The organism is Granulicella sp. dw_53 (assembly GCF_018449545.1).
GTDB lineage: Bacteria > Acidobacteriota > Terriglobia > Terriglobales > Acidobacteriaceae > Edaphobacter.
In genome coordinates this window covers 287928-345598 of the sequence record NZ_JAAVUR010000001.1, presented here as the reverse complement: position 1 = coordinate 345598, position 57671 = coordinate 287928, and the positions used below count along the sequence as shown (strand labels likewise).

General features: G+C 58.8%; 52 protein-coding genes and 1 riboswitch (1 of these 53 only partly in view). Of the genes, 18 read left to right on the top strand and 34 right to left on the bottom strand.

What is annotated here, in order from left to right:
- The 12 genes from HB393_RS01520 to HB393_RS01465 all read right to left on the bottom strand — a co-directional run.
- Nucleotides 1-1231, bottom strand: the 5' portion of a protein-coding gene (locus tag HB393_RS01520; RefSeq protein ID WP_213803374.1) for a hypothetical protein. 125 nt of this gene lie to the left of the window's left edge; only the first 1231 of its 1356 coding nucleotides appear in the window; the start codon lies at nucleotides 1229-1231; its stop codon lies off the left edge, out of view.
- 252 nt (nucleotides 1232-1483) lie between these two features.
- Nucleotides 1484-1975 carry a hypothetical protein gene (locus HB393_RS01515; RefSeq protein ID WP_213803373.1) on the bottom strand — a complete coding sequence of 164 codons (492 nt, stop codon included), beginning with the start codon at nucleotides 1973-1975 and terminating at the stop codon, nucleotides 1484-1486.
- A 2-nt stretch (nucleotides 1976-1977) separates the two neighbouring features.
- Complete coding sequence (locus HB393_RS01510) at nucleotides 1978-3288, bottom strand: FliI/YscN family ATPase (protein ID WP_218623854.1); 1311 nt, start codon at nucleotides 3286-3288, stop codon at nucleotides 1978-1980.
- Between the two features lie 449 nt (nucleotides 3289-3737).
- On the bottom strand, nucleotides 3738-4481 hold the full coding sequence (locus tag HB393_RS01505; RefSeq protein ID WP_213803372.1) for a FliH/SctL family protein: 744 nt from the start codon (nucleotides 4479-4481) through the stop codon (nucleotides 3738-3740).
- Nucleotides 4465-5562 carry a flagellar motor switch protein FliG gene (gene fliG, locus HB393_RS01500; RefSeq protein WP_255550706.1) on the bottom strand — a complete coding sequence of 366 codons (1098 nt, stop codon included), beginning with the start codon at nucleotides 5560-5562 and terminating at the stop codon, nucleotides 4465-4467. The genes HB393_RS01505 and fliG overlap by 17 nt, the downstream gene beginning before the upstream one ends.
- Nucleotides 5562-7322, bottom strand: a complete 1761-nt coding sequence (fliF, locus tag HB393_RS01495) for a flagellar basal-body MS-ring/collar protein FliF (RefSeq protein ID WP_213803371.1) — start codon at nucleotides 7320-7322, stop codon at nucleotides 5562-5564. The genes fliG and fliF overlap by 1 nt, the downstream gene beginning before the upstream one ends.
- Before the next feature lie 50 nt (nucleotides 7323-7372).
- Nucleotides 7373-7675 carry a flagellar hook-basal body complex protein FliE gene (fliE, locus tag HB393_RS01490; protein WP_213803370.1) on the bottom strand — a complete coding sequence of 101 codons (303 nt, stop codon included), beginning with the start codon at nucleotides 7673-7675 and terminating at the stop codon, nucleotides 7373-7375.
- 36 nt (nucleotides 7676-7711) lie between these two features.
- The gene (gene flgC, locus HB393_RS01485; RefSeq protein ID WP_213803369.1) at nucleotides 7712-8224 is read right to left on the bottom strand and encodes a flagellar basal body rod protein FlgC; all 513 of its coding nucleotides are present in this window, start codon (nucleotides 8222-8224) and stop codon (nucleotides 7712-7714) included.
- A gap of 3 nt (nucleotides 8225-8227) precedes the next feature.
- Nucleotides 8228-8614, bottom strand: coding sequence for a flagellar basal body rod protein FlgB (flgB, locus tag HB393_RS01480; RefSeq protein ID WP_255550705.1), 387 nt, complete (start codon nucleotides 8612-8614; stop codon nucleotides 8228-8230).
- A gap of 106 nt (nucleotides 8615-8720) precedes the next feature.
- On the bottom strand, nucleotides 8721-10058 hold the full coding sequence (locus HB393_RS01475; RefSeq protein WP_345944971.1) for a sigma-54 dependent transcriptional regulator: 1338 nt from the start codon (nucleotides 10056-10058) through the stop codon (nucleotides 8721-8723).
- A gap of 4 nt (nucleotides 10059-10062) precedes the next feature.
- Nucleotides 10063-10299: a hypothetical protein gene (locus HB393_RS01470; protein WP_213803368.1), complete on the bottom strand. Its 237-nt coding sequence runs from the start codon at nucleotides 10297-10299 to the stop codon at nucleotides 10063-10065.
- On the bottom strand, nucleotides 10289-11050 hold the full coding sequence (locus HB393_RS01465; RefSeq protein ID WP_213803367.1) for a response regulator transcription factor: 762 nt from the start codon (nucleotides 11048-11050) through the stop codon (nucleotides 10289-10291). The genes HB393_RS01470 and HB393_RS01465 overlap by 11 nt, the downstream gene beginning before the upstream one ends.
- A 269-nt stretch (nucleotides 11051-11319) precedes the next feature.
- Between HB393_RS01465 and lexA the strand changes: the two genes are divergently transcribed.
- The 7 genes from lexA (at nucleotide 11320) to def (ending at nucleotide 18467) form a co-directional block, all read left to right on the top strand.
- The gene (lexA, locus tag HB393_RS01460) at nucleotides 11320-11925 is read left to right on the top strand and encodes a transcriptional repressor LexA (protein ID WP_213803366.1); all 606 of its coding nucleotides are present in this window, start codon (nucleotides 11320-11322) and stop codon (nucleotides 11923-11925) included.
- Between the two features lie 126 nt (nucleotides 11926-12051).
- On the top strand, nucleotides 12052-13260 hold the full coding sequence (locus HB393_RS01455) for an efflux RND transporter periplasmic adaptor subunit (RefSeq protein WP_213803365.1): 1209 nt from the start codon (nucleotides 12052-12054) through the stop codon (nucleotides 13258-13260).
- A gap of 87 nt (nucleotides 13261-13347) precedes the next feature.
- Nucleotides 13348-14223, top strand: coding sequence for a DUF4097 family beta strand repeat-containing protein (locus HB393_RS01450; protein ID WP_213803364.1), 876 nt, complete (start codon nucleotides 13348-13350; stop codon nucleotides 14221-14223).
- Between the two features lie 107 nt (nucleotides 14224-14330).
- A complete protein-coding gene (locus tag HB393_RS01445; protein ID WP_213803363.1) occupies nucleotides 14331-15044 on the top strand; it encodes an HAD hydrolase-like protein in 714 nt (237 codons plus the stop codon).
- Nucleotides 15045-15053: 9 nt separating this feature from the next.
- Complete coding sequence (locus HB393_RS01440; protein ID WP_213803362.1) at nucleotides 15054-16289, top strand: FAD-dependent oxidoreductase; 1236 nt, start codon at nucleotides 15054-15056, stop codon at nucleotides 16287-16289.
- Nucleotides 16290-16321: 32 nt separating this feature from the next.
- Nucleotides 16322-16395, top strand: a riboswitch (Fluoride riboswitch).
- Nucleotides 16396-16407: 12 nt separating this feature from the next.
- A complete protein-coding gene (locus HB393_RS01435; protein ID WP_213803361.1) occupies nucleotides 16408-17715 on the top strand; it encodes a chloride channel protein in 1308 nt (435 codons plus the stop codon).
- Nucleotides 17716-17894: 179 nt separating this feature from the next.
- Complete coding sequence (gene def, locus HB393_RS01430; RefSeq protein WP_218623853.1) at nucleotides 17895-18467, top strand: peptide deformylase; 573 nt, start codon at nucleotides 17895-17897, stop codon at nucleotides 18465-18467.
- A 40-nt stretch (nucleotides 18468-18507) separates the two neighbouring features.
- Here def and HB393_RS01425 read toward each other — a convergent pair whose 3' ends face one another.
- The gene (locus HB393_RS01425; protein ID WP_213803359.1) at nucleotides 18508-19092 is read right to left on the bottom strand and encodes a histidine phosphatase family protein; all 585 of its coding nucleotides are present in this window, start codon (nucleotides 19090-19092) and stop codon (nucleotides 18508-18510) included.
- A gap of 32 nt (nucleotides 19093-19124) precedes the next feature.
- Between HB393_RS01425 and uvrB the strand changes: the two genes are divergently transcribed.
- The 3 genes from uvrB to HB393_RS01410 all read left to right on the top strand — a co-directional run bounded on the left by uvrB (nucleotide 19125) and on the right by HB393_RS01410 (nucleotide 22308).
- Nucleotides 19125-21113 (top strand): excinuclease ABC subunit UvrB, encoded by a 1989-nt coding sequence (gene uvrB / locus HB393_RS01420; RefSeq protein WP_213803358.1) that lies wholly within the window; start codon nucleotides 19125-19127, stop codon nucleotides 21111-21113.
- A 100-nt stretch (nucleotides 21114-21213) separates the two neighbouring features.
- The gene (locus HB393_RS01415; protein ID WP_213803357.1) at nucleotides 21214-21645 is read left to right on the top strand and encodes a response regulator; all 432 of its coding nucleotides are present in this window, start codon (nucleotides 21214-21216) and stop codon (nucleotides 21643-21645) included.
- Between the two features lie 27 nt (nucleotides 21646-21672).
- Nucleotides 21673-22308 (top strand): YdcF family protein, encoded by a 636-nt coding sequence (locus tag HB393_RS01410; protein WP_345944969.1) that lies wholly within the window; start codon nucleotides 21673-21675, stop codon nucleotides 22306-22308.
- Nucleotides 22309-22331: 23 nt separating this feature from the next.
- On the opposite strand, the gene HB393_RS01405 is transcribed toward HB393_RS01410, so the two are convergent.
- Nucleotides 22332-22760, bottom strand: a complete 429-nt coding sequence (locus tag HB393_RS01405; protein WP_213803356.1) for an ester cyclase — start codon at nucleotides 22758-22760, stop codon at nucleotides 22332-22334.
- A 165-nt stretch (nucleotides 22761-22925) separates the two neighbouring features.
- Here HB393_RS01405 and HB393_RS01400 point away from each other — a divergent pair, with 165 nt between their 5' ends.
- The gene (locus HB393_RS01400) at nucleotides 22926-23315 is read left to right on the top strand and encodes a DUF302 domain-containing protein (RefSeq protein WP_213803355.1); all 390 of its coding nucleotides are present in this window, start codon (nucleotides 22926-22928) and stop codon (nucleotides 23313-23315) included.
- Nucleotides 23316-23683: 368 nt separating this feature from the next.
- Here HB393_RS01400 and HB393_RS01395 read toward each other — a convergent pair whose 3' ends face one another.
- The 8 genes from HB393_RS01395 to HB393_RS01360 form a co-directional block, all read right to left on the bottom strand.
- On the bottom strand, nucleotides 23684-24085 hold the full coding sequence (locus HB393_RS01395) for a cytochrome c (protein WP_255550704.1): 402 nt from the start codon (nucleotides 24083-24085) through the stop codon (nucleotides 23684-23686).
- Between the two features lie 141 nt (nucleotides 24086-24226).
- Nucleotides 24227-25336 carry a cytochrome P450 gene (locus HB393_RS01390; RefSeq protein ID WP_213803353.1) on the bottom strand — a complete coding sequence of 370 codons (1110 nt, stop codon included), beginning with the start codon at nucleotides 25334-25336 and terminating at the stop codon, nucleotides 24227-24229.
- Nucleotides 25337-25417: 81 nt separating this feature from the next.
- Entirely contained in the window at nucleotides 25418-26206 is a 789-nt protein-coding gene (locus tag HB393_RS01385; protein ID WP_213803352.1) for a dienelactone hydrolase family protein, read from the bottom strand.
- A gap of 409 nt (nucleotides 26207-26615) precedes the next feature.
- On the bottom strand, nucleotides 26616-27509 hold the full coding sequence (locus tag HB393_RS01380; protein ID WP_213803351.1) for an arginine deiminase-related protein: 894 nt from the start codon (nucleotides 27507-27509) through the stop codon (nucleotides 26616-26618).
- A gap of 249 nt (nucleotides 27510-27758) precedes the next feature.
- On the bottom strand, nucleotides 27759-27938 hold the full coding sequence (locus tag HB393_RS01375; RefSeq protein ID WP_020713649.1) for a hypothetical protein: 180 nt from the start codon (nucleotides 27936-27938) through the stop codon (nucleotides 27759-27761).
- Between the two features lie 193 nt (nucleotides 27939-28131).
- Entirely contained in the window at nucleotides 28132-29280 is a 1149-nt protein-coding gene (locus tag HB393_RS01370; protein ID WP_213803350.1) for a hypothetical protein, read from the bottom strand.
- A 108-nt stretch (nucleotides 29281-29388) separates the two neighbouring features.
- Complete coding sequence (locus HB393_RS01365; RefSeq protein WP_213803349.1) at nucleotides 29389-30447, bottom strand: CPBP family intramembrane glutamic endopeptidase; 1059 nt, start codon at nucleotides 30445-30447, stop codon at nucleotides 29389-29391.
- 32 nt (nucleotides 30448-30479) lie between these two features.
- Nucleotides 30480-31337, bottom strand: a complete 858-nt coding sequence (locus tag HB393_RS01360; protein ID WP_213803348.1) for an acetyl-CoA carboxylase carboxyltransferase subunit alpha — start codon at nucleotides 31335-31337, stop codon at nucleotides 30480-30482.
- A gap of 196 nt (nucleotides 31338-31533) precedes the next feature.
- Between HB393_RS01360 and HB393_RS01355 the strand changes: the two genes are divergently transcribed.
- Nucleotides 31534-32874: an alkaline phosphatase family protein gene (locus HB393_RS01355; RefSeq protein ID WP_213803347.1), complete on the top strand. Its 1341-nt coding sequence runs from the start codon at nucleotides 31534-31536 to the stop codon at nucleotides 32872-32874.
- Between the two features lie 104 nt (nucleotides 32875-32978).
- Here the strand turns inward: HB393_RS01355 and HB393_RS01350 are convergent, their stop codons facing one another.
- Complete coding sequence (locus HB393_RS01350) at nucleotides 32979-34730, bottom strand: carboxypeptidase-like regulatory domain-containing protein (RefSeq protein ID WP_213803346.1); 1752 nt, start codon at nucleotides 34728-34730, stop codon at nucleotides 32979-32981.
- A gap of 161 nt (nucleotides 34731-34891) precedes the next feature.
- Nucleotides 34892-36586, bottom strand: a complete 1695-nt coding sequence (locus tag HB393_RS01345; RefSeq protein WP_213803345.1) for a GWxTD domain-containing protein — start codon at nucleotides 36584-36586, stop codon at nucleotides 34892-34894.
- Nucleotides 36587-36963: 377 nt separating this feature from the next.
- On the opposite strand from HB393_RS01345, the gene HB393_RS01340 reads away from it, so the two are divergent.
- The 5 genes from HB393_RS01340 (at nucleotide 36964) to HB393_RS01320 (ending at nucleotide 44737) form a co-directional block, all read left to right on the top strand.
- Nucleotides 36964-38358 carry an efflux RND transporter periplasmic adaptor subunit gene (locus HB393_RS01340; RefSeq protein WP_213803344.1) on the top strand — a complete coding sequence of 465 codons (1395 nt, stop codon included), beginning with the start codon at nucleotides 36964-36966 and terminating at the stop codon, nucleotides 38356-38358.
- A gap of 241 nt (nucleotides 38359-38599) precedes the next feature.
- Complete coding sequence (locus HB393_RS01335; RefSeq protein ID WP_275951530.1) at nucleotides 38600-39358, top strand: ABC transporter ATP-binding protein; 759 nt, start codon at nucleotides 38600-38602, stop codon at nucleotides 39356-39358.
- A 181-nt stretch (nucleotides 39359-39539) separates the two neighbouring features.
- On the top strand, nucleotides 39540-42212 hold the full coding sequence (locus HB393_RS01330; protein WP_213803343.1) for a hypothetical protein: 2673 nt from the start codon (nucleotides 39540-39542) through the stop codon (nucleotides 42210-42212).
- 249 nt (nucleotides 42213-42461) lie between these two features.
- A complete protein-coding gene (locus HB393_RS01325; RefSeq protein WP_213803342.1) occupies nucleotides 42462-43748 on the top strand; it encodes an O-antigen ligase family protein in 1287 nt (428 codons plus the stop codon).
- Between the two features lie 20 nt (nucleotides 43749-43768).
- Nucleotides 43769-44737: a hypothetical protein gene (locus HB393_RS01320; RefSeq protein WP_213803341.1), complete on the top strand. Its 969-nt coding sequence runs from the start codon at nucleotides 43769-43771 to the stop codon at nucleotides 44735-44737.
- A gap of 486 nt (nucleotides 44738-45223) precedes the next feature.
- Here HB393_RS01320 and HB393_RS01315 read toward each other — a convergent pair whose 3' ends face one another.
- The 6 genes from HB393_RS01315 to HB393_RS01290 form a co-directional block, all read right to left on the bottom strand.
- A complete protein-coding gene (locus HB393_RS01315; RefSeq protein ID WP_213803340.1) occupies nucleotides 45224-46834 on the bottom strand; it encodes an amino acid permease in 1611 nt (536 codons plus the stop codon).
- A 52-nt stretch (nucleotides 46835-46886) separates the two neighbouring features.
- The gene (locus tag HB393_RS01310; protein WP_213803339.1) at nucleotides 46887-48401 is read right to left on the bottom strand and encodes an amino acid permease; all 1515 of its coding nucleotides are present in this window, start codon (nucleotides 48399-48401) and stop codon (nucleotides 46887-46889) included.
- Nucleotides 48402-48412: 11 nt separating this feature from the next.
- The gene (gene thiE, locus HB393_RS01305; protein WP_213803338.1) at nucleotides 48413-49042 is read right to left on the bottom strand and encodes a thiamine phosphate synthase; all 630 of its coding nucleotides are present in this window, start codon (nucleotides 49040-49042) and stop codon (nucleotides 48413-48415) included.
- Nucleotides 49043-49139: 97 nt separating this feature from the next.
- Nucleotides 49140-50495, bottom strand: coding sequence for an acetyl-CoA carboxylase biotin carboxylase subunit (gene accC, locus HB393_RS01300; protein WP_213803337.1), 1356 nt, complete (start codon nucleotides 50493-50495; stop codon nucleotides 49140-49142).
- Nucleotides 50496-50557: 62 nt separating this feature from the next.
- Nucleotides 50558-51058, bottom strand: coding sequence for an acetyl-CoA carboxylase biotin carboxyl carrier protein (gene accB / locus HB393_RS01295; protein ID WP_213803645.1), 501 nt, complete (start codon nucleotides 51056-51058; stop codon nucleotides 50558-50560).
- Between the two features lie 55 nt (nucleotides 51059-51113).
- A complete protein-coding gene (locus HB393_RS01290) occupies nucleotides 51114-52220 on the bottom strand; it encodes a Xaa-Pro peptidase family protein (RefSeq protein ID WP_345944968.1) in 1107 nt (368 codons plus the stop codon).
- Nucleotides 52221-52287: 67 nt separating this feature from the next.
- Between HB393_RS01290 and HB393_RS01285 the strand changes: the two genes are divergently transcribed.
- Entirely contained in the window at nucleotides 52288-53166 is an 879-nt protein-coding gene (locus tag HB393_RS01285; protein WP_213803335.1) for a metallophosphoesterase, read from the top strand.
- A 142-nt stretch (nucleotides 53167-53308) separates the two neighbouring features.
- Here HB393_RS01285 and HB393_RS01280 read toward each other — a convergent pair whose 3' ends face one another.
- From HB393_RS01280 to HB393_RS01265, 4 genes are all read right to left on the bottom strand, one after another.
- Nucleotides 53309-53563, bottom strand: coding sequence for a helix-turn-helix domain-containing protein (locus tag HB393_RS01280; protein ID WP_213803334.1), 255 nt, complete (start codon nucleotides 53561-53563; stop codon nucleotides 53309-53311).
- Between the two features lie 157 nt (nucleotides 53564-53720).
- Nucleotides 53721-54758 (bottom strand): 6-phosphofructokinase, encoded by a 1038-nt coding sequence (locus HB393_RS01275; protein ID WP_213803333.1) that lies wholly within the window; start codon nucleotides 54756-54758, stop codon nucleotides 53721-53723.
- Between the two features lie 50 nt (nucleotides 54759-54808).
- Entirely contained in the window at nucleotides 54809-55816 is a 1008-nt protein-coding gene (locus HB393_RS01270) for an MBL fold metallo-hydrolase (protein WP_213803332.1), read from the bottom strand.
- A 44-nt stretch (nucleotides 55817-55860) separates the two neighbouring features.
- Entirely contained in the window at nucleotides 55861-57648 is a 1788-nt protein-coding gene (locus tag HB393_RS01265; RefSeq protein WP_213803331.1) for a long-chain fatty acid--CoA ligase, read from the bottom strand.
- Nucleotides 57649-57671: the final 23 nt, after the last annotated feature.

Below are 57671 nucleotides of genomic sequence, written 5' to 3'. Positions count from 1 at the left end.
CGCCGGTTCGAGGAGCTGCACCACTCTCTTGCCTCTCCGAATCCTGCCTTTGAGTCTGCCCTTGACCCTGCGTCCCCGAGCCATCGAAAGACTGCCTCGTATCCGCAGGTGGCGCCTCCTTGACCACCAGTGAGCCTACGCCGACCTTCTCGTCCTGCAGATAAGCCGACATCGACGGCAGCTCACGATGAAGCGCCTCCCGTCCGCTCTCCGTCGTTGCAGAAAGAGAAGCCGTTACCACTCCGTCCTCCAACTCCGCGCGAACCTTCAACCATCCGTGCGCTCCATTTGCCATACCAACCTCGAGCGACGTCGGTGTCGCTGCAATCAACTCCGGTGCCCGCCCACGACCACCCTCATGACCCACGTCGCCGGTGATAGCGTGTGCATCTCCCAATCCAGCACTTCCAGCCCTCTGCACAGCCTCAGGTGCGAATCCCTTCTCATGTTGAACCGCCGCGACGGGAGCAATGTGTTCGCCACCTAAAATCGCGACTCCTCCCTCTTGTTTGGGCGCTTCAGCGTGGTGCGCGGCCACTCCCACCGCTCCGGCAAAAGGTCCAGCTTCGACCTCACTCTTGCTGGAATCGACCTCCCCTCCGGAGACCTTATCCCTCTTTTCAACACCAGACATTGTAGGAGCCCTCGCCAACTCAGTTCGCGAAATCGAAGTTCCTATGGCGCCACCGCGATCGGCAACACTCCGTCCCGGCTGGACGAGCGCAGGTGCGCCACGACTCTCATCCGGCACTTGACCCTGCGCAGTTCCAACCACCACTGGAGTTGGTTGCTGGATCTTCGCATCCGGAACTATCTGAGTCTGGGGAACGGTTGGCGCATTCATAGAAGGCGAAGGTTTAGCTGCAGGGCTCATCTCTTTACCTTGACCCTCCGCCTGTGCAATTTGTATCACCGGATGTTGCACATGCGGAGTCTCGATCTTGCGATCAGAGAGAGCCACAGCGACCGGAAACTTCTGCGAATCTTTCTTATCAACTTTTTTTCCAGGCTCAGGAACGGTTCCCTTAACAGCTAGTGGATGTCTTGGGACCTTCGGCAATCCTTTCGTTGCATCTTCCGGAAGAAGCTCTTTCTTCCCGGATGGAACAGCCGGCGCCACTGGAGCCTCATTCCCCACAACCGGCTTCGTCCCTTCTACCGGAACATCCACCCCATCCGGAGCCTGCTCCACAGGAAGAACGCCCTCCGGCAGCATCAGCTTTTTCTTCAAGCCTTGCGCCACCTGCTCAACCCCGCCCTGCTTCGTAGAATCTGGTGCTGATGAAAAGATTGACAGCAACCCATTTTCATTTAAGCTTTTCGCAAAGGAACCGTGTATATCCTCGTTCGTCCCTGGGGAGGTTGGTAGCTTCACAGGCAACTTGATCGTCAATAACTCTGTCGCAATCGGTACCATTGTTGCGAACCTCCTATCCCATCGAGAGAGAATGCACTCCACGCGCCAAAGCAAAGAGCCGATGCATTAGAGCGCGCTCACATTCCGCGGTTCCTTCTTCAACAACCGCTCAGCCTTCATCTCGGCCCAACGTTTACGGGAAAGAAAGCGGTCGTCTGCCACAGCTTGTGCTCGTCTTAGTTGCATCACCGCGGCTCTTTTTGCCGCATCGTCGAACAATCGGTTCATCTGTTCGCTCTCCAGGCGGCTGGCAAGATACTTCTTCTTGGCGGCATCACGCGACGCACCACGCTCCTCGGCGATAGGCTCGATGCGACGTCGCTTCACACTCGCTAACTCCGCCTGGACCTCGGCAAACATCCACGCCATCCGGTCCCCTTGCCCTAGAGCATCCCGTCCCTCAGCGTGTGCCATATGCTTCACGGCCTGCTGTCCTCGAAGGGCCTGCTCGGCCTCCAGTAGCAGTATCTGGGCGCGCTGCATCTCACCGGAGCGCGCTGCCTCCATCGCCCCGTACAGATCCACCAATCGTTTCAATGTCTTGCTTCGACCTGGCATATCTAAATTTCCATCGTCACGAGCCGCGTGATGGTATCTTCCATCGACACGCGCTCTGCAGTTCCCTGCTCCATAAACTCGCGCAGAGGTGGCATCGCAAGCAGTGCACGGTCTAACTCCTGATCCGTCCCCGCACGGTAAGCACCGATGCGCACCAGATCCTCCGACCGTGCGTGCGCCGCCAACAGCCTCCTCGCAAATCTCGCTCTCTGCTGATGCTCCGGAGTCGTTACCGCCGGCATCAATCGGCTCAATGAGTCCAGGACATCCACCGGAGGATAGTGTCCCGCAGACGCGAGAGCTCGCGACAAAACAATATGTCCGTCCAGCAACGACCGCACCGCGTCCACCACCGGATCCTGCTGGTCGTCTCCCTCCATCAATACCGTGTAGAACGCCGTGATGCTTCCTCTCTTGAAGTTGCCGGCGCGCTCCACCAGCTTCGCCAGCTTGGTAAATACACTCGGCGTATAACCCTTGCTCGCCGGCGGTTCCCCTGCGGCCAGTCCGACCTCCCTCGCTGCCATGGCATAGCGTGTCAAAGAGTCCAGCACCAGCAACACATGCTTCCCTTGCGCCGCATAAAACTCTGCAACCGAGGTCGCCGCCATCGCTGCACGCATCCGCAGCAGAGGGCTCTCATCCGACGTCGAGACCAGCACCACCGACCGCCGTCTGCCTTCCTCCCCAAGCGCGTCTTCTACAAACTCCCGCACCTCGCGGCCGCGCTCCCCCACCAACCCCAGCACCGTCACATCCGCCGACGTATTGCGTGTCATCATGCCGATCAGCGTGCTCTTACCCACGCCGGAGCCACCAAAGATACCAACCCGTTGTCCCCGGCCCACCGTCAACATTCCATCCAGAACCCGCAACCCGGTCTGGAGTGGCTCACGAATCGGCTCGCGATCCATAGGACCCGGCATCACCCCATCCAGCGGCCACATCTCTCGCACCCGGGGAGCAGCAAACCCGTCCAGAGGCGCCCCCACTGCATTCAGAATGCGCCCTGCCATCTGCTCGCCCACGGCAATGCTCGGACGCGCTCCCATCGCCTGCACCATATCTCCAAACCGAATTCCCTGGGTCTCCTCTAGAGGCATAGCCATCACGTTGCGTCCCCGAAAACCGATTACCTCGGCGCGATGTCGACGGCCCTCGCCGTCCAGAATCTCGCAGCTCTCACCCACGGAGCAGAGCGGTCCCGCCGACTCTACGGTCTGCCCATTGGCCTCGATAACACGCCCACTCCAACGCCAGGCAGGTCGGCTCGCCAACTGAGATAAGTAAGGCTCAAGAATCGCTTGCTGCAAATTTCCTCCATCTACTTATCGGCAAAAACAACGAAATGTTGAGCGACTAATAACCCCAATCACGACAGCCGATTACAACCTCACATCCCGAAATTTTCGGCAAAAACACCTGTCAAGCCCCATTTCCACCTAACAGTCGACAGACCAACGAGATAGAAGTGGCAGTTTAGTTATGCTCCGCTCCGTAAAATAGAAGTAGAAGTAAGAAATCGAGTTGGAAGAAAAGTCCAACCATCTACCGCTTAGTGCGGCAGTCTTCCAGTTCTTTATCAATTCAAATCTCTCAGGTCAGAGACAGATGAATCCCGAGTCGTCTATTGGAACGCCGAGTTCAACATACAAAAGTCCAAGCCCAAACTTAATCAAATGAAGACTTTGACCCAATTTGGCGGGGGGAGGGGGTGGAAGCAAAGTGTACGAACGAACTACCCGTACCGATCCCAGATCCATCAGGTAGGCCTTCGCTGCAGCAGATCGAAGAACCCCTTCTCTATCTCCTCCAGCTGAGCCTCAACCCCTAACTCGACCTTGCCCACCCGCGTCTCCAGAACACACTCTCCACGCGCAAGCCGTGCATCGCCCGACACCTCGACCGTCGCGGCGTCTTCACCTTCCATAAGCTCCTGCCACGCCGCCAAATCCTCCATCGGCACACGGAGAACCGTGCCGCTCTCCTCCAGGATCTTCTCCAGCGCAACCTTCACGACGCCCCGCAACAATAGCGGATCCAACTTCACCTCGCGATGCAAGACCCGCGCAGCGATCGCCAGAGCCAGCTTCACCACCTCGGCCTCGACCGCGCCAAAGTATCCCTCACGCTCCTTCCGGAAGGCCTCACAAGTCCGCAACACCGAGCTCCGCTCCGCAGCGATCTCCTGCTCCGCCTTCTCCTCCGCCTCTTCCTTCCCTTCGGTCCTGCCCCTCCGGAGAGTTGCCTCCAACTCCGTGGCGAATCGCCTCCGCTCCGCCTCTGCCTCCCGCTCCCGCAAGGCGCGCGCTTCCTGATCCTGCAAAACTCCTCGCTCCACCTCAACAGCCGCTCCACTTTCATCGTCCGCTCGAGACGGTGCTGTATCCATGGAGACGAACTCCAGCCGCACCGCCTCCCTGCCGCCGCGTCCGGTCCCCTCCAGCAGAGGCACTGTCATCTCTTCCCCTGCGGCAGCCTCCTCCGCCTCAGACTGCGAGATCATCGTTCACCTCCAGCTTCAACATGAGCTTCCCTTCCGCCTCCATCGTGCGCGCCAGCGTCAGTAGAGTCTGCTTCGCGCCTGCAACATCCTTGCCGCGTACAGGACCCATCGCGTCCATGTCCTCCTTCAACATCTCCACGGCCCGCGAGCTCATCGCCTGGAACAGATGTGACTTGATGTTGTCCTGCGCGCCCTTCAGCGCCAATGCAAGCACTCGCCTGTCAGACGCTCCTATCAGCTCTCGAATGCTTTGCACCGGAACCGTCACGAGATCTTCGAACGTAAACATGAGATTTCGTATTCCGATCGCTAACTCCGGCTCCGTCGACTCGATCTGTTCGAGAATTCCCTTGCTCATCCCGTGGTCGACTCCGTTCAGGATGTCCGCGACCGCCTTGAAGCCCGAGTAAGTCTTTCGTCCGCCCGTCCCCAGCCCTTCCATCCGTTTGTGCAGCACCAACGCCACCTGTTGCGCCATCTCCGGAGAGAACTGCCTCATCTCCGCCAGCTTCCGCACCACCTCGACACGCATCGGCTCCTGCAGATTCTTCAACACCGTCGATCCCCGGTTGGCCTCTAGATGAGCCATCACAAGCGCGACCGTCTGGGGCTGTTCGTTGGCCAGAAACTTACTCAACTGCTGCGGCTCCATCTTCTGTAGCACAGCAAGATCCCCTGCACTCTGTTCTCGCAGCCGGTTCACTTGAGCCAGCAGTTGACTCGCCTTCTGCGGCCCAAAGGCCTCCGTCAACAGCTTCAGGGCATAGTCCACGCCGCCTCGTACGACGTACTGTTGTGTCTCCAACAGTCCGTAAAACTCCGTCAACACCTGCGTCAGTTGCGTCAGCGGCACCTCGCCCAACTGAGTGATCTCGTCTGTTACTCGCCGAACATCTCGCTCGGTCAGACTCTGTAACAGCATCTTTGCCAACTCATCGCCGAGTGCCACCATCAGGATCGCGGCCTTCCGGATTCCCGGCACATCCGCAGCCACAAAGCCTGACTCCGCCAACAACAGCGGTGGCGTCTGTCGTACCGTCTCCCATCCAGTGGATGTCGACGCTTGCATTCCTGCCGCCATTAGCTCTTCCCTCCTTCGTCGCCAGAGATCCAGGCCTCAAGCAGGCGTGTGCTCTGTACCGGCTCTCGCCGTATGTGCTCCGAGACATGGTCAAAGAGACCCACCTGCGCCTTCAGGCGGTTCTGAGTTTCAGCCATAGCCAAACTCTGCGCCTCGGCCTCGCTCGGAGTGAGCACCTCCACAGTGCCCCTTATCTGTGGACCAGCCTCCAGCGCCGGCGGCTCCTTCAGCACCATATTCAGTTGCCTTGCCGCTGGCTTCAGTACAAGCAGCACGAGAAGCAGACCAAACACACCGAGCAGCAACATCTTCGGCAGCGCCGGCTGTGCATGGAGCAAAGTCCGCGTTCCCTCCAGCACCTTGTCCATCCCAACCGGACCGATCTCCGGAGCATTCGAGCTGAAGCTCACATTCTCCATAACCACCTGATCGCCGCGTGTCGAATCGAAACCCACGGCTGCCTGGGCCAATTGCTCCAGTCGATGCATCTCCTCACCACTTCGTGCCTTCCAGACCCTGTGTGCTGCCTTGCCCTCACCTTGCACAACAGAGCGATCGTTCACGACCACCGCCGCCGTCACCCGCCGTATCCTGCCTGGTCCCTGCTCCCGGTGAGTGGTATGTTTCGTGACCAGATAGGTACCATTCTCCTGATGCAGCGTCTGCCCCATCGGCCCATTCTGCGGATAAACCGGCAGAGCTTCCTTCTGCAACAGAGGCGGAGTTCCAGGCGCCGCGGCCGCCTGCGACCCAGCAACGGTTCCTACCGGAGCTCCCGCAGGAGAGTTACTCGCCGTTCCCGGAACTCCCTGCGCCTTCGCAACCTGCGCCGCGCTCTGGTCGCTCTTCTGCATCGATGACGCCGCAGCCTGGGCTGGATCATAGACCTCGTCCGTCCGCTCCTCGGCCCCTTCGTCATAACTCACGTTCACTGTGGCGCGAACGTTATCTCTGCCGGCAAGCGGCTCCAGCATCGCCACAAGCTTTGCCTCCATCCCCTGCTCCAGATCCGCCTCCGCCGCATCCTTCGATCTCGGTTTCATATTCACGCGTCCGTCCGCATCTACCAGCGTCACCTGATCCGGATTCAGGTTCTCTACAGAGCCCGCTACCAGGCTGCGAATCGCGTCAGCCTGTTCGGGCTCCATCGACGGACGCTTCAGTTTCAACACCACCGAAGCCTTCGCCAGCTTCTGCTCTCCCGCAAACAGACTCTGCTGCGGCAGGACCAAATGCACCCGAGCTGCCCGAACAGCCCCAATCGTCCCGATCGTGTGCTCCAACTCTCCCTCAAGCGCCCTTTGATAGTTGACTCTTTCGTCGAACTCACTTCCCACCCAATTCGGCTTATCGAAGAGCTCGAATCCCAATCGTCCCGTCTGCGGCATTCCCTTCGCCGCGACCTCCATGCGAGCCTTATCCAGCATCTCGGCCGGAACCTCGATCCCGCCTCCATCTGCGGCGATCTCGTAAGGGATCCCAGCCGCAGCAAGCTCCTGAGACACCTGCTGCACATCTTTTCCATCGAGCCCAGAGAACAGCACTCTCCAGTCCGGCCGCTGCGCATACCAGACCATCCCCGCGCAGATTGCCCCGAGAAATATCAGAGAAGCAGCCAGCCAGTTTCTTCCCTTCGGCGGCAGCGCGGCAAACCTCTGCCGCAAAACCGATACCATCGCCAACGCCCTTCCCGCTGGTGTCGTCGCTCTTGGTTGCTCTGCCCGCTGCAACGCGATCTCTGTCTGTCCGTTATCCGCCATCTGCTCCACTCATCATCCGGAAATATTGCAAGAAGCTCAGCAGAGCATCTCTAAAACTGCATATTCATCATCTGCTCATAAGCCGCTACAGCTTTGTTCCTGACCTGTAACGCAAGTTCGAATCCAACGCTGGCCTTCTGCGTCGCGATCATCGCATCGTGGATCTCGACGCCTTGTCCGTTCAGCACTCCAGCGACTGCCTTCGAAGCCTTCTGGTCCAGAGCACTCGTCTGTTCCACCATCGCCTTAATCATCCCGGAGAACGGCACTCCATTCCCATCCCCACTTGCACTCTGCGTCTGTCCCGCAGCCGCACTCTTAAGCTGTCCCGCAATCTGTCCAATATCAAGCATCACGTTCCCCAAACCTTTCCCGTGGCTCTATTGCTGCTATTTCAAGATCTCGAGCGAAGACGACAACATATTCTTCTCCGCCTGTACTGCTGAAGCGTTCAATCCATAAGCCCTATTCGCGCCCATCAGATCGACCATCTCCGTCAACGGATTGATATCGGGATACGCCACATAACCATCTGCACCCGCATCTGGATGCTGCGGATCGTAGCGCCGTAACGGCTCGCTCGCATCTTCGATCACACCCGATACAGCCACCCCTCCAGGTACGGTCCGCGCGTCGGTAGAGTAGCCTCCCAATCCCGCGCCCCAATGCCCAATCAATGGATTATCCATGTTGTTTGCAACCAGACTCATCTGCCCATTCATGGACTGCTGGAAGCTCCCGCCTCCCTCAGCCGAAAATACGACATGGTGCCTGCGGTACGGCCCTCCCTCAGCGGTCTGCGTCGTCTCCGAGTTCGCCATGTTCGACGCCACGACCTCAGCGCGAACCCGTTCAGCTTTGAGCCCCGACCCGCTTACATCCATAATTCCGAAGAGATTCATGACTTACTTCGCCTCCGCATGAATAGCACTCATCACGCCCGAGAACTCGTTCCGCAGCAACTCCACTCCCATGCGGAACTGAAGTTGAGTCTTAGCGAGCTGCAACGCCTCACGGTCCATCGATACGTTATTGCCATCGGGTCTCGCGACCAATCCGTCGATATCGACGACCTGCGCGTCGTCCGATCCTGTCTCACTTCCGTTGAGCTGCCGCGTCAACTCTGTCTCAAAGTCGAAGCCCTTCGTCTTGAACCCTGGTGTATCGACGTTCGCCATATTTCCGGCAGTTAACTTCATCTGCGCGCTGGTCAGATCGAGATACCGGCCCAAGGCATCGGCCATCGCTGTCGTCACCTGCATCGTCTTCACCTCCGTAATCAGACAGTGCATCCCGACCACCAAACAAAAGCGCCCTCGTATGAGAGCGCTCTTAGAAAGAAATCCAAATCGAGTTACAGATCTAGATCGGCCTTTCGGGGTAAAAAATTAGCTCCTATTAACGCGTCACCCTCCGAAAACGGATCTCCTCCGCTCCAATCTCCTGCCTTTCGCCCGAGAGAATCGTGCCTCGCTCCAGTACATGCATTAGCTCTCTCACATTGCCGGGCCAACTGTGCTCATGCAGCTTCGCTGCAGCCTCTGCGGTTAAGCGCTTCCTCGGACTATCCTGTCCCAGCAACGTAAGAATGTGCTCCGCCAACAGCCCGATATCCTCCATTCGTGTCCGCAACGCCGGCATCTCAATCGGAAACACTGCTAGCCGGTGATACAGGTCCAGCCGAAAACTCTTCTCTGCGGCCCTCAGTTCCAGAGGCTGATGAGTCGCCGCGATGACCCGTACATCTACTCGCACGGTCTCATTGTCGCCCACCCGCTGCAACTCGCCGCACTCCAGAAAACGCAGCATCTTCGCCTGCAACGCTAAAGGCATCTCGCCAATCTCATCCAGAAAGAGAGTGCCTCCATCGGCAGCCTCGATCCGACCCGTCCGTGAATGGACCGCCCCCGTAAACGCGCCGCGGGTATGCCCGAACAGCTCTGCCTCCAGCAACGTTTCCGGAATAGCCGCGCAGTTCAGCACTACAAATGGTCGAGCCGCACGCAGGCTTAGCCGGTGCAGCGCCTTCGCAACAACCTCTTTGCCTGTTCCCGTCTCACCTTCGATGAGGACGGTAGTCGATCGTGGCGCAACCATATGAATCAGTTGCGCCAACTCCTGCATGGGTTCGCTCATGCCCACTAGCTCTGGAATCGTTCCAGACATACGCTGGGGATTCGTAGCGCCCGACTGCGCAGACGAGACGCCGCCGACAAGACTCTCCCGCGCAGGCCTCGGCTCTCTCGACCGCTCCATCCAAAGAGGAGAATCCGTAGCACGGCTGCGAGAACCCGCGCTAACGCCCCCAACCGCCGCTGCGCTGCCTCTAACAAAAGGCACCGACTCCGGTGCCGTCGCCCACGCCACGGTGTCATTCGGTGGAGCGTCCTGCGCCAAACGGAGCGCATGCAGCAACTCATTTCTCCTCGGACTCCGTATCGCTCCCGTCTCCGTCGCTCCATCGACTCTCAACAGATCCATCGCCGGATACAACAGCCGAAGTTGTCCAGCAAACTCCCCTACCTCCAGATCTGGCAGCCAGCTATCCACAAGGATCGCCTCAGGCCGAGCCTCCTCGAGAAAGGCCATGGCCTCCGCGCCTCCTCTCGCCTCTCGAACCTGCCATCGCAACCCGGTCAACGTCGTTCGCAGCCTCTGGCGCAGACCAGCATCTGCACTCGCCAATACCACCGTTCGCGTCGCGGCCACTTCCATCAAACCAGTTCCAATTGCCACTTCATTACCCTCTTCCTGTTTGTTCCAGCCCTTGTCGCACCAACTCACGCATCGTCGACACCGCTGCGTTCACTCTCCTGCACTCAAGCAACGCATGCTCCACCGCTTCATGGGTTGCCTTCCCACTGCCGTCCATCAAACCCAGTTCTAACCGGCATTGCAGCACCGTAAGCGGCTGGCTGAGTTCGTGCAGAGCGACCTCGATCCCTGTAAACACCTCATCTCTAGGCCTAACTTGCATCTAGAACTCCCAGGGCCGTATCCCTCGAAAAGAAGTCAGACACGGACAGACCCAAGGCTGCTCTCTTTTCGCCACCCATCTGGTACCCCTCGCCCCGCACCGTAGCGATCACCGGATACATGGCATGAGACTCGGGGGTCACAGCTCCAAGCTTTCTCCTCAAGTAGTTGATATACACATCCACCACATTGGTCCCCGCGTCCGGAGACATCTGCCACACCTGCCGAAGTAGCTCGCTTCGGCTGCAGCACCGGCCGGCCCTCTGCATCAGAAACTCCAGCAACGCGAACTCCTTTACCGTCAGCTCCACCGCTCGTCCGAAGTGCGTAACCTTTCGCTCGATGCGGTTCAGTTCCACCTCTCCAAACCGCAACACCGGATCCGCAAACGTCTCGCGTCTCCGCAACAGAGCCCGGCATCGCGCCGTCAGCTCATGGAAGCTGAAGGGCTTGAGCAGGCAATCATCGGCGCCCAGGTTCAGGCACTTGATGCGCTCCTCGACATTGCTTCGGCCCGTCAGGACTAAGACCGCCGTCCCATCGAATCGGCCTCGCATCTCAGCCAGCACCTCTGTCCCATCTTTCTTTGGCAGGCTCAGATCCAACACGATCAGGTCAGGTCTCTCTCTCCGGACGTGTTCCAAAGCGGCCTCGCCATCCGAGACCCACTCCACGTCATGCCCCTCTAACTTCAATCCTTTCTTCAGGAACAAACCCAAGGCGGCGTCGTCTTCAACAATCAGAATCTGCATCTTTCTATTCCTCTCGATCCAATCAAAAACTGCAATGTTATCCAAGGCACATATACGCGAATCATCGGCATCTTTATGTACCGACACGTACTGATGCGTGTGCTATTACCTTGGTTCAGGGTTGCCTCAGGTACAAGATAGATCTGCAACTCTTTGCGGTTACCATTTCCAATATGGGAATTCCCTAAGAATCACGACTGAATCAAGAGAGATACTGCAAATAAAAAACAGGGCTGGCCGGTTCGCTTTTTATTCGCTACAATTCCGGCATGGCTATTACCAGGCGGCAAAAAGAGGTTCTCGACTTTCTCTCCGGCTTCACGCAGAAGAACGGCTACTCTCCGTCTTACGAAGAGATCGCCGGCGGTCTCGGCCTTAGTTCCCTTGCCACAGTGCACAAGCACATCACGAATCTTCAAAACAAAGGGTTACTCCAGCGCGCCCATAACCGCAGCCGCTCCATCGACGTGCTGCCTGCACGCTCCGGCAAGAAGGGCTCCGATCGTCTTCCTCTGCTCGGCCGTATCGCGGCGGGCCAACCCGTCGAGGCCATCGAGACTGCAGAGAGCATCTCGCTGAACGACATCATTGGAAATCGCGAGGTCTTCGCCCTGGAAGTCCGCGGCGACTCCATGCGCGATGAGCACATCGTCTCCGGCGACTACGTTCTGGTCGAGCGCACCCGCACGGCTCGCGAAGGAGAGATCATCGTCGCACTGATAGACGGCTCTGACGCCACCCTCAAACGCTTCTATCGCGAAGGAAATATGATTCGCCTCCAGCCCTCCAACACTGAGATGGCTCCCATCTACGCCCCCGCTGCCAACGTCAGCATTCAGGGCAAAGTTCTCGGCGTCCTTCGCAAATACGCGTAGTCGAAAGACCGCGTCAGGAATCGAAACAACGGTTTATATTTTTATCGCGGAACTATCTCGTCGGCGAATGCGTACAACTCCTCCGAGACCATTCTCGGCTCGACAGTTCTCACGGGGGTTGTACCAATGGCACCAAATCGTAAAGGCAAGCGCAAAATCTGGATCTGGACCGGTCTCATCGTTCTGGTCGTCGCCGCAGTTCTCGGCATGGCTGTAGCCGCCCGCGGCAACGGCACCAAGCTGGAACCCTCCCAACTTGGGAAAGCTGAACGAGGCGACATTGCGCGTTCCGTTGTAGCAACCGGTAAAGTCCAACCCATCACAAAGGTAGAAGTTAAATCGAAGGCCTCTGGCATCGTGACTCGCCTCGACACCGATATCAACGCTATCGTGAAGCAGGGTCAAGTCCTCGCTCAGCTCGATCAGATCGAAATCCTCGCCCAGGTGGACGCCCAGAAGGCCCAGCTCGCCGCCGCCGAATCCAACGCCCGAGCCGCCGCCGCTGCCATTCAATACGACAAAGTAAGCGCTGAAGCCCCCGACCTGCCTATGTACAAACACACATACGACCGCGCCCTGCAGATGTCCAAGGACGGAGTCGTCTCCCAGCAGGCTCTCGACGACGCTCAGCAAAAGTATCTCTTCGCCGCCAACACCCGCGACAAGGCCCTCGCCCAGATCTCCGTCGACACCTCCAAGCTCCAGCAAGCCGAGGCTCAGGTCGCGCAAAGCCGCTCCTCTCTCAAGCAACTTCAGGAGCAGCTCAGCTACACCACCATCACCTCCCCCATGGACGGCGTCATCCTCTCCCGGGACGTTGAAAAAGGAGACGCAGTATCCTCCATCCTCGTCCTCGGCAGCACCGCCACCCTCGTCATGACCATCGGAGACGTCCATCAGGTCTACGTTCAAGGTAAGGTCGACGAGTCCGACATCGGGAAGGTCTATCTCGGTCAGCCAGCCCGCATCAAGGTCGAGTCCTTCAAGGACAAGACCTTCCTCGGCAAAGTCACCCGCATCGCTCCCCTCGGAGTCGAAAAGGATAACGTCACCACCTTCGAGGTCCGCGTCTCCATCGACAATCCCGGCGGCGAGCTCAAAGCCAACATGACCGCCAACGCCGAAGTCCTCCTCGAAGAGCACAAGAACGTCCTCACCGTGCCCGAGCAGGCCGTCGTCTACGACAAAGATCGCAACGCCTCCGTCGAGGTACCCGACGCCAAGCAGAAGAAAGGCCGTCGTTCCGTACCCATCAAAGCCGGCATCTCGAACGGCACTCGGACAGAGATCCTCGCCGGACTCAACCCCGGAGACACCGTCATCCTTCAGCAATAAGCTGAACCTAAAGCGTTACATCCATAGGCCCCGCAAAGAACAACGTCACAAACAACTTCGAACCGGCAGCCTCGCCAAGGAGCAAGGATGAACACTCGCAATCTCCTCAACGTCATCGCCTTCCCTGTCGCCCTCGCGCTCTCGACCAACGCCTTTGCCGCAGAGGCTACTTTCGACCGTACTCTCAACACTGGCAGCTCCCCCACGCTCTCCGTAGGGACCGGTTCCGGCTATATTCACCTTCGGCCCGGCTCTGACTCCCAGATCCACATCATCGGCCACGTCCATAGCAACAATAACGGCTGGATGAACGGTGGCCACTCCGACGCCGAGTCCCGTGTCCGCGAGATCGCAGCGCATCCCCCCATCGATCAGAGCGGGAACACGGTCACCATCGGCGAGCGCCACTCCAACGATCTCTTTCATAACATCAGCATCGACTACGACATCACCTTACCCCGCACGACCTCACTCACCGCCAACTCTGGCTCAGGCGACATCGATATCCAGGAGGTCGGCACCAACCTCAAAGCAGACTCCGGTTCGGGTAACGTTCGCGCTCACGGCATCCACGGCCCTGCAAACCTCCAGACCGGCTCCGGCGATATCGAACTGCAACAGACAGGCCCTGGCGACGTCCGCGCGCAAACCGGCTCCGGCTCCGTGCGTCTCAACGGCATCTCCGGCGGCCTGCGCGCCGGCACAGGCTCCGGCGACATCGAAGTCGACGGAAGACCCACCACCGATTGGAAGTTAGAGACCGGCTCCGGCAGCATTCACCTTAACGTAGGCAGATCCACCGCCTTCACCGTCAACGCCAGCACCGGCTCAGGAGGGATCCACATCGAGCAACCCCTCTCAATGCAGGGCGACCTCAACCGCCATCACATCGCGGCCTCGGTCAATGGCGGAGGCCCTGTCATCAGAGCCGAAACCGGCTCCGGCGACATTCGCATCCAATAGCCCCGCACAACACAATAGCTCGAGAGCCCGATAGGTCCGTCTCTGTGACCATCGGGCTTTTCTCTGTCCTGCAGCATCATTCCCCGCCTCCGGCATACCATAGCTATATGCCTCTGGACATCACTCCCCGCCTTCTTGTATTCGACCTCGACGGCACGCTCATCGACTCCCGCGTCGACCTCTGCAACTCCGTAAACGCCATGCTCGTCCACCTCGGCAAGCCGCAACTTCCCGAAGCCGTAATCGCCAGCTACATCGGCGACGGAGCCTCCATGCTCGTGCGCCGCGCCCTGGGCGACCCGGAGGGCGACATCCACGATGAGGAATATGTAACCGATGCCCTCACCTTCTTCCTCGACTACTACCGCATCCACAAACTCGACTTCACCTATGTCTACGCTGGCGTCCTCGAAGCCCTCGAGACCATCCGCGACGCCAACCCAAATCTGCCAATGGCCGTTCTCACCAACAAGCCCGTCAACCCCTCTCGCGACATATGCGCTCACTTCAAGCTCGACCGCTTCTTCTTTCAGAACTACGGAGGCAACAGCTTCCACACCAAGAAGCCCGACCCTCACGGCATCCTCACCGTCATCGCCGAAGCCAGTCAGCTCCATCCAGGGGCGCCCCCAATCACTCCCTCCGAGACCGTCATGATCGGCGACTCCGACGTCGACATCCTCACCGCCCGTAACTGCGGCGCACGCAGCATCGGTTGCACCTTCGGTCTATCTCCCCACACTCTCGCGGCAGCGCAGCCCGATCAACTCGCCAACTCCCCCTCCGATTGGCCCTCGCTCATCAGCGTTACGTCACGCTAAAGTATCTCCATGTCCGCAATCCTCAGTCCCGGCACGCTCTCTACCACCTGCTGCATCGTCGGTGGAGGTCCAGCCGGCATAATGCTCGGCTTCCTCTTGGCCCGCTCCGGGATTCAGGTCACCGTGCTCGAAAAACACAAGGACTTCTTCCGCGACTTTCGCGGCGACACAATCCATCCATCCACTCTCGAGCTGATGCGGGAGCTCGGCCTCCTCGAAGCCTTCCTGGCCGTTCCTCATCAGGAGATGCCGCGCCTCTCGGTCTCCTTCGGCAACCGTAGCTTTCCTCTCGCAGACTTCTCTGGCCTTCCCGCTCAAGCCAACTTCATCACCTTGATGCCTCAGTGGGACTTCCTCAAATTCCTCTCCACGCAGGCCGCCCAGCTCCCCACTTTTAGCCTCTTGCTCGAACACGAAGTAATCGGCCTCATCAAACAAAACGGCCGCATCCTGGGCGTCCAAGCCAACACCCCCAACGGCCCAGTCGAGATTCGTGCCGGCCTGACCGTCGGCTGCGATGGCCGCCAATCGATCGTGCGCTCCTCCGCGGAACTTCCCGTCATAGACCGCGGCGCCCCCATCGACGTCCTCTGGTTCCGACTCAGCCGCTCCACCAGCGATCCAGCGAACGCTCTCGGCAACTTCAACTACGGAGCCGGCCTCATCCTCATCAATCGCGGAGACTACTTCCAGTGCGGATACATCATCGCCAAGGACTCCTTCGCCTCCACGATCAAGCCCGCCGGCCTGCCCGCCTTCCGCCAGTCCCTCGTCCATCTCGTCCCCTTCCTCACCGACCGCGTCTCCGAGATCACTGCCTGGGATCAGCTCAATCTGCTCTCGGTCCAGGTCAACCGTCTCCAGCGCTGGCACCTCCCCGGACTGCTCTGCATCGGCGACGCCGCCCACGCGATGTCGCCCGTAGGCGGCCTCGGCATCAACCTCGCCATCCAGGACGCTGTAGCCGCAGCCAACATCCTCGCCGGCCCACTCCGTTCTGCCCTCGTCACCGAGATCACCTTGGCCCACGTCCAGAGCCGCCGCGAGTTCCCCACACGCGTCACACAGGCCTTCCAGGTCGCAGCCCACCACCTGCTCACCAGGTTCCTTGGAAACCCCGGCGCCATCAAGCCACCCTTGCTCCTGCGCCTTCTCTCTCCAATCGCTCTCTTCCGCCGCACCACTGCCCGCTTCATCGGCCTCGGCGTACGTCCGGAGCACATACGCCCCCACGGAGATCGTTGACCCCACCCGCCACCCTTGCTACCCTACCCATACATCCTCAAGGCGATGGGGTTCCGCCTCTAACCGCAACTGACGAAGTTCAGGCGCTGATGACTCCTACGATTCCCGTAGGAGACCCATGCCTCTTTCATTCCCGCCGACCTTCGCCGCCTTTTTCCAGACACTCCGCCACGCCCTCCGCTGGCTCATCATCGCCATCGCAATCGGCATTCTCGCAGGCACCGCCTCCGCCATCCTCATCGTCTCGCTCAACTGGGCAACCGACACCCGCGAACACCACCGCTGGCTCATCGCACTACTCCCTCTCGCGGGCCTTCTCTCCGGTCTTCTCTACCACTACTTCGGCCGCGCCGTAGAAGGAGGCAACAACCTAATCATCGAAGAGATACACGCCGAAATCGTAGATCTCCCACGCGCCACGATCCAAGCCCGCATGACTCCCCTCATCCTCCTCACCACCCTCCTGACGCATCTCTTCGGAGGCTCCGCCGGACGCGAGGGCACCGCCGTCCAGACCGGCGCATCTCTCGCCGATCAGATCACCCGCCTCACCCGCCTCTTCCCCCGCCTGGCCCTGAGCGATCAGGATCGCCGCATCGTCCTCATGGCCGGCATCTCCGCAGGCTTCGGCTCAGTCTTCGGAACTCCGCTAGCCGGCGCAGTCTTCGGACTCGAGGTCCTCACCATCGGCTCCATCAGCTACGAAGCCATCTTTCCCTGCTTCCTCGCCTCCTTCGCCGCCGACTACGTCATCCGCGCCTGGCACGTCCACCACACCCTCTACCTCGTCACCCAGACCGCCCCCTTCACCATCGTCGCCCTCCTCTCCTCTCTGGCCGCTGGAGTCGTCTTCGGCGTCGTCGCCCTCCTCTTCGCCCACACCACCCACATCATCCGCGATCTCTTCAAGAAGTACATCGCCTACGCTCCCCTGCGCCCCTTCTTTGGCGGCGCAATCGTCGCCCTGGCCGCCTTCGCCATCGGGAGCACCAAATACATCGGCCTCGGTATCCCCACCATCGTGGCCGCCTTCTCCGAGCACCTCCCCCGCTACGACTTCGCCGCCAAGTTCGGCTTCACCACGCTGACCCTCGGCGCCGGCTTCAAAGGCGGCGAAGTCACCCCCCTCTTCTTCATCGGAGCGACCCTGGGCAACGCCCTCTCCAGCATCCTCCCGCTACCCTCGACCCTGTTGGCGGCCATGGGCTTCGTAGCCGTCTTCGGCGGAGCCGCCAACACCCCCATCGCCTCCAGCCTCATGGCCCTGGAACTCTTCGGCCCCGAAGCCGGCTCCTTCGCCGCCATCGCCTGCGTCACCAGCTACCTCTTCTCCGGCTCACAGGGCATCTACTACTCCCAACGCTCCAACGGACTCAAATCCTTCACCAAAGCCACGTCGAACGTCCAGAACGACCTACACCTCTAAAATTCACAACATCTCCGTTAAAAAACCACGATTTCCCCATTTCGAGGAATGATGCCTGGCCTTCTGTGTTCTCTCTAAAGTGCATCCGCAGCCTTGAAGATTCCATCCAACGCAGATGGAAAAGGCTCCACGAGATGAGCCGATCATGAGCAGACTGAACGCAAAGTGATCAGAAAGCGATGGGCCACAGAGTGCTTTTAAAAATCGTTGAAGTTGGACATCCTGCGCTAAGGAAAGTAGCCCGCCTCCTAACGCCAGAAGAGATCCTGAGTCCCGAGATTCAGACCATGATCGTTCACATGCGGGACACCATGCGCGATGCACCCGGAGTAGGTCTGGCAGCCCCCCAGGTGGGAGAATCCCTCCAACTGACGGTCATCGAAGACAAAGTCGAGTACCAAAAGGGACTCACCGAGGCCCAGCTCCAGGAGATCCAACGGTCCGCGGTGGACTTCCACGTCGTCATCAATCCCCAAATAGAGCTTCTATCGCCTCCAGAGGCGGTCTTCTTCGAAGGCTGCCTCAGCATCCCCAGGCTAATGGCCGCCGTGCCCCGGTCCCGCTCCGTCCGAGTGACATGCCTCGACGAACACGCCCAACCCAGAGTCATCGAGGCCGAGGGCTGGTACGCCCGCATCCTCCAGCACGAGATCGACCACCTGCAAGGCCGCCTCTACACAGACGTCATGCAGCCCGGAACCCTGACGACCATTGAGAACTACCAGCGCCACAGACTAAAAGCAGCCAGCTAACAAGGTCCCGGCAGAGCCACCCCACTCTGCCGGACTCTCCCTACCCCTCGAACCCACGATTCCAGGCCTCAACGACCCGCGTCTCTCGCTCCCATCCCAGGACACTCACACTCCCCGTCCCCAGTGCGAACAGCCGTCCGCCAGTCGCATCCAGCCCGATCCAGCGTGCCGCCAGAATCCGCAGAATATGCGCATGGGCAAACAGCGCCACCTTGCCCGAACCAGCCGCCAACGCCCGCGCGATCACCCCATCCGCCCGCTCGCCCACATGCTCTGCCGTCTCGCCACCAACAATCTCGTTTTTCCAGACACTCCACCCCGGCACCTCGGCTCGAATCTGCGCCGTAGTCTTTCCCTCATAAACCCCGTAATCCCACTCCTTGAGTCCCTCATCCACCACCGCGACATCTCCAAACCCCGCAATCCGGCAGGTCTCCCGCGCCCTTTGCATAGGACTCACAAAAACCGCGTCAAACTTCGTCGGAGCCAGATAATCTCGCAACTCCTCCGCCCTCTTCCGCCCATGGTCCGTCAGCGCGATATCCGTCCGGCTGGTATGCGCTCCACTCAGGCTCCACTCCGTCTCGCCATGTCGAATTAGCCATAACTCTGTCCCTGAACTCATTTCTTATCTCCTGCATCCAATATCCTACAAAGATGGACTTCCAGCTAACCACCACCTACAAGCCGCAGGGCGACCAGCCCCGCGCCATCGCGGAACTCCTGTCCGGACTCAGCGCCGGCGAAAAAGATCAGGTCCTCCTCGGCGTCACCGGCTCCGGAAAGACCTTCACCATGGCCAGCATCATCGCCGAGTCCAACCGTCCCGCCCTCATCCTCGCCCACAACAAGACCCTCGCCGCCCAGCTCTACCACGAGTTCAAGACCTTCTTCCCCAACAACGCAGTCGAGTACTTCGTCTCCTACTACGACTACTACCAGCCCGAGGCCTACATCCCCGCCGGCGACCTCTTCATCGAAAAAGAGGCCACCATCAACGAAGAGCTCGATAAGCTCCGCCTCTCCGCCACTCGCTCTCTCTTCGAGCGCCGCGATGCCATCATCGTATCCTCCGTCTCCTGCATCTACGGCCTCGGATCGCCTGAAGCCTACTACGGTATGCTCCTGCTCCTCGAAAAGGGCCAGAAGATCAAGCGCGAAGACATCACCCGCCGCCTCGTCGAGATCCTCTACGACCGCAACGACGTCGACTTCCGCCGCGGCACCTTCCGCGTCCGTGGCGACATCATCGAAGTCTTCCCCACCTACGACGAGATGGCCTATCGCATCGAGCTCTTCGGCGACGAGATCGACACCCTCTCCCAGATCGATCCCCTCTTCGGTACCGTCAAGCAGAAGTACTCCCGCCTCCCCATCTACCCCAAGTCCCACTACGTCGTCCAGCCCGAGCGCAAGAAGACCGCCACCGAGTCCATCCTCTCCGAGCTCTTCGAGTGGGAGGCCCAGCTCGAAAAAGAGGGCCGTCTCGTCGAGTCCCAGCGCATCCACCAGCGCACTCGCTTCGACCTCGAGATGATCAAATCCGTCGGCTACTGCCACGGCATCGAGAACTACTCCCGCCACTTCTCCGGCCGTCTCCCCGGCGAGCCACCACCGACACTCCTCGACTACTTCCCTCGCGACTTCCTCCTCTTCATCGACGAGTCCCACGTCACCGTCCCCCAGCTCCACGGCATGTGGCACGGCGACCGCTCCCGCAAGCAGAACCTCGTCGACTACGGCTTCCGCCTCCCCAGCGCCATGGACAACCGCCCCCTCAAGTTCGACGAGTTCGAAGGCCGCACCGGCCAGATCATCTACGTCTCCGCCACCCCCGGCCCCTACGAGCTCACCAAGGCCGCTGGCGTCGTCGTAGAGCAGATCATCCGTCCCACCGGCCTCATAGACCCTCCCGTAGAGATCCGCCCCGTCAAGGGCCAAATAGACGACCTCCTGGCCGAGATCCGCGACCGCGCCTCCCGCAACCAGCGCGTCCTCGTCACCACCCTCACCAAGCGCATGTCCGAGGACCTCGCCAACTACTACACCGAGGTCGGCGTCCGTTGCCGCTACATGCACTCCGAGATCGAGACCCTCGAACGCATCCGCCTCCTCCGCGACCTCCGCAAGGGCGAGTACGACGTTCTCATCGGCATCAACCTCCTCCGCGAAGGCCTGGACCTCCCCGAGGTCTCCCTCGTCGCCATCCTCGACGCCGATAAGGAAGGCTTCCTTCGCTCCCAGGGCTCCCTCATCCAGACCATAGGCCGCGCCGCCCGCCACCTCGAAGGCCGCGCCATCCTCTACGCCGACAAGATGACCGATTCCATGCAGCGCGCCATCGACGAGACCAACCGCCGCCGCGAAAAGCAGGTCGCCTACAACGAAGAGAACGGCATCACCCCGCAGAGCATCAGCCGCCCCCTCGAGATGGGTCTCGCCGGAATCCTCAAAGCCGACTACGCCGACCTTACCGACGAAGCCGAAGGCATGCCCGAATTCAACACCCAGCAGGAGCTCGACACCTACATCGGCAAACTCGAATCCGACATGCGCGAAGCCGCCAAGAAGTTCGAGTTTGAAAAAGCTGCTAAATTACGCGACACCGTTAAAGAGCTCCGTACAAAGGAGTTCCTATTCTCCTGAGTCTCAATCTCGGCTCGAACGTCTCATACAAAGCGGGACAGGAATGTCGCATCCAACGGGAAAAGCGATTAACCAGCTTCGGAAGAGATCATACGAGTAAATGTTTCTGGAACCAGAATTCGAACCAAACGCCCGCACCGGGCAGGCATCCAGCAGCAGCATACTGGTAGTGGATGACGACTCCGACGTCCGTTCCCTCACCCGAACCTTCCTGGAGCACGAGGGCTACCACGTCTACACCTCAGGTGAGGCCGACCGCGCCGCCAACATCTTCCGGCGCGCCGCAAACATCGATCTCCTCATCACCGACTACTACATGCCCCACCGCTCCGGCATGGAGCTCGCCCTCGAGCTGAAGGCGCTCCAGCCCTCCCTCCCGGTCCTCGTCATCTCCGGCGCGCTCCTCGATCCCTTCCAGCTCAGCCAGCTCCGCAGCCAGGGCTGGAACTTCCTCGCCAAGCCCTTCTCCCTGCCGCAACTGTTGGCGAACGTCCACGAAATCCTTCAGCTCCCTCATCTTCGAGCGAGATAGCTGACTCTTCCCTGCTACCCTGTTCTCGTGAAGCTACTCTCGCGTCTCCTCTACGCTGTCTCCGTCGTCGTCTTCACCGTCGTCGTGCTGCTCGTCGTAAACTTCCTCTCCATCCCCTCCCGCAACACCCCACTCACTCACTTCGACACTCTCATCGTCCTCGGCACACCCTCCAAGCCCGACGGCGAACCGTCCCCCGAGCAGCGCGAGCGCACTCTCGAGGCGGTCCGCGAATACAAGGCAGGCATAGCCCCTCACATCATCTTCTCCGGCGCTGCAGCCCATAACTCCTACGTCGAAGCCGAAAGCATGGCCCACCTCGCCATCGCTCAGGGCGTCCCCGCGGCGGCCATCGTAGAGGAACCCCGCGCCCTCACCACCATCCAGAACCTCGTCAACTCAGCGCAGCTCATGCGTCAGCACAACTGGGCCAACGCCGAGATCGTCAGCTCACCCAGCCACCTCGCCCGCGCAGCCCTCATCGCCAACGCCATCAACCTACAACAACCGGACCTCTCCTTCGACTGGCACACCCACGCCTCTCGCTGGCCGGTCGAGTACACCCTTCCCAAGGAGCTGGCCCTCTACACCCGCGAGTCCTGGAGCTCCCTCAAGATCCGGGCCAACGGCATCCCCAACCAACAGCTCTCCCCGCAGCCCTGACCTAAGCCGAGTCAGCCTCGCGCTCAGGCCATCATTCGATTCCGTCCTGGCACGACGCACAACTGCTCCAGTATCCCAAGTTCATCCAGCGCGCCCCAGCGCTCCACCATCTGCCCGCCGTAGAACCGCGCAATCTGCACTCCGCGCACGATGATCGTATGCCCGGTGGGAGCGATATCCTGGAACCGTCCCTTGTGCATGCCCGTCAATTTGTAGGCAATCGAAACGTTATGCTCATCCGCCACAATGTGTTTGATCTCGATCTTCACATCCGGAAAAGCCGTTCTGAACTCGCCGAAGAACTGGATGTACCCCTCCGGCCCCGGCCCTTGTCCTGGCGCTGGATCATGATCCACCACCCCCGGCGTGATCAACTCACGTAAAGCCTCCAACTTGCCCGAGTTCACCGCGTCGATAATCCGCCGCTGCGCTTCCACATTTCGCTGGCTCATAAAATTACCTCATTGCACGACACCACCATCGTGCCGTTCGGCCCAGGATTATAGGCGCATCGAATCTCCATAGGCGAGATCGTCCTTGATCCCCCGTCCGGAACGGCCTCTTCTAAAATAAAAAGAGATCTGCGTTAGCTACTCTGGCAGCAGAAAGCAGGAAACATGAACTCCGCTCTCGGCATCTCTACTCATCCCAGTCCTCACTCCGTGCCCGAGACCCTCGACCGTCTCGAAGCCATCCTGCGCGAACACAGCATCACCGTCTTTTCCCGAATCGACCATGCAACCGAAGCCGAAAAAGTAGGCCTGCACATGCCCCCCACCCAGGTCTTGATCTTCGGCAACCCGAAGGCCGGAACACCGATCATGCTCGCCGCCCCACTCACCGCCATCGACCTGCCCCTCAAAGCCCTGGCCTGGCAGGACGCCGATGGAAAGGTCTGGCTCAGCTACAACGATCCCCAATTCCTCAGGCATCGCTTCAACCTGCCTGCCGAAGTCCTCAACGGCATCTCAGGCGTTGGCAACCTCATCCAGCAAGCGGTCGCGTAGACTCCACCGCTCCATCGCCCACACTTCCCCGAAGTACCGGAAGAGACGTGGCTTACAAACTTCCTCTTCCAAATGTCCAGCAAAGAGCGCTGTCAAGCCCCTAAACCACTTAACTTACTACGAATCAACAACATCCGATTGGCACTTTAGTTATGCATCGCTCTCTAAAATAGAAGTAGAGGAAATACCTCAAGAAGAGCTCTTTGCCAACTTCACTCTAAGTCCGACGACGATAGGAACTTCGTTCAAGGGACGAGAAGCAGAAGTCCGCCCCTAAGCCCCATTAAACGAGGATTTTAAGCAAATAACCCGGGGGAGGGGTGTACGCGGGAACAGCACTGCCCCTCCCACGCCACCTCAACGGAGACTCACCGGACAGGCGGATTGAGAATAGCCTTGACGGGATCTGAGAGGTCTTTATCGGCATTCTTGAGAAGAAGGCTGACCTGCCACATCTCAGTCTCGGAGAGCGCGCCCTTGAAGGAAGGCATGCCGCTCAACCGGATGCCGTTCGCAACGATCCAGTAGCTGAAACCTGGATCATCGTCGCTAACCCCGACCACCCCACGCGGCCCATGCTTCTTCCAAAGCTGCGGAGGAGCCGGATACATACGTTTTGCATACTCGGAGTCGTGGCCCGGCGTTCCATGGCAGAAATAACACTGCTCCCGGTAGATCTGCGCCCCCGACTCGAAGACATCCTCACCGGCCAAAAACGGCGGAGGCTGCATCTGACGGCCGATCCGCGCACGAAGCGGAATCTTGACCATCTGCCGCTCAAAAGGAAGCGGCGAATCTGCAACAGCAACTGGAAGTGGACCAAACTTGAGATAAAGAAAGAATCCCAAAACAAGCACGACGACAATAACGACAATGCCAAGACAAACTCGGCCCCGATTTTGACCCATTATTTACTCCCGGATTGTGGTGACCACGCCTTCGAATGCGCGTTGTTCTTGATGTGAGCTTCCTTGAAGCAGAACTCGCAAAGAGACAGGAGAACGAAATCCCGATCCTCCATGCCAGCTAACAGCCTCCATAACAGTCCCCATGGCAAATCGCTCCACCAACGGACGAGTGATAGCGATAGCAGCCATTCGGATGAGGCTTGCACCAACGCAGGAATGTGGTCCAGCTCCCAGCGCAAGCTGTCCCGCCTCGCGGCGAGACGAATCGAACAGGTTCGGATGAGCGAAGCGCTCCGGATCACGATTAGCAGCAATGATCCGCAAGACAATGCGATCGCCCCTCCGGACGGGACACCCTCCCAGATCGATATCCTCCGTCGCTCTTCGAAAGAGAACGCGTGTAAGACCCGCGTACCGCAAAGACTCCTCGATCGCCTGCTCCACCAGATCGGGTTGAAGATGCAGCAGACTCCACTCCTGCGGATGCTGTAGAAGTGCATACCACGCATTCCCTAAGAGCCGCGGCATCGTATGCGAGAGCGCGACGAACCCAGAATCGCGCAACGTCTCAGGGCCCGCATGGAAGCAAGGCCTGAGCTGAGCATTGGCAAGCTTCGCCTCGGAACGCAATATCGGATCATACGGCTCAGCAGCAGCAGCCGAGACCGCTTGAGCGACGTCCTGGAGACGCTCAGCCTCCCCTAGCTCGATCCCGGTCACAATCGCCGCAAGGGCAAGACACGCAGGACGAGCATACTCGGCCAGCAGATCGACTCCCTGACCTTCAGGCAGATCCTGCACCAGCGTATGAACGAAAGGCATGAGCCGCTCACGCCACGCGCGAAGCTGTGTGGGAGAGAGCGCATCAAGCGTCTCCTCCCGCATTTTCAGCAGCGCGCCTTCATCCTCCGGCGTGGATGTCTTCTCACTGCGAGGTCCAGTAGGCGCAAGCGTCGACGAGCGAAAGGCAGCCAGCACATCTTCGTGCCGGCTCAGGACCCACGAGTCCAGAGCCTCATCGAAGTAGGCTGCTTCGACCTCCGGTGGAATCGGCGAATCCAACTGATCGCTGTCCCACGCCGGCCTGGATGCTTCCTCTCGTCTGGCGTGCATGTCGCCTCCCCATTCAGTCTGACTGCTATGGGTGAGGCATATGTCATGGGTTTGTCATTACTTTGCACTTATAAGAAAGCTTTAATGACGAGTCTCTGAAGCTCCAGCGGAGGCAACTGGTTGGTCTCCTTCAGCAAGTCTCCGATGGAAGAAATCGAAGACCAGACCATAGAGGCTATAGGCAAGTTCGGGGTCATAACGAAGCCCTTCATCGCGCATGAAAGCGTGTGCTCCATTGACCTCGTGCCAACTGATCTTCTTTCCAAGTTCATTGAGCCGCTGAAGAACCTTCATACGTCCTTCGGTAGGAATATGAGGGTCCTGACGTCCCCATATCATGAGCAGTTCGCCTTGAATGTCAGCCGTACGCGCAAGCGAGTCGTCTGCCATGCCCTTCCCGAGGCCGCCCTTATGAATGTCCGTGGCATAGAAACAGGCCGTCCCAAGAACATCGGGATTCATCGCAGCACGAAAGGCCAGATGACCTCCAATGCAGATGCCCATAGCACCGAGCTTCCCAGTGCAGTCCGGCCGCGACTTGAGATGATCGAGTACAGCCCGCGCATCGGCATCATAGCTGGCGAGTTCCTTCGTAGTCTTCCAGGCATTGCCGCGATCGGAGCCAGCCTGATCGTAGGCAAGGACCGTGTCCGCTGGCTCGAACTCGTGATAGATCTCAGGCATGGCAACGATATAGCCATGGCCCGCGAGCATGGCGGCTGTGCGTCGGATAGGAGCAGTAATTTGGAAGATCTCGGAGTAGAAGACCACTCCCGGATAGCGGCCCGGAGCCGCGGGACGCACGATATGGGTCCTCATTGGGCCGTAAGGTGTGGTGAGTTCTACGTGCTCATTGTCAACGATGATCATGGGTGCCTTTCGTCTCCGTTTCAGTCTAGTCGAGGTGACGCCTGTAGGAACGGCTTCTAAACCTCATTGTAAGAGAGAGCCAATATGCATACCTGCTTCTTCGTAAACGGTCGTCACTCTTCGGTCCAGACGGTGACAAACGCTGTCACGCCCAACTTCGTTGCAGCGATTATCGCCACAGGAGAGAACAACCGATTTTGGAAGCGAGATTCAGAAGACAACGGCACCAGCGCAAAGGTGTGGGCTCGCACTCTATCTCGAGTGCGAGCCCCGAACTCCTTACCTGGTGGTTATGCAAATCTCCTCGGACCAGAGGAGCAGGATCAGATCGCTTCAGCATACGGAAGCAATACTTCCCGCGAACATATTTCGATCCGCTATTTCACTGCCGATCTAAAGCCTCACGCAGCTATAACCCTTCGGCAACTTCAAGGTCACTCAACCGCAGAGCCAGTGATTTTGCAGAACCGCCACCACGATGAAACTCGCTGAGTTCGATCTGGGTAACGTCGAAGCCATGGTCTGCAAGTCGAGCCGCCAGATCTACAACCGAAGCTCCCGTAAGGATGTTTCGGCCAATGTTGATTACGCTGCAGGCGAACTGGGTCGCTTCAGCCTCTGTAACCGGAATACGTTTCTCCTCAGGGTAAGCTGCCTCGATCTTCGCGAGCGACGCCGCATCGAACGCCCCCGGAAAATACAGCAGATAACCATTGGCAAGAGGCGCGAAGCAGATGTCGAGATGGTAAAAACGGGGATCAACCAGATGCAGCGAGGTGACAGGCGTATGCCACGCGTCAGCGACATGGCGATGACTATGCTGGCAGGTCCGGACGCCATGCGCAATCCAGAGATGGCGGCCATCCGCGTCGAAGATCGCGTCGCCCTCGCCCTCAAAGGCGGTCTCGCGCGGCGTCTCCCAAAGAAGAAAGCCAGTGTCCTTCAACCAGCGGCGAAGGTGAGGCTCCTCTGTCTGGCGCTGCGGATGAGCGAAGCTGGAGAGCGCGGCGATACCATGCGAGACGATAGCAGCATGAGCCACAAAGACCATGTCTGGCGATCCGGGACGGGCCTTTAGAAGGCGCACGTCGGCGATACGGCGAAGCTGCTGATAGAGATTTCTCCACTGCGCAAACGCGGTATCGCGGGACGGACGGTGCAGATTACCGGCCATCCAGGGATTGATGATGTAGTTGACGTCGAAGAACTCCGGCGGACACATGAGATAAGTAGGTCTGTCGAAGTGGGGGGTAGGAGCAAGGTTGGAGGCTGGGGTGGATGCTGCACGGGACGTGGTAATCATAAAACGGTTTGCCTGCTTTCCAGGTGTGAGTCTGCCCACTCCGAATAACGATCGTCAAGTGGCGCCGCATAAAGATCGATACAACTTTGGTTCCCTTGGTCCGGAAGTGGGATCGGGCTGACGTTGTAATTATAAAATTCCACCCGCACTGCTTTGTTTCTCCCACGAGAAAAACCACACGTAAGGAAGACCCGATCGGGTAACTTTCCTTGCCGTGTGGCTATTGGACGCAGTTTGCTAAGGTCTGGTTTACAGCTTTTCGAAGAAGTCGCAGGCCGAGCAGGAGATGTAAACTCCGCCAGGTGTGCCGCGCTCGCGATCCTTGACGCGTTTCACGATGCGAGTGGGCTTGGAGCACTTCGGACAGTCGGTGCTCTTGTTGGTGTCCATGACCTTCTTACGGTCGCCGGTCTTGGCAATCTTCGCCATAATGATCTCCCCTAATACAGATATTTGGCGTTACCCGCACTGGAGGACCATCGGACTGGCTTTGTGGGGCCAAGCTGGACCGGATCTTCCGGAACTTCTCAATTAGATCTGCACGGGACAGGCCAGGGCTGGAATCAGAGGAGAAGAGCTGCGGTAAACACTCAGTCTCTGAGTTTACACCAATTAGCAGCGTTTAGAGCAGTTGCGACGAGGTCGTGGTAGTAGCGGTAGTCGTCTGCTTTGGGTCGCTCTGCTTAGGATCGCCCGTTTTGGGAGGATCGTCGGGAAAGATCACCTTATTGGGACCGTTGGGAAGCGAAATCGCCTCGCCCGGCTTCCGGAGTGTAGGCGCTGGACCTGGCGCGGAGCCTCCATTATCAGGATTCTCAGGCTTACGGTCGCCAAGGGCGATCTCGCGCTCCAGAACTGGCGCGATATAGCCAGCCATCTCATCCTTGTCATGGATCTCCATGGGCTTGCCCAGGGCTGCGATCTCCACCAGAGAGACGCGGTCCCCATTGAAACGCACGAACTTCACTGTCTTTGGGACATGGCCGTAGATCCACTCCTCGTAGCGTGCGCCGTTGGGATCCCCGCTAGGCTGCTCACGCATCTTGCTGTCGGGAGCACCCAACGCGGCAAGCACCATCCGGTGAGTCATCCCGACCAGAACATCGTGAGCCGCAATAGCGTTCTTCAATGGCTCCGGCAAGGTGTCGGCGTAAGCCTGCTCGCTGGACTTCACACCGAAATCGAGCACCGGTTCCAGCAACGCTTTCACCTCGGGAGCAGAGATCTCCGGCACCGACCCTTTGAATAAGAGGGTGATGCGGGCCCCTGTGGCCTTCTCCGTAGGGGCAACGACGTTATTGTCATTGAACTGAATATGACTCAGAAAGCGGTGCTTCGCATAGGGACCGCCATTGAGGTCCAGAATAATCCGGTCCCCCTTGATCTCCATGGCTGTAATGGCGACTCGATCGCCTGGGGCGGCAGCCTGGCCCTTGTCATAGATCATCTTCCGGTACTCTTCAGTACCAGGAGAAAGAGCCCCATTCGCCCGGAGAGTCAACCCAGGGCCCATCGGCAGAGCGCGATGCGCGAATCCCTGCTCGGCCTCCAGATTGCGAATAAGCTCCCGTCTTCCCCGCTCCGACAGTTTGGTCTCAGGAAGTTGCAGATCGGTAGGCGTGAAATCTGTCTTGAGCTCTGAGGTCGCGGTCTTCTCGCCCACCACGAAGACCTGGCCGTTCGCGCGGGGAGCAAAGGCAGCAAAGAGGACTACGGGGAGGGCCCATTTGCAGGTCGATCTATGAGTCCCAGCTTGCGCGTGAAGTGTCATAGAAGCACCTCTGATACTGAAGAGATTGCACCTTAATAAAACTTTTGACAAGAGCCGTGACGAAGTCCTGACAAAACTTGTTGATGAGGAAGGAAACGTCAGGTTTGCCTAGTGGGTCTCTTCGCCTGAAGAGTTCAGCGGACGAGGCGGAGGCGGAACCGACATCGTGCCAGGGGTGGTAGGCATGATTTGGACGAGAGAAGCAGGACGAACCTGCGCCTCCGCCTCCATGGCGGTGTGGGCCGCAGGTGGCGCGACATCCATAGGGTAGCCGCCTGGAATGATCGGAGGGTGGGTGTAATTCCAGGAATACTCGCGCGTGACCAGCAAAAGCACGATGATGGCTACAAACACCGCGAAGAGGGTGAAGAGCGCAGCCTCAGGACCATAGCCCCCGCCGGTGAGCCAGCGTCGGCCCATCGCATGGGTCTGGATAACGGTAGAAAAATCTCTCAGGCCACTCACTGGCAGACCGAAGAGAGTGCCCATGCTTGCGTTCCATGCGAAGTGCATTCCCCATCCCAACCAGAGCCCGTGGGTACGTAGCCAGGCAATGGAGAAGAGAATCCCAGCCAGCATCGTGATCAGGACGCTGATTCCACTGGACTCGGGATTGAAAAGGTGTGCGACTCCAAAGAGGAAAGCCGTGATCAGAGTAGCCATGACCGGACCAATAGCGTCGATAATGCGCCGGAAGGCATAGCCGCGAAAGGCGACCTCCTCGGCCAGTCCCGCTACCAGCAAGGTGGCGAGATTGACTCCTACAAGAAGAAAAGAGCGCGCATCGAAGAAAAAGTGGACTCGCAGCGACGCGAAGAGCGCCATCGGAATGACCGCGAGCACAACCGAACCCCAGCCCAAAGCAGCGCCCACAACCCACTCTTCGCGAGCCGTAGAACGTTGTGGCAACCCGACGATCTCACGCAGTTGGCGAGGACGTCCGGAGATGACCTGCAGAATGGTAAAGCCAAGGGCCAACAAGAAGAGAAAGAGAATGGAACTGAGCAGATTCTGTTCCGCGGGCAGATTGAAGCGAACCGAGAGACCCCGCGACGCACTTGCCGCAATCGCCTGCGCAGCGATAACCCAAACGACAGAGGTTCCAAAGAGCGCGAACTCCAGCGTCCGTGTGAATCGGGGGGATGGACTTGTACGAAACGCCGGCAACGGTCAATACTCCTGGGATGTTGCTGGTCCGCCTAAGCGGTGGTGTAGAACTGTGCGATGTTGCGGAACTTCTGATAGCGCTGCTCTAGTAGCTCTTCGATGGGCAGAGATTGGATGGAAGCAAGATGATAGGTGAGTTTCTTGTCCAGCAACTCCATCGCGGCGGCGGGGTCGTTCTGCGTCCCTCCAGCGGGCTCTGGGAGGACATCGTCCACACATCCAAGACGTTTGACGTCGATGGCGGTGTATTTGAGAGCTGCTGCGGCCTGCTGCTTCTTGCTGGCATCCTTCCACATGATGGACGCGCAGGCCTCCGGCGAGATGACCGAGTAGATGGCATTCTCGAGCATCAGGACACGGTCTGCTACGGCGAGTGCAAGTGCGCCGCCAGATCCTCCTTCGCCAGTGATCGTAGCGATAGTGGGAACACGGAGGCGAGACATCTCCAACAGGTTACGGGCGATAGCCTCTCCCTGGCCTCGCTCCTCCGCCTCAATCCCTGGGTAAGCGCCGGCAAGGTCGAGAAAGGTGAAGATGGGGCGGCCAAACTTCTCGGCAATCTGCATGGCGCGGAGAGCCTTGCGGTAGCCTTCCGGCTGGGGGCTGCCGAACTTGCGAATGACCCGCTCTTTGAGCGTCCGTCCCTTCAGGTTGGCGATGACGAGCACTGGCTCGCCATGAAAATATGCCATCCCGCAGGTCATCGCCGGATCATCGCCGAAGGCCCGGTCGCCGTGGATCTCGCTGAAGTCGGTAAACAGTGCTTCGATGAAGTCCATCGGATAGGGGCGCTGAGGGTGGCGGGCTAATTCTGTCCTGATCCACGCCTCGGGTATGGGCGTTCCTGCTGCCTGCACCTGCGCTAGCTTGCCTGCGTCGTTATCTGCCATCTGACTTATTGTAGCGGAGAGTGGAGCAAGAGGTTGGCGAAAGCCACTCGCCCGTTCGACTGGGAAAAGAAAACAACTCCCATAGGCGCTAAACTGCTCGTCTAAATCAATACACTACCCTGGGAGAGCGAATCGCCTGCCTCTCTCTTATTGATGAAATTGCCCTATCCTTAGACCTTCGATCAGGAAATTACCCATGCGCTTCACCTCCCGCCGCCTCCTCTTGCTTTTCCTCGTCCCTACGTTCTTCAAGATCGAGGCGCAGCAACCAGCACCCCGTAGTCCCATGGTCGTCGTCATCAGCCTGGATGCCTTCGCCGCCGAAAGCCTCCAGGACCCAACCCTGCCTGCTCCGACGCTGCACGCGCTGATGCACTCTGGGGCCTACGCCCGCTCCATGCAGCCGATCAATCCAACCGTCACCTGGCCCAACCACACCACGTTGGTTACAGGCGTGAACGCCTCCCGGCATCACGTTCTGGTGAACGGCTTGATCGTCAATCAGCGCACCGACTCGGCACCCCACGTCAAAGCAAACGCACCCAAATCGCAGCTAGTTGCGGTCCCGACGGTCTATGACGCCGTGCACGCTGCTGGAATGACCACCGCAGAGGTAGATTGGGTCGCAATCCACCAGCCCGGAACCATCGATTGGAGCTTCGCCGAGAAGCCCAACCCCGATAGTCCCATCGTCCAGGACCTCCTCCACGACGGATCTCTGAAGCAGTCCGAACTCGACAACTTCTCCAAACCCTCCCAGGCCTGGCGAGACCGGATCTACACGCTCGCGGCTATGGATATCCTCCGCCGTCACCACCCGAACCTCACCCTCGTCCATCTACTCGCCCTCGACGGGATCGAGCACCAGACCGGATTCGGGAACGACTCTGGTCGCAATACCATCGCCTTCCTCGACGACCGCGTAAAAGACATCGTCGACACCGTCCGCGACGCCGGCGATCTCGATCGCACCACCTTCCTGATCGTCTCGGATCATGGGCAAGAGAGCGTCCACCACATGATTCATCCCAACGTGCTCCTTCGGGAACAGGGCTTGCAAAGCAGCGCCGCAGCCAATCCCGCGGGCGAAACACTCTGCCTGCCCGATGGAGGATTCGCCTTGCTCTTCCAGCAACACGCCACACCCAAATCGGTCGCGGCACTGAAATCACTCTTCAGCGCCAAGCCGGGCATACGCGCAGCCCTCACGCCCCAAGAGGCCGCAGCAGACGGCTGGCCCACCCCCTCACAGACCACGCAGGCTCCCGATCTCCTGCTCTACGCCAACGACGACTTCGCGTTTGCAGATGGAAACACTGGAGCATATATAACGGACACCCACGAAGTGGGCCAACACGGCTACCCCAACACCCAGCCGCTCATGCAGGCCATCTTCATCGCCTCCGGAAACGGCATCAAGCCTGCCGGCGAGATTCCTTCCTTTCCGAACCTCGACGTCGCCCCCACCATCGCACATCTGCTCGGAGTGAAGCTAGAATCGATCGACGGGCACCCACTCGCATCAATCTTGAAGTAGCCCCGAATTCCCTTCTCAGGAAAGATGAGAACTGGAAGCTCTTATAATCCAGCGAGACCTATCCCCACAGAAGAGAAGAATAGACGCGCCCATCAGCGCCTCAACTAAAAATTAAACGCTAACCCAGCCTGAATACTGCGCGGAGCCTGCGCCAGATACAGCGTCCGGCCATCCGCCGAAAGAAACGGCCGATACCCCTGCGCGAGTAGGTTCGTGATGTCGACCGTCGCCTCCAACCCGGCTGGCAGCCACCTGCCGCAGTTCACTGGTTGCCGAACGAAGAAGCTGAAGTAAGCCTGATCGCTAAACGGAGCATAAGGGTTGACCGCAGTCACCAGGTACTCCGGCTGCCAGCGATAAGCTGCCCGCAGACTCGTCCCTGTATGGAGCACCCTGCCCTTCAACGCCACCGTCGCCGCCTGCGCCGTCCTCGGCTTCAGCAGCGACCCAACCCCCGCAATGGTCACGGTCCCATCCTGCTGCGACGCCAGCGCGGAGCCATTCTCATACTCCAGAGCCGCCCACAAACCAGCAGTCAAAGGCTGAGTGAACGTCACATTGACGCCCTGTGACCTGTATCCGGAGGCCAGGATCTGAAATCCCCCCGTACTGGAGTCTGCAATCACTCCATTCAACCGGGTGGCACTGCTCCCATCGCCATCCAGATCCGCGGCGATCAGACCACCGCCACCCGAGACCAGTACGTTCTCCAAGGCGTCGCGGTAGTAGCTCGCCTGAACCATCCCGCGCCCCGCCTTGCGCGTGATCGAGACCTCCTGGTGAAGTCCACTCTCCGTACGCAGCTTCCCTTGCGACATCACCGCAACCGGCAACTCCGGCTGCACCGTATCCAGCCCATTGAAGGCCTGCACGCTGCGCGAGGTCGCCATCCGGTATCCAATGGTCCAATCCGACGAAGGATGCGCCGATACCCGAAGGAAGGGCCGTGCAGCAGTCATATACCCCGACGTGTGGATCAGGTTGAGCGCCGTACCAACCTCAGCATCCGCGAAGTCGCCAAACTGCATCTTCTGCGCCGTAGCAACCTGAACCGCATCGAGTCCCGAAACCCGCCCCGTCCCAACCATCTCAGGGTGCGACTGGTAGCTCACCACCGTACGAACAGCCCCACCCAGCCCCAGACGCCTCTGATAGCCCGCCTGCATCTCGGTCGAAGGCCGTCCTGCGAATACCGAATGTCCCTGCGCCAACCCGGTTCCAACGTCGATTCGGAATCGGGCAGCCGATCCATCCACAAGACTACGGTCGAGCGAAACAATGTGATGTACCCCGCCCCGTCCAAACGTTCCGTCGCCGGCCATCACAGAGGCCTTGGCCGCGTCGCCCGCAACCTTCGACGTCTCCGAGGCACTCGACGACATCAGAACAAGGTCGCCATCTTCTACCATCCGCAGAATCGGTCGATTCGCTGCCGAACGCAGCGTCCAGATCCAATCGTCCTGAGACTCGTCCGCCCTACGGCGCTCCGCCGGAAGCCAGGAACCAGTCTCGAACAAGGTACTCAGAGTCAGGTTGACCACGGTCCTCGCACCCGAACGCAGTTGCAGGTTCTCCCGCAGCGCCGGAACGAACAGCGCCGCCGAAGCCCGTACATGATACTTCCCGGGCAACAAATTCGTCACCAGATAGCGTCCATGAAAATCTGTGAAGGCTGTCACCGCAGTAGTTGAGTTACTGGACACAACCTGGATCAGCGCACCCATCTGAACGACGCCCTGCGCGTCCCGCACAATCCCCGAAACCATCGCCCCACCGGCGGGTCCTGCAGCCTTCGGAGCCGCAGAGACGCTCATGGATGCTGACAGCAGCATCAGAGCGACAACGAGAATTTTCAAATCGGATCGCTGCACAGTCTTACCTTCCCTGCGCGCCGATGGCCTGCTCCCAATTAAAAGCACCCGGAAAAGGTAGGGACATGCTTTTAACAGTTTGTGCCGGCCGCCGGCTATCGCAACACCATCCGCGTAACCATACAGCCATATACAGCACACCTGCCTTAGTCAACCACAAACGGCGCAGACTCTGCGATCTGCTGCTTGGTGATGCCGTCGTTCACCTTGATCGTTACTTTATACTTGCCCGGCTGCAAACTTGCCAGTGGCAGGCTCTTTTCGAGCGTAACTTGATCCGAATTGGGATTCAACTTGTTTGTCAACTCCTGAACCTGGAGAACCGACTTGTTCGTCTCGGTGTCCATAATCTCGTAGTCGACAGTAGCGCCGTTCTGCTTACTCTTCTCGTCGATGCCAAGGTTATACACCTGCATCCAGAAGTTCAAGTTCTGCGCACGATGGAACGTCACCGGCAGCGCAATCCCGGCTGGCACTCGCGGCCGAATGCGAGTGTTCCCGATCACGAAGTTTCCTGCCCCGATATCCTTGGACGGCACCCGCTCCATCTGATCGGCAAGAATCAGCGAAGAAGCCGCCAGCCGGTCGTCGTCATACTTCGGAACGTTGACGCTGCGCTGCCATCTTCCGATATGGTCCTGGTTGTTCACGTCCTTGATCACGATATCGATCTTGTACAGGCCAGGACGCAACGGCAAAGACTTCCAGTAAACGGAAACGTTGTTCTGCGTGCGTGCCAGGAACTCGCTCGGCACCTGCACGTTCACCGTATCCTCAAACGTCTGGATCGGCTTGTGGTTCAGATTCGAGACGCGCCCCAGAATATTAACGGTGCCGATCGCGACCCCATCCTTGTTGTTGAACGTGATATCCCGGTTCCGAATCTGTAACGTCAACGGTACCAAAACCGTATCGTTCGTCACCTTCACATAGTCCGTCCGTACATCGAAGAGAAACGGCGGTCCAGTCAAGATCTTCGAGGTTGCCATGAACGCCTCAAGATCCTTGAACTTGATCTCAGGCGCGGCCATCAGCTTCGCAAAGCGATCCAACCGGTCGAACTGCTTGGACTGGTTCATCGCCGAACCCGGCCCCGCACCAAGCTGCTCGAGTCCACCACCCGAGAAGCGATCCGCCTTCGACGACTGCCCCATCTGCTCAGACATCGTCTGACCCGCGCCTGGCACATACTTCAGCGCGTCCTTCTCAGACCGGTCGATCGTCATGTGATAGTCGCCGCACATGCAGTTATCCACGAACTCGATATCGATGTTGTCGCCGATTCCAGCAAGGTAACGATAGTGCCAGATCTCGAACGGAAACGTCGAAGTGCTTCCGCCGCCCTCATCCATGGGACGCTCGTAGTTTCCGCCGCTCGGATGTGAGTCGATGCTGTCTGCCTTGCCGTATGCAATATAAATATGGCCGCGGTCTGTCTTCCAACCCGGCTTGCCGGCAGCGAAGTGCTCGTTCGCATAAGCGATGCGCGCATAGTGCTCTTCGCGATACTCGTTCTCAGGAGAGTCCGGATTCGGATTGCGCCGCAGCCAGAACTGCTCGATGAACTGGTCCCGCTCCTCGTCGTTGCTCAAGCTCTTGAAGGCCTGCAACTCCTGGTCGGTAATAATCCAGCGAACATCTTCGTCGACCCACTTCTTGTACTCGCCGTGCAACTCTCCCCGCAGCGCCTTCTGCTGCTTGAACTTCTCCTGGTCGCTCAGCTTGCGCTTAAGAGGATCGGGCTTATCGGCGGTCGAAGGAGCCTGAACGACGCCATCAGCGGCGGGCTTGTTTCCAGTGGTCGTTTGGGCGGGTAGAGCGCTTCCCCCTGCAATTGCCATCAATACGAATGCAGTACTTGAGACAAGAAAACGTGAGGGGTTCATATACGGGGGTGGCACTCCTGTTACCTCCTATCATTGTAGAGCGGTTAGGCCCCCGATACAAGTCTATGAATCCTCTCGGAATCCACTCGCCCCAACCTCCTCTCCCTGCTATCATTCGGACTCGATCAATCACACAATTTCTACGTTCGTTCAAACCTCCTGTAGGGCGTAGCGCGGCAAACGTCACGCGATACAGACAACATCGTCCCCGAATGAGAGACGTCGCAACAGATGGAACCACGCAGCTTACCGCTTCGTATAGAACTTCATACCGGCAGTGAACCTGATCGATGCACAGTCACCCTGTCACCGAATCAAGAGAGAACCCCCGAATGAGCGTCAAGAAAATCGTTTTGATTGTGGTAGTCCTTCTGGTTGTTGCCGGAATCGTCGCCGGTACCGTGATTCAGAGCCAATCCAATGTCACCAAGGTCGTCGTCGGCAAGGCGGTCCGCCAGGAGCTCGTCTCCATCGTCAGCGGAACTGGCCAGATAAAGCCCAAGACCTACGTCAACGTAGGCGCCACCGCGTTCGGCCGCATCACCCACCTCAATGTGAAGGAAGGCGACCACGTTAAGGCTGGAACCATACTCGCCACCGTTGAAAACGTGCAGCCCCAGGCCACCGTTGCGGCCCAGAAGGCCACCATCGACTCCTCCCGCACCGACGTCAACTCCTACACCGCTGCCGAGAAGACCGCTGCAGCCAATATCCTCCAGGCCAGGGCCGACCTCGAGCAGAAGCGCCTCGACTACAACCGCGCCCGCAGCCTCTACGAAGAGAAGCTCATCGCCAAGCAGGACTTCGATAGCAAGCAGGCCGCCTTCGACATGGCAACCGCGACCCTGGCCCAGCGTCAGGCCGCGCTCGACCAGGCCGAAGCCCAGACCGCCTCCCAGCGCGCCCACGTCGAGCAGGCGCTCGCCAGCCAGCGCGCCAACTTCGACTCCCTCGACAAGACCGTCAGCCGTGCTCCCTTCGACGGCCTCGTCACCAACGTTCCCGTCCGCGAGGGCGAAACCGTCGTCGTCGGCATTCAGAACGCCGGCGGATCCACCATCATGACCCTCGCCGATATGTCCGTCATCACCGCCGAGGTTAAGGTCGATGAGACCGACATCGTCAACGTCCGCTTCAACCAAACCGTCGATGTCACCGTAGACGCCTTGCCCGGCCGTGTCTTTAAGGGACATGTCACCGAGGTCGGCGACCAGGCGCTCCTCCGCACCACCGGTCTCTCTACCACCCAAAGCACCACCGGCACCGAAGAAGCAAAGGACTTCAAGGTCGTAGTCACCTTGGATGAAGCCTCCGACGACCTCCGCCCGGGCCTCTCCACCACCGCCAAGATCACCACCGCCCGCAAGCCCGACGCCCTCACCATCCCCATCCAGGCGCTCGTCCAGCGCGACGTCGCTGCGGAAAAGGTCCTCGCTGCCAACGCTGGCAAGCCCGCCACCGTCGCCGCTTCCTCAGGCGCTCCCGCCAAGCCGCAACTCGTCCAGGGCGTCTACCTTATCTCCGATAATCGGAAGAAGCTGCACGTCTCTTTCGTACCTGTCACCACCGGCATCACCGGTGCGACTGAGATCGAAGTCCTAGGAGGTCTGAAGAACGGCGACGAGATTGTTACCGGCCGTTACAAAGTCCTCCGCAGCCTTAAGAGCGGCATCTCCGTCAAACGAGATACCTCGGTCGATACTCCCACCGCCGACGAAAAATCATAGGTCGAAATCGACAGGCAAACACATTATTTTTCGCGTCGGGATTGGGCAAAAGACTTCAATCCTACGATAATGGACAGGCGAGCGCGAGGGGCTATCTACCGAATCTCCTCGAATCCATAGGGGGATTCTGAAGTCCCGGCACGGCAGGCAAGACTCGTAACTCAATCCAGCCGTTGCGGTTCGGAACCTTCTCCGCTCCGTCAACGTACTAAGCTTCAACTTGTAGAAACCGGAGAACCGGATGGCTATCGAAACTGCAGTAGACCCCACCCAGATCAACGCAGACGGCCCTCACGCTGGCGACGTCATCGTCACCTCGAATCTCTGGAAGACCTACGAAATGGGTGACCAGCAGGTCAACGCCCTTCGCGGCGTCAACCTCCGCATCCGCCACAACGAGTACGTCGCCATCATGGGACCCTCCGGCTCCGGCAAATCCACACTCATGAACCTCATCGGCTGCCTCGACTCCCCCTCCCAGGGCAAGTATTGGCTCAACGGCCACGACGTCTCCGAGCTCAACGACGACGAACTCGCCCGCATCCGCAACAAGGAGATCGGCTTCGTCTTCCAGACCTTCAACCTTCTCGCCCGCGCCACCTCGCTCCATAACGTCGAGCTACCCCTTATCTACAACGGCACCCCCGCCGCCGAGCGCACCGAGCGTGCCAAGGCCGTCCTCGAGTCCGTAAACCTCGGCTCCCGCATGATGCACAAGCCCAACGAGCTCTCCGGCGGACAGCGCCAGCGCGTAGCCATCGCCCGAGCCCTCGTCAACCGGCCCTCCATCATCCTCGCCGACGAACCCACCGGAAACCTCGACTCCAAAACCGGCGACGAGATCATGGCCCTCTTCGACGAACTCCACGCCAAAGGCAACACCATCGTCGTCGTCACCCACGAGCCCGACATAGCCGAGTACGCCCATCGCGTCATCACCATCCGCGACGGCGTCATCGCCAGCGACCACCCCTCCTCCCGCGTCCTCAACAAGGCCTGACAACCAACAACGCCCTCAGGTGCCCCGTCCAGAGGGCGCCTGATCGTACGACGGTTATGCAAGCATCAACCTCGCCACCTCTCGATAGACCTACCCGCTGCACCCCATAGTTTACAACTCGTTACCCTTAACCTGCCAACCACACATCCGCTTCTCCCATCATCCCGTCTAAGATAAGACCATGGCGAAGAGATACCCCAGTTTGCGTCCTCGCACTACCCTTGGCATCTTCGTTGCGCTTTTACTTCTTTCCGTCTGCCGCTCCACTCCCTCGCTCGCCCAGGCCGCCCGCTTCGACCTCGAAGGTCCCAAGGTCGAGGTCCGCGTCACCCGCGACGGCAAGACCCTCCCCATCGCCAACGTCCCCAACCTCCAGCCCGGCGACAAGCTCTGGCTGCACCCGGACCTCCCCGCCACCCAGTCCGTCAACTACCTCCTCATCGCCGCCTTCCTGCGCGGCAACACCAATCCGCCTCCCGACGAGTGGTTCTTCAAAATCGAGACCTGGAACAAGAAGGTGAAGGAAGAAGGCTCCTACGTCACCGTTCCCGCCGAGGCCCAACAGGCGATCCTCTTCCTCGCCCCCGAGACCGGCGGCGACTTCAACACCCTCCGCAAAGCCGTCCGTGGCCGCCCTGGCATCTTCGTCCGCGCCTCTCAGGACCTCTCCGAAGCCGGCTTCGAGCAGGCCCGCATCGAAAAATACATCGCCTCCATGCGCAAGGTGCCGCCCTCCGACCAGAAGGCCCTCATGGATCACTCCGTGCTCCTCTCCCGCACCCTCAGCCTCAAACCCAACGACGACTGCTTCAAGCGCCCCGTAGACCTCCAATACAACTGCCTCATCCAGTCCGGCAACCAGGCCCTGCTCGACGACAGCCACGCCCAGAACGTCATCGCCTCCCTCTCCAACGGCCCCAGCTCCGACTTCATCACCGCCGCCAGCTACACCGGCATGGCGGGTGGCGGCACCTACAGCGCCTACGTCGGAGCCGTCGTCGACCTCTTCCGCATCCTTGGCGGCCTCCACAGCGCCCAGTACCAATACATACCCGCCATCTCCTTCCCCGAAGGAGCCAGCCTCAACCTCCGCCTCAACACCCCTCCTTCCTTCCGCAATCCCAAGTCCGTCATCGTCATCGGCCTCCCCTCGGTCCAGAAGGCCGTTCCCCCACCTCTCCGCGCCACCGACCCCAAGTTCGTCTCCTGCCTCCTCAAGCCGGACCTCGTCCTCCCCGTCGACGGCGCCCCCCTGGTCTTCTCCACCAGCTTCGCGCATGACCTGGTCCTTCACATCAACACAGAAAACGGCAAAGCTGGCCCAAAGGACATCCCCCTCACCCCGGACGCCTTCCAGGGCGGATTGATCGTAACCCCGTCTCCCGATCGCAAACTCCTCCCCATGCCCTCCGAAGCTGAACTAACCGACCCCAAATCCCCTCCCGCCTCGAGCACACCCGCCTCCAATTTGCCTCCCGCCGCGCCCATGACCGGTACCGTCACTGGCACAGTCTCCGGCCTCTGGGGCTTTGACGCCTTCACCGGCCCCACCCTCGACCTCCAAGCCGCACCCGGCGGAGACTGGCACCTAGCCACCGACGACCCCCTCATCGCCGGCCGCGAGAACCACGTCCTCCTCGCCTCCAACGGCAACGCCTGCGTCGACGCCATCCGCATCGAGCTCACACCCGGCAGCTACACCCCCGTCACCTGGAAGTCCGCCGACCGCCCCAACCTCCTCGACCTTCGCCTGCCTCTCAAATCCCCTGATCCCGGCAACCTCAACATCGCCGTCCAACAGTTTGGCAACCCTTCGCCCTACGTCGTATCCGCCAAGATCTTCACCGAACCGGCCACCCTCACCGCCCTCCAGTTCTACGCCGGAGATACCTCCGCCACCGCCACCGGCACCAACCTCTCCCAGGTAAAAGCGCTTACCCTCGCCGGCCTTACCTTCACTCCGGCCCCGGCATCGGACGCCCCAACCCCCTCCGGCACGCCAGAGACACTTCCCCTAACCCTCCCGGACAAAGCCGCCGCCCCCAAGCTTCGTGCCGGAGACAAGCTCACCGCCAGCGTCGCCCTCAAGGACGGCCGAACCCTCGTCCTGCCCGTAACCGTAGGCGCCGCCCGTCCCTCTGTCACCCTGCTCAGCCGCAACATGGGCCGCCCCACCGACCCTATCCTTCATCTCGTCAGCGAGGAAGATCTCCCCACCACCCAGCAGCTCACCTTCTCCCTCAAATCCTCCTCCCCCTTCCCGCGTACCGGAAAGATCGAGGTCGCCAGCGTCGACGACTCCCTCCACGCCGACCTCACCGTCGCCTCAGGCAATCTAGTCCTCCAGAACCCCCACACCATCGTCGGCACCCTCGACCCTCTCAAGACCTTCGGCACCTCCGCCTTCGGCCCCCTACACCTCCGCGCCGTCACCCCAGAAGGGGTAGCTAGCGCCTGGCTTCCCATCGCAACCCTCGTGCGCCTCCCCGGTATCACCAACCTCCAGTGCCCTGCCGAAGGAACCGCTCCCTGCACCCTCAACGGAGCCGACCTCTACCTGCTGGATTCGATCTCCACCGACGCCGCATTCACCTCCCCCACCGCCGTCCCCGACGGCTTCGTAGGCTCTACCGTCTCCATCCCCCGTCCCACCAGCCTCCCCTCGGCGCTCTCCGCCTCCCGGCCCTCCACGGTCACCCTCTACCTTCACCTTCGCGACGACCCCGACCCCGCCAACACTGCTATCATCCCCGTCCTCGCCCTCCCCGCCGCCACAACCTCAGACAGCCAGGCCACCAACAAATCCTCAAAGCACAAGCCAATCTCAATCTCCAAATGGGATGGAAGTAACTGACTCCTCCCCTGTAGCGCCCCACCTACCTTCGAGCGCAGTTATAGCTCGGGCGGGTTATAGTCATCTGACAATTAACCGACAAATCGTTGACAACTGTTGCGGTTGCAAGCTGCTACTCTCGGCTCTGCATATGCGCTTTCAGACAGTTAAAACGCTCCAGCCCTCAAGGGATCGGGTTCCCCCCACCCCCCGTTCCGTCGACGGAACAGAGCTCGATCAAGGGAGACTGCCGCGAGCTCTCGAGGATCTATGAGCGCCACCGCCAACTTCGCGGAAGAGGAGATCAGCCAACCGCTGACGCACTCGACTCTGGCATTCCTCGTTGGCTTTTTTGCGTCTAGCCGCATCAGCATTGTGCTCTTTACGACACGTATCTTAGGAACCGAGCCCAGCACAGGTGCGGCCATAAGTATCGTTCTCAACGTCCTCCTGCTGACCTTCGTCTGGTTCGACGTCTTTGGTTCGAGTCGTCGCACCTTTCGCACAATTCTGCGGCTGCCGAGCGTCCGGTGGGTGCTCGCTTTTATTCTCTTCTCTGGCTGCAGTCTAATTTGGAGCGAAACAGTATCGTTGCAAAACTCCCTCGCCTACTGGGGCGATCTGGTCGCGGATGTGGCGATCGTATTTCTGCTCCTTCGCACAAGGGAAATAACCGTAGTCTCCCACTCCTTGATGAAGGGCTTCATCACGAGTACCTGCTGTCTCGCGGTGGTCGCATGGCTCATGCCCACGCAAGCCGACCTTCGTCTTGGAGATGAGGACTTCTTCAACACCAACCAGATCGGCAACCTCTGCGCGCTGTCAATCTTTCTGGCCCAATACCTCATGCGCCGCAAAGAGGGGAGATGGGGACTAGCCACCTTCTTTCTCATCATCACTCTTCTGCGCAGCCTCAGCAAGACGACCCTCGTCGCATTTTTCGTGAGCGAAATCTATCTGGTGCTTCGGGACAGATCCATGAGTCGAAGGACGAAGGTGCTCCTCATGATCGCAGCCGTCTTGCTCATCTTGGTCTTCTGGGGTTTATTCGAGTCCTACTACGACATCTACACCGTAGACAGCAACCAGGCCGAAACCCTCACTGGCCGCACTGCCATCTGGCTCTTCGTCTTGAATTCGATGGTCGACCATCCTTGGAATCTTTGGATAGGACACGGATTTGATTCGATGTGGAAGGTCATCCCTCCCTTCGGCCCCGATCGATTTGAACCAAGGCATGCGGAGAACGAGCTTCTGCAACAGTTCTACGCCTATGGAGCAGTCGGGATCATCCTGTTCATCGGTCTATACGGAAGCCTCTATCGGCAGATCCGCAAAATGGTGCGCAGTCCGACAAAGATGCTCTTCCTCAGCCTCATGCTTTTTATAGTGGTACGCGGTCTGGCCGAGGCTGAGTCCTTTGATCTCTTACTACCTCTATGGTTCATCGTTCTCATGGGCACGCTTGCGGACCACGAAAACATAGCAGTCCAGGAGATGGCCATCCTTAGTCCTGTAGCGCCACACTATCCATACAACTCGCCGCAGCGTATCTGACCCTCATCGGAGAATTAGCAATGCTCAATAAAGAAGCCATTCAAAGATGGATGACGGGTTTCAGGCTGTGGTTTATGGGAGATAACTTACAACTCCTCGGACGCATGGCGAGTTGGCAGGTTCGATCCCAAAAGAAGATCTCTTCCCTTCCAGACGTAGAGTTTCGCGTGAACTCTCAGTGGGGCGACGATGGAATCATCGATTGGCTCATCGAACGTGCCGGCATCCCCCTCGCCGCCCAATCCTTCGTTGAGTTCGGAGTCGATACCTACCGCCAATCCAACACTCGATTTCTCTTGCAAAATCGTAACTGGCGCGGACTCATCATGGACGGCAGCCCGGCCATGGCTACAGGAGTAAGTCAGGATAACCTAGCATGGAAATACGACCTTACGGTTCGGCCCGCATTCATCACTAGAGAGAACATTAACAGCTTGATCTCAAGCGCCGGATTCAGAGGAGAGATCGGCCTTCTAAGTATCGACCTCGATGGAAACGACTATTGGGTATGGGAAGCCATCGATGCCGTCAGCCCAATCATCTATGTCTGCGAATACAACGCGGTCTTTGGCGATGTATACCCCATCTCCACCCCATATAACGACAGCTTCATCCGGACGCAAGCTCATCCCAGCAACCTATACTTCGGCGCCTCGATCAAGGCGCTCTGTTCACTGGCAATCAAAAAGGGATACCGGTTCGTCGGGACAAACTCCGCCGGCAATAACGCCTTCTTTATCCGCGAAGACTACGCAAAACAATTTGTCGACGACGCGATCCAGCATATCCAGACGAAACCATCCCTCTTTCGCGAGTCGAGAGACGCCTCCGGAAAACTGAACTACATCGGCGGCCCCGAGAGGCTCAAACATATCGCAGCACTCCCCGTAGTGAACGTTGAGACAGGAGAAACCATAAAGCTCGGCAATCTAGCTCGGGCATACAGCAAGGAGTGGCTCGAGACGATGGTTGGAACGGGCACGGATTAGTTTCGTACAACCCTTAAGCGCAATAAACCCATTCCAACGAGCCGAAAGCTCTCATCCCTTAGGAATTGCTGGTTTCGACGCATCGAAAGCGACATTTAACCGCAATTAAAACAATCATCTACGCCGCATCTCCGCAAAATCTCCCACAAAAACACATGTCAAGCCCCAAAACCACCTAACCCATTCCAGATCAGCAAGATCCAAGTGGCACTTAAGTTATGCTCACCTCTCTAAAATAGAAGTAGAAGTCAAATAAATCCGCTCAGCGCGGAGATACATCAAGATCCTTGCTAATTTGTTCGCCCGAGTCGATACGCCCATTGAAATCGGGATCGACACACGACGAAAAGTCCACGCCCAAACTGCATCGATAGAAGACTTTGCGCCTTTTTTGGGGGGGAGGGGGTGCTGCCACCCGGCTAACCCACCTGCCCGCCATGCAGAAACGCCCGGCCAAAGCCGGGCGCTCTTCCGAATACGACAGCCTTACTCTTCTGTAGCGTTGAGGAGCCCCTTCTGGACCCTGCTGTTATTGCGGCTATACAGGAAGTAGACCACCAGCCCGATCAGCAGCCACACAACCAGCCGAATCCAGTTCGCCAAGCCCAACTGATACATCATGTATCCGTTGAAGAGAATACCCAGGACAGGCACCACCGGAATCGGCCACGCCAGCGGCGTCTTGAAAGGACGATGGCGATGCGGATCTTTATGCCGCAGAACCATCACCGAGATGCACACGATCACGAACGCAAACAGCGTTCCAATGTTCACCATCTTGCCGATATCGTCGATTGGAGTGACGCTTCCCACAATCGCCGCCAACAAACCGGCGAGAATCGTTCCCTTCCACGGCGTCCGGAACCGGGGATGAATCGCCCCAAAGAACCCCTTGGGCAGCAGGCCATCCTTCGCCATGGCATACAGCACGCGGCTCTGGCCCAGCAACATCACCAGCATTACGCTCGTCAGACCCGCCAGCGAACCGATCGTAATAACGTTCGCCGCGGAGTTCAGGTTGTGCTCCAGAAAAGCCCGCACAATCGGCGCTTCAATATTCACGTCTGGCCAGTACACCATCCCTGTCAGCACCGCTGCTACGCCGATATACAACAGCGTACAAATCCCCAGCGAAACGATAATGCCGATCGGCATATCGCGCTGCGGGTTCTTCGCCTCTTGAGCCGTCGTCGAAACAGCGTCGAATCCGATATACGAGAAGAACACCAGCCCCGCGGCCAATCCGATTCCACCCACTCCAAACGGTGCGAAGGTATGCCAGTCAGAGCCCCAGTTGGCCTTATTCACATAGTGCGAACCCAACCCAAGGACGAACAGCACCACAGCAACCTTCAAAATCACGATCCCCGTGTTGAAGTTCGCCGACTCCTTGATGCCGATCACCAGAACCGCCGTAATCACCAGCGCGATCAGGAACGCCGGCAGATTGAAGCCCATCTCTCGTCCAAACAGCACCGGAGCATTCAGCAGCGCATGAGCCTGGCTCGTCAGGTCCACCGAAGGATGCGCTATCAGTACCGCCAGAGCCTCGCTGAAGGGCTTCGTGCCCGGAATCAACTCCGGATGCGCCGCATGCAACGCCTGACGCGCCACCAGGTTCAAGGCCTTCCGCAAACCGGTCCAGTGGTCATACGCCAACCAAAGCGGAAACTTCAAATGAAAGATCGCAAGAAACTCGACAAACGTATTCGACCAGCCCGAACTCACCGTGCTCGCGCCCATCGCATACTCCAGCGTCAGGTCCCAGCCGATGATCCAGGCAAAGAGCTCGCCCAGAGTCGCATACGCATACGTATAAGCCGAACCGGCAAGTGGAATCATCGCAGCGAACTCGGCATAGCAAAGTCCGGCGAACGCGCATCCCAGACCCGAGAGTACAAAAGCCAACATCAAGGCAGGACCGGCAGAATGTGCGCCGATTCCAGAGAGAACGAAAATGCCGGCGCCAATCACCGCTCCGATTCCCAGCGCCGTCAACTGCACGGGCCCTAGCGATCGCTCCAGCGTCAGCGAACCTTCCTCCGCCGCCTCGGCCATCAATGCGTTCATCGACTTCTTTGCAAACAGATTTGCCATGCGTCTTCTATTGTTCCTTCCCAAATGCAGTATCTGGCTTCAGCTCAAACCTTCAGGTAGTCGCTTCGTATACCGCTGACCGCCGCCATACCAGATACACCGGTACACCCAGCAGCACGATTATCAGACCCGGCCACGTATATTGAGGTTTGTACCGTAAGAGTACAACACTGATCCACGTAGCCATAAGGATATAAAGCGCAGGCAGCACTGGATATCCAAATGCCTTGTAAGGCCGTACCGCATCGGGACGCGTCCGGCGCAGCACAAATAGCCCCACAATCGTCAAAATATAGAAGATCAACACGGCGAAAATAACATAGTCCAACAACTGCCCATAGCTTCCGCTTAGACACAGCAGACACGTCCAGGCCCATTGCACCCACAACGAGTTCACCGGCGTCTTCGACTTCTCGCTCAGTTTCCCGACAGACTTGAAGAACAGTCCATCTCGACTCATCGCGTAATAGACGCGAGCTCCGGCTAACAGCATTCCATTCACGCACCCAAAGGTCGAGATAAGAATCGCTGCAGCCATCAGCTTTGCGCCGTAACCGCTGAACGCGCGTTCCATCACCGCCGTCGCAACCCGATCCTCCGTCGCAAACTGAATTCCGCGTCCCGTAATCGTCGTCGCAGTAGCATTTCCCGCCAACGGAAGAACACTCAGGTAGACGAAGTTGCAAAGCACATACAACAGCAGCACCACACCTGTACCGATCGCCAGCGAGAGCGGCAGATTCCGCTTCGGGTTCCGTATCTCACCCGCCGTAAACGTAACGTTGTTCCATGCATCGGCGCTGAACAGCGACCCAACCTGAACGATCGCCAGAATCGTCAGCAGCCCCACATAATCGCCCGTCGTCGACCCTGCCTGCGCCGCATGAAGCGTGCTCCAACTCGCTCCAGCCCAGAAGTTGTGCCAGCCAGCGCCGAAGTTCGCCGCCACAGCAGCCGTATCCTTCATCAGGATTCCCACCAGCACTACCGCCATCAACGCCAGCACCTTGGCCGACGTAAACAGGTTCTGGATCGCGGCTCCCATCTTGACCCCAAGCGTATTCAGAATCGTGAGCAACGTGATGATCACGATCGCCGCCAGGTTCGCCGTATTCAGGCCAACCTTTCCGCTCCCTATATGCCAGATCCAATTCGTAGTGCTGACCGCCGGAAAGAACACCCCGAGAAACTTCCCAAACGCCACTCCAACCGCAGCAATCGTTCCCGTCTGGATCACCAGGAACAGCGTCCAACCATACAGAAATCCCCACAACGGCCCCAATGACTCGCGCAGATACACATACTGACCACCGGCCTTGGGCATCATCGCGGCCAACTCCCCATAGCTCAGCGCACCGATGATCGTCATCACCGCCGTCACCAGCCACGCTGCAATCAGCAGCGCCGGAGATCCCAGGGAGCGCGACATATCAGCCGAGACGATAAAGATTCCCGATCCGATCATCGAACCCATCACAATCGCTGTCGCCGAAAACAGACCCATCCCTTGCACGAACTGCGGCGCAGCCGAAGAACCGGTGGTTGCATTGACCTTTGCTGTATTCATGTTTTTCTGTTCTACCCCAAAATTCCCAGTAAGTCTTCCGCCACCTTCGCTACTGGCTCTCCTTCAACCAGCAATCCGCTGATCACGGCGACGGAATCTGCTCCCGCACCGATCACACTCCGCGCATTCTCCCGCGTAATTCCACCAATCGCCACAATCGGCTTTCGCGTCAACATTCGAGCCCGTCGCAACCCATCCAACCCGACCACTGCCTCAGCATCAACCTTCGTCCCGGTAGCAAACACAGGCCCGATCGCAACATAGTCAGCGCAACCCAAATCCGCTATCCGCACCTGTTCGTCGGAATGGGTAGATACCCCAACCCACCTCTCCACCCCGACCACCCGTCGTGCATCCTCAGGCAACAGATCGCCCTGCCCCACATGCACCCCACCAAACCCAGCCAGAACCGCCAGATCCGCCCGGTCGTTCATGATCAATCGGCAGCCGCTCCCGGCAAATGCCTCGCTTAAAACTGCTGCCCCAGCCAGCACTTCCTGTGGCGAACCCACCTTGTTCCGCCACTGCACCAATCCCACCCCAGCCCCACGAAGCTCCGCGCAGAATCTCTGCAGGTCAATGCATCGCGCCCGCAAGACACCCGCATCTACGATCGGATACAACCGGGGTAGCTCTCTCACCGCTCGAAATCCTTCCAAGGCAATTCATAGAAAGCACCACTCCAAATCGGTGCGGTTAGTTTGTGTCATTCGTACAGGTCCAGAGATCGTAACCCGCTTAGCTCTGCTTCTGCCGCTCGAAAAATCGCTCCATAAACTTCGTATCGAACTGTCCCGACCGAAACTCGTCATCCGCGAAGATCTTCTGATGGAGCGGAATCGTCGTATGAATCCCCTGCACGACAAACTGGCTCAACGCCCGCTGCATCTTGTTCATCGCATCCTGGCGATCCGATCCATGGCAGATCAGTTTCGCAATCAGCGAATCGTAATAAGGAGGAACCACACCCTCGGCATACTGCGCCGTATCCACCCGAACGCCATTTCCACCCGGAAGATTGAACGCCGTAATCTTTCCTGCACTGGGAGTGAACTTCTCCGGATGCTCGGCATTGATCCGGCACTCGATCGCATGACCGCGAATCTCCACTGGCCGTGTGATGATCGAGCTCAGTTTCTCTCCAGCTGCAATTCGTAACTGCGCCTTGACGAGATCGATTCCTGTAACCATCTCAGTCACACAATGCTCCACCTGAATGCGCGTATTCATCTCAATGAAGTAGATCTTGCCATCTTCATCCATCAAAAACTCGATCGTACCAGCGTTCCAGTACCCGATATTCTCAAGCGCCTTCTTGATCGTCTTACCCAACTCCTCGCGGAGTTTCGGAGTAATCATCAAGCTCGGAGCCTCTTCGATCAACTTCTGGTGACGCCGCTGAATGGAGCACTCGCGCTCCCCCAGGCTCATTACATTCCCATGCTCATCCGCCAGCACCTGGAACTCGATGTGCCGAGGCCGTTCGATGAACTTCTCCATGTACATATCGCCATTGCCGAATGCATTGGCCGCTTCTGTTGATGCTTGCTGGTATAACCCGGGAAGCTCTTCGGCATTCCTGCAAATTCGCATTCCGCGTCCGCCGCCGCCAGCCACGGCCTTCAATATGACCGGATACCCAACCGTCCGCGCCCACTCTAGAGCCTCATCCGAATCCGCGATCACTCCATCCGACCCAGGAAGAATCGGCACTTTGGCTTTCTTCATCGTCTGACGCGCCGTAGACTTCTCGCCCATCATCCGCGTCACCTCCGGCGGAGGCCCAATGAACTTGATATTCGATGCCCGGCATACCTCTGCGAAGTTCGCATTCTCACTCAGCAGTCCGTAGCCCGGATGAATCGCATCCACATCCGCAATCTCCGCTGCAGAGATCACCGCCGGCACGTTCAAATAACTATCTGCCGAACGTGGTGGCCCGATGCAGATCGCCTCATCCGCAAACCGTACATGCAGACTGTTCCTATCCGCCTCGCTATACACCGCGACCGTGCGGATCCCCATCTCCTTGCACGCGCTGATCACCCGCAGCGCGATCTCTCCCCGATTAGCAATCAATACCTTACGAAACATAGACGCGGAAGCCTTCCATCGAAACCGTTAGTTAATCCTGCTGCTAAAGAACCGCGTCTCTCTTACCGGGCCCGGATCGCAAACAGCGGCTGTCCATACTCCACCGGCTGGCCGCTCGACGCAATCTGCCGCACCACTTCGCCAGCCACATCGGACTCGATCTCGTTCATCAGCTTCATCGCTTCCACGATGCAAAGCACCTGTCCTACCTCGACCTGATCGCCGACCTTCACGAAGGTCTGTGCCCCCGGCGAAGGCGATTCGTAGAACGTCCCCACGATAGGAGACTTCACCTCATGCAGCTTCTCTGCAGCAGGAGCAGCCTCAGCAGCAACGGCAGGCGCCGCCGCGACAGGAGCAGGTGCAGCGGCCGGAGCTCCGGCAGAGGCCATCAACCGGCTCAACTGAGCCATATCGAAGCCCGCAGGCGCGGCCGCTGGTGCCGCACCGGCAAACTTGATCTTGACCTTCAGGTCTTCGCGTTCCATATCGAACTCTGCAATCTCGTTCGCCTTCAGGAACTCAACCAGCTCTCTCAACTCATCCAACTTGTTTCCGTCCATCATCACTCTTCCCGCGCCATCTCGGCGCATTCCATAACGTTCGCTCTACTCCGCGTTAAAGCTCGATCCAGGCCTTCAAACTAGGCGTCAATACCTCACCGCCAGCAGCCGTCACCAGGACCATATCTTCAATCCGCAACCCGAACTTACCCGGCATATACACTCCAGGCTCGATCGTGATGACCATACCTTCCTGCAAAACCTGCGTCTGCTTCGCCGCCAGTCTTGGCCCTTCATGAATCTCCAGGCCAACCCCATGCCCCGTCGAATGACTGAAATACTTATCCAGCTCACTTCTTCGCAGCACGCTTCGGGCAGCTTCATCCACCTCGCCGGCTGTCACTCCCGGTGCCACACATGCCACCGCTGCCGTCTGGGCTTCCAGAACAGAATCATACACTTCCCACTCTCCCGGAGCCGCCTTTCCCAGATGCACTGTTCTCGTCATATCCGAGCAATACCCATCCAGCACCACTCCAAAATCCAACGTCACAAACCCCCGCTTTGGCAGCTTCGCCCGCGTCGCTCGTCCATGCGGCAACGCGCTCCGCTCCCCACTAGCCACGATCGTCTCGAACGACATACCCTCCGCCCCTCGCAATCGCGCTGCATGCTCCAGCTCCGCGGCCACCTCAACCTCCCGCAAACCCGGCGCGAGATACCCCAGCATTCCATCGAACAGATCGCATCCCAGCAACGCCGCCTTCCGCATCAATGCGACCTCGCTCTCGTCCTTCACCTCGCGCAGATCTGCGACTAGAGTCCCCACCTCAACAAACATTCCTCGCCGAACCTTGCCAGACACAGCCTTCCGCATCACCTCCAGCCCCACCACCGTGGTCCGCGTCCCATCGAACCCGCATCGCCGAATCCCCTCAGACTCCATCCATCCACAAGCCGCCGCTACCGCAGGCCGCTTGTCGATCGTCACTCGCACGCCTGCCGCCTCAGCCTTTGCCTGCGCCGTATATCTTGCATCGGTAAACAAGACCGCTCGCCCGCCTGCCAAAACCACTGCAGCATTCGACCCAGTAAACCCGGTCAGATACCGAACGTCTGGCAGATGGGTGACCAGCAACGCATCTGCTCCGGCAGCCACAGCTACCCCCACTGCCTTTTTTCTGCGAGACCTGAAATCCATTCCACCAATTCTACTCAACACGCCTCAATCGCCCCTCCACATATCTCTATAACTCGCCTCGAATACCTCTGACCCGTTATCATGAACTATGTCCGTGCAACTCTCCCAAAATTCTCCTGCACGGATCTCCCGTCGCAAATTCCTCGTGGGTACGGGCGCAGGCATTGCTGGACTCGCCCTCTACTCCGGCGAGATCGCCCGTCACGAGCTCGACATCGTCGAACGGCCCATCGCTATTCGTAACCTTCCCGGTCCTTTTCATGGATATCGCATCGTCCAGATCAGCGACATCCATCTGGAAGAGTTCACCGAGCCCTTCTTCCTCGAACATGTCATCCGGCGCGTCAACGCCCTCACTCCCGATCTCATCCTTCTCACCGGCGACTTCGTCACCATGGGAGCCGTCAACTTCTTCTCCGAGTCCCACGCTGCCTACCACTGCGCCGAGCTCCTAGCCACCCTCACCTGCCCGCTTCGCTACGCAATCCTCGGCAATCACGACATCGCCGTTGGCGCGCCCGTCGTGACCCGTGCACTGGAGTCCAACGGAATCCCCGTCCTCCTTAACAGCTTCATAGCCGTCGAGCGCAAGGACGCCCGCATCTGGCTCTGTGGCGTCCAGGACCCCGCCACAGCCGTCCCCCTCCTTGATGCCACCATCCCTGACAAACCGGACGGCCCTGTCATCCTCATGGCACACGAGCCCGACTTCGCCGACATCGTCGTTCAGCACCCCCGCGCGCCTCTGGTCGATCTCATGCTCTCCGGCCACTCCCACGGAGGTCAGGTGCGGCTTCCCTTCCTGGGCCCCCTAGTCCTTCCTCCCATGGGCAAGAAATACTACGAAGGCCACTATCAATTCAATAACATGCAGCTCTACGTAAACCGGGGAATCGGCACGGTGGGCATCCCATTCCGCCTCAACTGCCCCCCCGAAGTTACCGTCCTAACCCTAAACCCAGCCTGAAAACGAAAGCTATACCCAACCTCACCCACTCCATCAAAGCACCAAAAGTAAAAGGCCCAGCAAAAAGCCAGGCCCAACTCTTAGCAGTTTTTATCATTCCAATCACCGTTACGCCGTACCCACAGCATCCGGGACAGAAAAATTATCGAGCCCGGCCAGCCGGCTTCTTCTGCTTCGGCAGCACCGTAACGGGCTCAATCGGCTTGACACCCGACTTCTCATCCATCCAGGCATCCAGCAGATTCTTCTTGAACCGCCATCGGTTCCCCAGCTTGAACGCCGGCACAAAGCCCTCCGACGCATACCGATATAGCGTATCGCCACTGATGCCCAGATACTCCGACGCTTGCCGGATATCCATCACTTCGCGAACCGCGATCTGTGCCATGCCAGCCATCAAGAAGTCTCCAAATCACAGAACCAAATAGGGCAAAACCAGACAAAAACCACACAGCCCGGCACACTCTTTGTATCTTCTTTTACCATGCCTCACAACAAAAATCGCAGCTATTAACCATCCTCTAACTACCTACAAGCCCCAGCCGGAGCGATCCTTATCCCCGTAAAGGCTGTAAACCCGTCACCACATCCAACAAATCCTGCCCTACCGTCCGTGTCGCCGCAATGGCATCCGCCAGCGGAATATCCGTAATCTGCGTCCCCTTCAGCACCACCAGACGGCCAAACTTCCCCGCATGCACCAGATCGATAGCCGCGATCCCATACCGAGTCGCCAGCATCCGGTCATACGGCGAAGGTGTCCCACCCCGCTGTGTATGACCCAGATTCACACTCCGCGTCTCGTATCCTGTGCGTTTTTCGATCTCCTCCGCCAGCATCTGCCCAATCCCGCTCAGCCGCACATGCCCGAACGAATCCAACGCCGTTCCCAACGCCACCTGCTCCGCCTCTGGCAGCTTCGCCCCCTCAGCAGCCACGACAATCGAGAACTTCTTCCCATGCTCCCGCCGGTATGTCACCAGCCGGCACACCTCGTCCATGTCGATCGGCACCTCCGGCACCAGAATCACGTCCGCCCCGCCTGAAATCCCCGCCGTAATCGCGATCCAGCCCGCATCCCGCCCCATCACCTCGCACACAATCACCCGATTGTGCGCCTCCGCTGTCGAGTGCAACCGGTCCACCGCCTCCGTCGCAATTCCCACCGCCGTATCGAACCCGAAGCAGGCATCCGTCCCACTCAGATCGTTATCGATCGTCTTCGGCACCCCAACGCACTTCACCCCCCGCTGCACCAGCTCCAGGCTGATCGACTGCGTATCGTCCCCACCCAGCGCAATGAGCGCGTCCAGCTTATGCTTCCCCAGCACCTCGACGCACCGTTCAAATCCCCCCGCCACCTTCTTCACATTCGTCCGCGAAGACCGCAAAATCGTCCCACCCCGATGCAAAATTCCCGACGTCGTCTCCAGCGTCAAAGGCATGGTCGCATCGTCCAGAACGCCCCGCCAGCCCTCCATAAATCCTACGAACTCGTCCCCATGATGTTGGATTCCCTTCCGAACTACTGCCCGGATGACCGCATTTAACCCCGGGCAATCCCCACCGCCCGTCAACATTCCAATTCGCATGATCTCCTCCTCCAAAAATCAGGAGAATCATACTCTTACGGCAAAAAAACTCAATGCCACCAGCTCGACCGGTGTTCCACATCCTCCACGACCTCGGTCGGGACTCCCGGCTCCGGCGACCACAACCGAATTCCCCGCTCCTCAGCCACCTCAATCATCCGCTCGATCGGCTGCCGCCAACCATGCAACGCCAAGTCGAAAAGCCCCCAGTGGATCGGCATCAGCAGCCCCGCACCCCCCAACGCGTCGAACGCCCGCCCCGCGCCATCCGGTCCCATGTGGATATTCTCCCAGAGCGGGTGATACGCCCCAATCTCAAGCATCGTCAGATCAAAGGGTCCATACACCCTCCCAATCTCCGCGAAACCCTCCCAGAACCCCGAATCCGCCCCGAAATAGACGGTATGCCGCGGCCCTTTCAGCACAAAAGAGCTCCATAAGGTCTCGGATCGGTGCGTCAGCCCTCTCCCCGAGAAATGCCGGGTCGGCAAAGCTGTCAACGATAAGGTCCCTACCGAAACACTCTCGGTCCAATCCAGCTCGCGGATCTGCCCCGCAGCCACCCCAAACCTCTGCAAAATCTTCCCCACACCCAACGATGTCACCCACTGCGTCTCAGCCATGGAAGGCATCCTCGCCAGCCGCTCGATCGTATCTCGCCCCAAGTGGTCATAGTGATCGTGCGACACAATCACCACATCGATCTTCGGCATCTCTTCCAGCTTCAACGGAGCCGCGAAAAAGCGTCTCGGCCCGGCCCATCGCATCGGCGAGGCCCGTTCATCCCACACCGGATCGATCAGCACCCGGACCCCATCTATCTCCAGCAGGGTCGCGGAGTGCCCCATCCACGTCACCCGCAGTCCGCTCTCAGGAGCCTTGTCGTACACCGCCGTATCCGTACGAAACGGCCCCAACGCCTGCTTTGGAAACCGCTCCTCCTGGTTACTCCAATACAGCGGCAAAATCTTCCATGTCATCTTGAACCCAGCCAACTGCGTAGGCACCGGATTCACATAGAGCCGCCCCACCTTCTCAGCCCGTTTTATTATTCCCATCGCTATTTGATGGGGCCACAATCTTTTCAGTGCAAAAAACTTACCTAGGCCTTGGACACCGCCTCATCCGCATAAAACTCTTCGATCTCCTTCGCATACTTCTTCTCCACCACCCGCCGCTTCAACTTCATGCTCGGAGTCAGCGTCCCCTCCTCCACGCTCCACTCCTCCGGAACCACCTTCATCCTCTTCATGCTCTCGAAGTGCGCCAGCCCCGCGTTCACCGAGTCCACTATCTCCTGGTAGACCTTCACCACCTTGGGATCCTTCACCAGCGCCTGATGATCCCCCACTGCCACTCCCTGCCCCTTCGCCCAATCCTCCAAAGCCCCGAAGTTCGGCGAGAGCAGCACGCACGCAAACTTGTGATTATCCCCCACCAACGCCGCATTCCCCACCAGCACATTCGACTTCAGCTTGCTCTCGATCGGCTGCGGCGCAATCAGCTTCCCTCCACTCGTCTTCAGAAGCTCCTTCTTACGGTCCGTAATCGACAGAAACCCTCCATCGTCGATCTTCGCGATATCCCCCGTCCGAAGCCACCCGTCCGCGGTATACGCCTCCGAAGTCTCCTTATCCTTCTTCCAATACCCTTTGGAGATCGAGGGCCCGCTCACCTCCAACTCGCCGTCCTCCGCGAAGCGGCACTTCACATTCGGCATCACCGTCCCCACCGTTCCGATGCGATGCGCATGAGGATAATTCGCCGAGATGACCGGCGAGGTCTCCGTCAGCCCATACCCCTCGAAGATCCGAATCCCCGCATCAGCAAACCATCCCGCCGTATCCATGCCCAGCGGCGCTCCACCCGAACAAAAACACCGCACCCGCCCCCCAAACGCCTCCCGAATCTTGCTGTAAACCAGCTTGTCCGCAATCTTCCACATCAAGGAGCTCGGCTTCTTCCCCACCAGCGTCTCCTCCCGGTGCGCCTTCCCCGTCGCGATTGCCCACTTCAAGATCTTCGACTTCACAGGCGAAGACGCCGACTTCCCCTCCACCGCCTGCCGGATCTTCTCGTACAAGCGAGGCACCGCCACGAAAACCGTCGGCCTTAGCTCCTTCATCGCCGGAGCCAACTGATCCGTCTTCGGGCAATACGCCAACTGCGCTCCGACATACAACAACGCATAGTCAAGATGCCGCGCCAGCACATGCGACAGCGGCAAAAACGAGATACAAAGGTCCTGATCCATCCACCCAAACGGCTCCGAAACCACATTAATATTGCTGATCAAATTCCCATGCGTCAGCATCACCCCTTTGGGCTCCCCCGTCGTTCCGGAGGTATAGATGATGGTCGCCAGATCCTCCGGCTTCGCCACCTTCACCATCGCATCGAACTCCGCATCGCGCTGCTGCTTAGCCTGCGCCGCCCTCATCAGATCGCCAAAGCTCTCGGCGTTGCTGAACGTCCCCGAATCCATCACCACCACATGTTCCAGCTCCGGCAGATCCCCTGCCGACGCTAGCTTCTCGTACTGCTCCTGAGAAGACACCACCGCCACCTTCGCCCCCGACTCCCGCAACATATACCCAATCAGCTCCGCCGGCTGCGTCGGATAGAGCGGCACATCCACCCCGCCGATCGCCAACGTCGCAAAGTCCGTCACCACCCACTCCCACCGATTCTCCGATAGAAGCGCCACCCGGTCGCCCTTCCCGATCCCCCACCCGCGAAACACATCCGCCAGCGCCCTCACCCGCCCATACAGGTCCACGGAGCTGATCGGCTTCCACGCCCCATCCGTGTCCTGCCAAAACATCACCGTACGCTCACCACGTCCCGTCGCACTCACCAGGACATCATTTAAAGTCGTCAAATCGAACATTTCGTCTACACCTCAGTACAAGA

Coding starts and splice junctions, on each gene's coding strand:
- HB393_RS01515 (WP_213803373.1), bottom strand. CDS start 1,975: ATGCCAGGTCGAAGCAAGACATTGAAACGATTGGTGGATCTGTACGGG.
- HB393_RS01505 (WP_213803372.1), bottom strand. CDS start 4,481: ATGATCTCGCAGTCTGAGGCGGAGGAGGCTGCCGCAGGGGAAGAGATG.
- fliG (WP_255550706.1), bottom strand. CDS start 5,562: ATGGCGGCAGGAATGCAAGCGTCGACATCCACTGGATGGGAGACGGTA.
- fliF (WP_213803371.1), bottom strand. CDS start 7,322: ATGGCGGATAACGGACAGACAGAGATCGCGTTGCAGCGGGCAGAGCAA.
- fliE (WP_213803370.1), bottom strand. CDS start 7,675: ATGCTTGATATTGGACAGATTGCGGGACAGCTTAAGAGTGCGGCTGCG.
- flgC (WP_213803369.1), bottom strand. CDS start 8,224: ATGAATCTCTTCGGAATTATGGATGTAAGCGGGTCGGGGCTCAAAGCT.
- flgB (WP_255550705.1), bottom strand. CDS start 8,614: ATGCACTGTCTGATTACGGAGGTGAAGACGATGCAGGTGACGACAGCG.
- HB393_RS01470 (WP_213803368.1), bottom strand. CDS start 10,299: ATGCAAGTTAGGCCTAGAGATGAGGTGTTTACAGGGATCGAGGTCGCT.
- HB393_RS01465 (WP_213803367.1), bottom strand. CDS start 11,050: ATGCAGATTCTGATTGTTGAAGACGACGCCGCCTTGGGTTTGTTCCTG.
- lexA (WP_213803366.1), top strand. CDS start 11,320: ATGGCTATTACCAGGCGGCAAAAAGAGGTTCTCGACTTTCTCTCCGGC.
- HB393_RS01455 (WP_213803365.1), top strand. CDS start 12,052: ATGGCACCAAATCGTAAAGGCAAGCGCAAAATCTGGATCTGGACCGGT.
- HB393_RS01450 (WP_213803364.1), top strand. CDS start 13,348: ATGAACACTCGCAATCTCCTCAACGTCATCGCCTTCCCTGTCGCCCTC.
- HB393_RS01445 (WP_213803363.1), top strand. CDS start 14,331: ATGCCTCTGGACATCACTCCCCGCCTTCTTGTATTCGACCTCGACGGC.
- HB393_RS01440 (WP_213803362.1), top strand. CDS start 15,054: ATGTCCGCAATCCTCAGTCCCGGCACGCTCTCTACCACCTGCTGCATC.
- HB393_RS01435 (WP_213803361.1), top strand. CDS start 16,408: ATGCCTCTTTCATTCCCGCCGACCTTCGCCGCCTTTTTCCAGACACTC.
- def (WP_218623853.1), top strand. CDS start 17,895: ATGGGCCACAGAGTGCTTTTAAAAATCGTTGAAGTTGGACATCCTGCG.
- HB393_RS01425 (WP_213803359.1), bottom strand. CDS start 19,092: ATGAGTTCAGGGACAGAGTTATGGCTAATTCGACATGGCGAGACGGAG.
- uvrB (WP_213803358.1), top strand. CDS start 19,125: ATGGACTTCCAGCTAACCACCACCTACAAGCCGCAGGGCGACCAGCCC.
- HB393_RS01415 (WP_213803357.1), top strand. CDS start 21,214: ATGTTTCTGGAACCAGAATTCGAACCAAACGCCCGCACCGGGCAGGCA.
- HB393_RS01405 (WP_213803356.1), bottom strand. CDS start 22,760: ATGAGCCAGCGAAATGTGGAAGCGCAGCGGCGGATTATCGACGCGGTG.
- HB393_RS01400 (WP_213803355.1), top strand. CDS start 22,926: ATGAACTCCGCTCTCGGCATCTCTACTCATCCCAGTCCTCACTCCGTG.
- HB393_RS01395 (WP_255550704.1), bottom strand. CDS start 24,085: ATGGTCAAGATTCCGCTTCGTGCGCGGATCGGCCGTCAGATGCAGCCT.
- HB393_RS01390 (WP_213803353.1), bottom strand. CDS start 25,336: ATGCACGCCAGACGAGAGGAAGCATCCAGGCCGGCGTGGGACAGCGAT.
- HB393_RS01385 (WP_213803352.1), bottom strand. CDS start 26,206: ATGATCATCGTTGACAATGAGCACGTAGAACTCACCACACCTTACGGC.
- HB393_RS01380 (WP_213803351.1), bottom strand. CDS start 27,509: ATGATTACCACGTCCCGTGCAGCATCCACCCCAGCCTCCAACCTTGCT.
- HB393_RS01375 (WP_020713649.1), bottom strand. CDS start 27,938: ATGGCGAAGATTGCCAAGACCGGCGACCGTAAGAAGGTCATGGACACC.
- HB393_RS01370 (WP_213803350.1), bottom strand. CDS start 29,280: ATGACACTTCACGCGCAAGCTGGGACTCATAGATCGACCTGCAAATGG.
- HB393_RS01360 (WP_213803348.1), bottom strand. CDS start 31,337: ATGGCAGATAACGACGCAGGCAAGCTAGCGCAGGTGCAGGCAGCAGGA.
- HB393_RS01355 (WP_213803347.1), top strand. CDS start 31,534: ATGCGCTTCACCTCCCGCCGCCTCCTCTTGCTTTTCCTCGTCCCTACG.
- HB393_RS01345 (WP_213803345.1), bottom strand. CDS start 36,586: ATGGCAATTGCAGGGGGAAGCGCTCTACCCGCCCAAACGACCACTGGA.
- HB393_RS01340 (WP_213803344.1), top strand. CDS start 36,964: ATGAGCGTCAAGAAAATCGTTTTGATTGTGGTAGTCCTTCTGGTTGTT.
- HB393_RS01335 (WP_275951530.1), top strand. CDS start 38,600: ATGGCTATCGAAACTGCAGTAGACCCCACCCAGATCAACGCAGACGGC.
- HB393_RS01330 (WP_213803343.1), top strand. CDS start 39,540: ATGGCGAAGAGATACCCCAGTTTGCGTCCTCGCACTACCCTTGGCATC.
- HB393_RS01325 (WP_213803342.1), top strand. CDS start 42,462: ATGAGCGCCACCGCCAACTTCGCGGAAGAGGAGATCAGCCAACCGCTG.
- HB393_RS01320 (WP_213803341.1), top strand. CDS start 43,769: ATGCTCAATAAAGAAGCCATTCAAAGATGGATGACGGGTTTCAGGCTG.
- HB393_RS01315 (WP_213803340.1), bottom strand. CDS start 46,834: ATGGCAAATCTGTTTGCAAAGAAGTCGATGAACGCATTGATGGCCGAG.
- HB393_RS01310 (WP_213803339.1), bottom strand. CDS start 48,401: ATGAATACAGCAAAGGTCAATGCAACCACCGGTTCTTCGGCTGCGCCG.
- accC (WP_213803337.1), bottom strand. CDS start 50,495: ATGTTTCGTAAGGTATTGATTGCTAATCGGGGAGAGATCGCGCTGCGG.
- accB (WP_213803645.1), bottom strand. CDS start 51,058: ATGGACGGAAACAAGTTGGATGAGTTGAGAGAGCTGGTTGAGTTCCTG.
- HB393_RS01285 (WP_213803335.1), top strand. CDS start 52,288: ATGTCCGTGCAACTCTCCCAAAATTCTCCTGCACGGATCTCCCGTCGC.
- HB393_RS01280 (WP_213803334.1), bottom strand. CDS start 53,563: ATGGCTGGCATGGCACAGATCGCGGTTCGCGAAGTGATGGATATCCGG.
- HB393_RS01275 (WP_213803333.1), bottom strand. CDS start 54,758: ATGCGAATTGGAATGTTGACGGGCGGTGGGGATTGCCCGGGGTTAAAT.
- HB393_RS01270 (WP_213803332.1), bottom strand. CDS start 55,816: ATGGGAATAATAAAACGGGCTGAGAAGGTGGGGCGGCTCTATGTGAAT.
- HB393_RS01265 (WP_213803331.1), bottom strand. CDS start 57,648: ATGTTCGATTTGACGACTTTAAATGATGTCCTGGTGAGTGCGACGGGA.